This is a genomic window from Streptomyces sp. NPDC017448 (assembly GCF_044330565.1).
Taxonomy (GTDB): Bacteria; Actinomycetota; Actinomycetes; order Streptomycetales; family Streptomycetaceae; genus Streptomyces.
Genome location: NZ_JBIRLM010000025.1, coordinates 1 through 55,822 on the forward strand (window position 1 = coordinate 1; position 55,822 = coordinate 55,822).

At 73.7% G+C, this 55,822-nt stretch carries 50 protein-coding genes (1 of these 50 cut by a window edge); 18 read left to right on the forward strand and 32 right to left on the reverse strand.

The genetic code is table 11. The annotated features are described in order from the left end of the window. Positions 1-89: 89 nt before the first annotated feature. The 3 genes from ACH4K1_RS29385 to ACH4K1_RS29395 are packed head-to-tail and all read right to left on the reverse strand — an operon-like array spanning position 90 to position 3,269. Entirely contained in the window at positions 90-683 is a 594-nt protein-coding gene (locus ACH4K1_RS29385) for a TetR/AcrR family transcriptional regulator (protein ID WP_398092588.1), read from the reverse strand. A gap of 49 nt (positions 684-732) precedes the next feature. Next, positions 733-2,502: a class I adenylate-forming enzyme family protein gene (locus ACH4K1_RS29390; protein WP_398092589.1), complete on the reverse strand. Its 1,770-nt coding sequence runs from the start codon at positions 2,500-2,502 to the stop codon at positions 733-735. Next, positions 2,499-3,269 carry an SDR family oxidoreductase gene (locus tag ACH4K1_RS29395; RefSeq protein ID WP_398092590.1) on the reverse strand — a complete coding sequence of 257 codons (771 nt, stop codon included), beginning with the start codon at positions 3,267-3,269 and terminating at the stop codon, positions 2,499-2,501. Before ACH4K1_RS29395 ends, ACH4K1_RS29390 begins: the two co-directional genes overlap by 4 nt. A 275-nt stretch (positions 3,270-3,544) precedes the next feature. Between ACH4K1_RS29395 and ACH4K1_RS29400 the strand changes: the two genes are divergently transcribed. Then, positions 3,545-4,825 (forward strand): exo-beta-N-acetylmuramidase NamZ domain-containing protein, encoded by a 1,281-nt coding sequence (locus tag ACH4K1_RS29400; protein WP_398092591.1) that lies wholly within the window; start codon positions 3,545-3,547, stop codon positions 4,823-4,825. Between the two features lie 101 nt (positions 4,826-4,926). Here the strand turns inward: ACH4K1_RS29400 and ACH4K1_RS29405 are convergent, their stop codons facing one another. Beyond that, positions 4,927-5,409 (reverse strand): GNAT family N-acetyltransferase, encoded by a 483-nt coding sequence (locus ACH4K1_RS29405; RefSeq protein ID WP_398092592.1) that lies wholly within the window; start codon positions 5,407-5,409, stop codon positions 4,927-4,929. A 253-nt stretch (positions 5,410-5,662) separates the two neighbouring features. Here ACH4K1_RS29405 and ACH4K1_RS29410 point away from each other — a divergent pair, with 253 nt between their 5' ends. Further along, entirely contained in the window at positions 5,663-6,277 is a 615-nt protein-coding gene (locus ACH4K1_RS29410) for a hypothetical protein (protein WP_398092593.1), read from the forward strand. A 25-nt stretch (positions 6,278-6,302) separates the two neighbouring features. Here the strand turns inward: ACH4K1_RS29410 and soxR are convergent, their stop codons facing one another. After that, entirely contained in the window at positions 6,303-6,797 is a 495-nt protein-coding gene (soxR, locus tag ACH4K1_RS29415; protein WP_398092594.1) for a redox-sensitive transcriptional activator SoxR, read from the reverse strand. Positions 6,798-6,911: 114 nt separating this feature from the next. Here soxR and ACH4K1_RS29420 point away from each other — a divergent pair, with 114 nt between their 5' ends. Continuing rightward, entirely contained in the window at positions 6,912-7,373 is a 462-nt protein-coding gene (locus ACH4K1_RS29420; protein WP_228991442.1) for a MaoC family dehydratase, read from the forward strand. 43 nt (positions 7,374-7,416) lie between these two features. On the opposite strand, the gene ACH4K1_RS29425 is transcribed toward ACH4K1_RS29420, so the two are convergent. The 3 genes from ACH4K1_RS29425 to ACH4K1_RS29435 form a co-directional block, all read right to left on the reverse strand. Continuing rightward, entirely contained in the window at positions 7,417-8,052 is a 636-nt protein-coding gene (locus ACH4K1_RS29425; protein WP_398092595.1) for a TetR/AcrR family transcriptional regulator, read from the reverse strand. 82 nt (positions 8,053-8,134) lie between these two features. Continuing rightward, complete coding sequence (locus ACH4K1_RS29430; protein ID WP_228991444.1) at positions 8,135-8,425, reverse strand: YiaA/YiaB family inner membrane protein; 291 nt, start codon at positions 8,423-8,425, stop codon at positions 8,135-8,137. 124 nt (positions 8,426-8,549) lie between these two features. Further along, complete coding sequence (locus ACH4K1_RS29435; RefSeq protein WP_398092596.1) at positions 8,550-9,701, reverse strand: acyl-CoA dehydrogenase family protein; 1,152 nt, start codon at positions 9,699-9,701, stop codon at positions 8,550-8,552. A gap of 91 nt (positions 9,702-9,792) precedes the next feature. On the opposite strand from ACH4K1_RS29435, the gene ACH4K1_RS29440 reads away from it, so the two are divergent. Continuing rightward, the gene (locus ACH4K1_RS29440) at positions 9,793-10,470 is read left to right on the forward strand and encodes a TetR/AcrR family transcriptional regulator (protein WP_398092597.1); all 678 of its coding nucleotides are present in this window, start codon (positions 9,793-9,795) and stop codon (positions 10,468-10,470) included. A 116-nt stretch (positions 10,471-10,586) separates the two neighbouring features. Continuing rightward, complete coding sequence (locus ACH4K1_RS29445; RefSeq protein WP_398092598.1) at positions 10,587-11,552, forward strand: DMT family transporter; 966 nt, start codon at positions 10,587-10,589, stop codon at positions 11,550-11,552. A 79-nt stretch (positions 11,553-11,631) separates the two neighbouring features. Here ACH4K1_RS29445 and ACH4K1_RS29450 read toward each other — a convergent pair whose 3' ends face one another. The 6 genes from ACH4K1_RS29450 to ACH4K1_RS29475 form a co-directional block, all read right to left on the reverse strand. Next, on the reverse strand, positions 11,632-12,711 hold the full coding sequence (locus ACH4K1_RS29450; RefSeq protein WP_398092599.1) for a Zn-dependent alcohol dehydrogenase: 1,080 nt from the start codon (positions 12,709-12,711) through the stop codon (positions 11,632-11,634). A gap of 146 nt (positions 12,712-12,857) precedes the next feature. After that, complete coding sequence (locus ACH4K1_RS29455) at positions 12,858-14,252, reverse strand: aldehyde dehydrogenase family protein (RefSeq protein ID WP_398092600.1); 1,395 nt, start codon at positions 14,250-14,252, stop codon at positions 12,858-12,860. Positions 14,253-14,601: 349 nt separating this feature from the next. After that, positions 14,602-15,945, reverse strand: coding sequence for an MFS transporter (locus ACH4K1_RS29460; protein ID WP_398092601.1), 1,344 nt, complete (start codon positions 15,943-15,945; stop codon positions 14,602-14,604). After that, entirely contained in the window at positions 15,945-17,399 is a 1,455-nt protein-coding gene (locus tag ACH4K1_RS29465; RefSeq protein WP_398092602.1) for a CitMHS family transporter, read from the reverse strand. Before ACH4K1_RS29465 ends, ACH4K1_RS29460 begins: the two co-directional genes overlap by 1 nt. A 139-nt stretch (positions 17,400-17,538) precedes the next feature. Further along, complete coding sequence (locus tag ACH4K1_RS29470) at positions 17,539-19,743, reverse strand: molybdopterin-dependent oxidoreductase (RefSeq protein WP_398092603.1); 2,205 nt, start codon at positions 19,741-19,743, stop codon at positions 17,539-17,541. A 123-nt stretch (positions 19,744-19,866) separates the two neighbouring features. Continuing rightward, the gene (locus ACH4K1_RS29475; protein ID WP_398092604.1) at positions 19,867-20,487 is read right to left on the reverse strand and encodes a TetR family transcriptional regulator; all 621 of its coding nucleotides are present in this window, start codon (positions 20,485-20,487) and stop codon (positions 19,867-19,869) included. 212 nt (positions 20,488-20,699) lie between these two features. Here ACH4K1_RS29475 and hmgA point away from each other — a divergent pair, with 212 nt between their 5' ends. The 4 genes from hmgA (at position 20,700) to ACH4K1_RS29495 (ending at position 25,492) form a co-directional block, all read left to right on the forward strand. Next, positions 20,700-22,019, forward strand: a complete 1,320-nt coding sequence (gene hmgA / locus ACH4K1_RS29480) for a homogentisate 1,2-dioxygenase (RefSeq protein WP_398092605.1) — start codon at positions 20,700-20,702, stop codon at positions 22,017-22,019. A gap of 34 nt (positions 22,020-22,053) precedes the next feature. Continuing rightward, positions 22,054-22,875: a GntR family transcriptional regulator gene (locus ACH4K1_RS29485; protein WP_398092606.1), complete on the forward strand. Its 822-nt coding sequence runs from the start codon at positions 22,054-22,056 to the stop codon at positions 22,873-22,875. A 69-nt stretch (positions 22,876-22,944) separates the two neighbouring features. Beyond that, positions 22,945-24,237 carry a type ISP restriction/modification enzyme gene (locus tag ACH4K1_RS29490; RefSeq protein WP_398092607.1) on the forward strand — a complete coding sequence of 431 codons (1,293 nt, stop codon included), beginning with the start codon at positions 22,945-22,947 and terminating at the stop codon, positions 24,235-24,237. A gap of 58 nt (positions 24,238-24,295) precedes the next feature. Beyond that, positions 24,296-25,492 carry a CaiB/BaiF CoA transferase family protein gene (locus ACH4K1_RS29495; protein WP_398092608.1) on the forward strand — a complete coding sequence of 399 codons (1,197 nt, stop codon included), beginning with the start codon at positions 24,296-24,298 and terminating at the stop codon, positions 25,490-25,492. 45 nt (positions 25,493-25,537) lie between these two features. Here the strand turns inward: ACH4K1_RS29495 and ACH4K1_RS29500 are convergent, their stop codons facing one another. Continuing rightward, entirely contained in the window at positions 25,538-25,801 is a 264-nt protein-coding gene (locus tag ACH4K1_RS29500) for a hypothetical protein (RefSeq protein WP_228991457.1), read from the reverse strand. Between the two features lie 276 nt (positions 25,802-26,077). Next, complete coding sequence (locus ACH4K1_RS29505) at positions 26,078-26,881, reverse strand: SGNH/GDSL hydrolase family protein (RefSeq protein WP_398092609.1); 804 nt, start codon at positions 26,879-26,881, stop codon at positions 26,078-26,080. A gap of 242 nt (positions 26,882-27,123) precedes the next feature. On the opposite strand from ACH4K1_RS29505, the gene ACH4K1_RS29510 reads away from it, so the two are divergent. Beyond that, complete coding sequence (locus ACH4K1_RS29510) at positions 27,124-28,218, forward strand: DUF5925 domain-containing protein (protein WP_398092610.1); 1,095 nt, start codon at positions 27,124-27,126, stop codon at positions 28,216-28,218. A 24-nt stretch (positions 28,219-28,242) separates the two neighbouring features. Here ACH4K1_RS29510 and ACH4K1_RS29515 read toward each other — a convergent pair whose 3' ends face one another. Further along, positions 28,243-28,617, reverse strand: a complete 375-nt coding sequence (locus ACH4K1_RS29515) for a GntR family transcriptional regulator (protein ID WP_398092611.1) — start codon at positions 28,615-28,617, stop codon at positions 28,243-28,245. 70 nt (positions 28,618-28,687) lie between these two features. On the opposite strand from ACH4K1_RS29515, the gene ACH4K1_RS29520 reads away from it, so the two are divergent. Together ACH4K1_RS29520 and ACH4K1_RS29525 are read left to right on the forward strand one after the other, a co-directional pair. Continuing rightward, positions 28,688-29,608 carry a GNAT family N-acetyltransferase gene (locus ACH4K1_RS29520; protein WP_398092612.1) on the forward strand — a complete coding sequence of 307 codons (921 nt, stop codon included), beginning with the start codon at positions 28,688-28,690 and terminating at the stop codon, positions 29,606-29,608. Further along, positions 29,589-30,101 carry a DUF402 domain-containing protein gene (locus tag ACH4K1_RS29525; protein WP_398092613.1) on the forward strand — a complete coding sequence of 171 codons (513 nt, stop codon included), beginning with the start codon at positions 29,589-29,591 and terminating at the stop codon, positions 30,099-30,101. The genes ACH4K1_RS29520 and ACH4K1_RS29525 overlap by 20 nt, the downstream gene beginning before the upstream one ends. 144 nt (positions 30,102-30,245) lie before the next feature. On the opposite strand, the gene ACH4K1_RS29530 is transcribed toward ACH4K1_RS29525, so the two are convergent. Genes ACH4K1_RS29530 through ACH4K1_RS29545 form a run of 4 tightly spaced genes read right to left on the reverse strand, consistent with a single transcriptional unit; the run spans position 30,246 to position 34,871 of the window. Then, positions 30,246-31,739, reverse strand: a complete 1,494-nt coding sequence (locus ACH4K1_RS29530) for a trifunctional class I SAM-dependent methyltransferase/NUDIX hydrolase/VOC family protein (protein ID WP_398092614.1) — start codon at positions 31,737-31,739, stop codon at positions 30,246-30,248. A 13-nt stretch (positions 31,740-31,752) separates the two neighbouring features. Then, a complete protein-coding gene (locus ACH4K1_RS29535) occupies positions 31,753-33,282 on the reverse strand; it encodes a tripartite tricarboxylate transporter permease (protein ID WP_228991464.1) in 1,530 nt (509 codons plus the stop codon). Positions 33,283-33,285: 3 nt separating this feature from the next. Beyond that, a complete protein-coding gene (locus ACH4K1_RS29540; protein WP_398092615.1) occupies positions 33,286-33,891 on the reverse strand; it encodes a tripartite tricarboxylate transporter TctB family protein in 606 nt (201 codons plus the stop codon). Beyond that, positions 33,888-34,871, reverse strand: a complete 984-nt coding sequence (locus ACH4K1_RS29545) for a Bug family tripartite tricarboxylate transporter substrate binding protein (protein WP_398092616.1) — start codon at positions 34,869-34,871, stop codon at positions 33,888-33,890. Before ACH4K1_RS29545 ends, ACH4K1_RS29540 begins: the two co-directional genes overlap by 4 nt. A gap of 115 nt (positions 34,872-34,986) precedes the next feature. Between ACH4K1_RS29545 and ACH4K1_RS29550 the strand changes: the two genes are divergently transcribed. After that, positions 34,987-35,673, forward strand: coding sequence for a response regulator (locus tag ACH4K1_RS29550; protein WP_398092617.1), 687 nt, complete (start codon positions 34,987-34,989; stop codon positions 35,671-35,673). Between the two features lie 264 nt (positions 35,674-35,937). Next, positions 35,938-36,960 carry a lytic polysaccharide monooxygenase gene (locus ACH4K1_RS29555; protein WP_398092618.1) on the forward strand — a complete coding sequence of 341 codons (1,023 nt, stop codon included), beginning with the start codon at positions 35,938-35,940 and terminating at the stop codon, positions 36,958-36,960. Positions 36,961-37,088: 128 nt separating this feature from the next. Here ACH4K1_RS29555 and ACH4K1_RS29560 read toward each other — a convergent pair whose 3' ends face one another. Continuing rightward, positions 37,089-37,982, reverse strand: a complete 894-nt coding sequence (locus tag ACH4K1_RS29560; protein WP_398092619.1) for an esterase/lipase family protein — start codon at positions 37,980-37,982, stop codon at positions 37,089-37,091. Between the two features lie 363 nt (positions 37,983-38,345). On the opposite strand from ACH4K1_RS29560, the gene ACH4K1_RS29565 reads away from it, so the two are divergent. Next, positions 38,346-39,425, forward strand: coding sequence for a DUF3533 domain-containing protein (locus ACH4K1_RS29565; protein WP_398092620.1), 1,080 nt, complete (start codon positions 38,346-38,348; stop codon positions 39,423-39,425). A 225-nt stretch (positions 39,426-39,650) separates the two neighbouring features. Next, on the forward strand, positions 39,651-40,148 hold the full coding sequence (locus ACH4K1_RS29570; RefSeq protein WP_398092621.1) for a phospholipase: 498 nt from the start codon (positions 39,651-39,653) through the stop codon (positions 40,146-40,148). A 93-nt stretch (positions 40,149-40,241) separates the two neighbouring features. Here the strand turns inward: ACH4K1_RS29570 and ACH4K1_RS29575 are convergent, their stop codons facing one another. Beyond that, positions 40,242-41,327 carry a S1 family peptidase gene (locus tag ACH4K1_RS29575; RefSeq protein ID WP_398092622.1) on the reverse strand — a complete coding sequence of 362 codons (1,086 nt, stop codon included), beginning with the start codon at positions 41,325-41,327 and terminating at the stop codon, positions 40,242-40,244. A gap of 444 nt (positions 41,328-41,771) precedes the next feature. Between ACH4K1_RS29575 and ACH4K1_RS29580 the strand changes: the two genes are divergently transcribed. Continuing rightward, on the forward strand, positions 41,772-42,659 hold the full coding sequence (locus tag ACH4K1_RS29580) for an alpha/beta fold hydrolase (protein WP_398092623.1): 888 nt from the start codon (positions 41,772-41,774) through the stop codon (positions 42,657-42,659). A 43-nt stretch (positions 42,660-42,702) separates the two neighbouring features. On the opposite strand, the gene fxsT is transcribed toward ACH4K1_RS29580, so the two are convergent. From fxsT to ACH4K1_RS29605, 5 genes are all read right to left on the reverse strand, one after another. Continuing rightward, positions 42,703-46,638 (reverse strand): FxSxx-COOH system tetratricopeptide repeat protein, encoded by a 3,936-nt coding sequence (gene fxsT / locus ACH4K1_RS29585; RefSeq protein ID WP_398092624.1) that lies wholly within the window; start codon positions 46,636-46,638, stop codon positions 42,703-42,705. Next, complete coding sequence (gene fsxC / locus ACH4K1_RS29590; RefSeq protein ID WP_398092625.1) at positions 46,635-47,975, reverse strand: FxsC protein; 1,341 nt, start codon at positions 47,973-47,975, stop codon at positions 46,635-46,637. The genes fxsT and fsxC overlap by 4 nt, the downstream gene beginning before the upstream one ends. 73 nt (positions 47,976-48,048) lie before the next feature. Further along, a complete protein-coding gene (gene fxsBH / locus ACH4K1_RS29595; RefSeq protein WP_398092626.1) occupies positions 48,049-50,382 on the reverse strand; it encodes a radical SAM/SPASM protein FxsBH, inactivated beta-hydroxylase extension form in 2,334 nt (777 codons plus the stop codon). Between the two features lie 30 nt (positions 50,383-50,412). Beyond that, complete coding sequence (locus ACH4K1_RS29600) at positions 50,413-50,577, reverse strand: FXSXX-COOH protein (protein WP_158072158.1); 165 nt, start codon at positions 50,575-50,577, stop codon at positions 50,413-50,415. A gap of 367 nt (positions 50,578-50,944) precedes the next feature. Beyond that, positions 50,945-51,616: a hypothetical protein gene (locus tag ACH4K1_RS29605; protein ID WP_398092627.1), complete on the reverse strand. Its 672-nt coding sequence runs from the start codon at positions 51,614-51,616 to the stop codon at positions 50,945-50,947. 355 nt (positions 51,617-51,971) lie between these two features. Here ACH4K1_RS29605 and ACH4K1_RS29610 point away from each other — a divergent pair, with 355 nt between their 5' ends. Then, the gene (locus tag ACH4K1_RS29610) at positions 51,972-52,868 is read left to right on the forward strand and encodes a DUF4231 domain-containing protein (protein ID WP_398092670.1); all 897 of its coding nucleotides are present in this window, start codon (positions 51,972-51,974) and stop codon (positions 52,866-52,868) included. A 37-nt stretch (positions 52,869-52,905) separates the two neighbouring features. Here the strand turns inward: ACH4K1_RS29610 and ACH4K1_RS29615 are convergent, their stop codons facing one another. From ACH4K1_RS29615 to ACH4K1_RS29630, 4 genes are all read right to left on the reverse strand, one after another. Further along, a complete protein-coding gene (locus ACH4K1_RS29615; RefSeq protein WP_228991477.1) occupies positions 52,906-53,385 on the reverse strand; it encodes a hypothetical protein in 480 nt (159 codons plus the stop codon). A 197-nt stretch (positions 53,386-53,582) separates the two neighbouring features. Further along, the gene (locus ACH4K1_RS29620) at positions 53,583-54,482 is read right to left on the reverse strand and encodes a S1 family peptidase (RefSeq protein ID WP_398092628.1); all 900 of its coding nucleotides are present in this window, start codon (positions 54,480-54,482) and stop codon (positions 53,583-53,585) included. Positions 54,483-54,712: 230 nt separating this feature from the next. Continuing rightward, entirely contained in the window at positions 54,713-55,534 is an 822-nt protein-coding gene (locus ACH4K1_RS29625) for a DUF1684 domain-containing protein (RefSeq protein WP_398092629.1), read from the reverse strand. 4 nt (positions 55,535-55,538) lie between these two features. Then, positions 55,539-55,822: the 3' portion of an NtaA/DmoA family FMN-dependent monooxygenase gene (locus ACH4K1_RS29630; RefSeq protein WP_398092671.1), read on the reverse strand. It continues 997 nt past the right edge of the window; 284 of the gene's 1,281 nt are visible here — the last part of the coding sequence; its start codon lies off the right edge, out of view; the stop codon is at positions 55,539-55,541.

A 55,822-nucleotide genomic window follows, 5' to 3' on the forward strand; every position in this document is an offset into this window, starting at 1 on the left:
CCTGCTGAAGGGCTGGACCGGCACCTGCACCACCTGCAACCGCCCCCTGCCCCGCAACCGGAGCAGACGCAGAACCTAACGAAGCACTACTAGGGGCGCAGGGCCCTCAGCAGCAGGTCCGCGAGGTGGTCGGCGACCTCCTGGCGGCTGAGCGGGCCGTCCGGGCGGTACCAGGTGGAGAGGTGGTGGACGGAGCCGAAGTGGTAGTCGACGACCAGGTCGGCGGGGGTGGCCGAGGAGAACACCCCGCTGCGCTGGCCCTCCTCGATCAGGGCCCGGAAGCGCTCGTGGTAGCGGCGGCGCTCGACCCGTACCTGCTTGTTCTTCTCCGGGCTCAGGTGGTGCATGGAACGGAAGAAGATCGACGCGTCGTCCAGGTTGTCGATGGTCGTGACCACCACGTCGGCCGCCGCGCCCCGCAGCCGCTCCTCGACGGGGGCCTCGGCGTTCGCGAAGGCGTCCAGGCGCTCCTGCTGGAGCCGCAGCACCCGGGCGTAGACCTCCTGGAGCAGGTCCTCCTTGGAGCCGAAGTAGTGGTAGAGCGCCCCCTTGGTGACGCCCGCCGCCTCGACGATCTCCTGGACCGAGGTGCGGTCGTACCCGCGCTCGGCGAAGAGCCGGGTGGCGGCGGCCAGCAGTCTCTGAGGGACGGGAGTGCCGTTCTGGTCCGTCGCCGTGGACATGAGCCGCCACCTTCCTTTCGTACCGTGCGTGCGCGGTTTCGACGCTGTTCTAACGGGGGGAACGCAGTTCCCGCCTGAGGATCTTCCCACTCGCCGTCTTCGGCAGCTCGCTCAGGATCTGCACCTCGCGCGGATACTTGTAGGCGGCGAGCCGTTCCTCGCAGTACGCGCGCAGGTCGCCGGGGTCCACCGACGCGCCCGGCCGCAGGCTCACGTACGCCCGGACGGTCTCCCCCCGGTAGGCGTCGGGCACGCCGACGACGGCCGCCTCGCGCACCGCCGGGTGGGTGTGGAGGACGTCCTCGACCTCACGCGGCCACACCTTGAACCCGGAGGCGTTGATCATGTCCTTCTTCCGGTCCACGACGTACAGCCAGCCCGCCGCGTCCATGAAGCCGATGTCCCCGGTGCGCAGCTCGCCGTCCGGGAAGGCGGCGGCGGTGGCCTCGGGGAGGTTCCAGTAGCCGGGAACGACCTGCGGGCCGCGCACCGCGATCTCACCCTGCTCCCCGAAGGGCGCCTCGCGCCCCTCCTCGTCCAGGATGCGTACGACGGTGTCCGGGCCGGGGACGCCGACCGAGAGGGTGCCCGAGACCGGGTCCACGGGGGCCTCGCGCTCGGGCGGGACCGAGGCGCAGGGGGCGGTGCACTCGGTGAGTCCGTAGCCGTTGCGGAGGTAGGGGCCGAAGCCCGCGCGGAACCTCTCCACCAGGGCGGGCGGCAGCGGTGCGCCGCCGGAGGAGATCACCCGGAACGAGGCGAAGTGGTCCGGGGTGGCGTCCGGGTGCGCGGCCAGGGCCATGAAGGCGGTGGAGGGGCCGACGGTGTAGGCGGGGCGGTGGGCGGCGAACGCCTCCAGCACGACGCCCGCCTCGAAACGGTGGGCGAGGACGAGAGTGCCCGCGTTGGCGACGCAGGCGGCGAACTGGCAGACCATGCCGGTGATGTGGAAGAGCGGGGCGAGCGCGAAGTAGGCGGAGCCCTCCGGAATCGGATGGCCGGTGCGCTGGCGTTCGGCGTTGACCGTGATGTTCCCGTGGGTGTTCATCGCGCCCTTGGGGGTGCCGCTGGTCCCGGAGGTGTAGCTGATCAGCGCGGTGTCGGCGGCGGCGGGGGCCGGAACCGCCGGGGCGGGGCGGCCGGCGCGGGCGACGGCCAGCAGGTCGTCCGCGAGGTCGTCGGGGCCGGGGGCGGGGAGCCGTTCGAAGCCGAGGACGCGGGGGTCGTTCACGTTCTGGAGGTCCAGCTCGCAGGCGGTGAGCGCGATCCGGAGGTGCGGGGCCGCCGCCGCGGTCTCCCGCAGATACGCCTCCCACCCCCGGTCCGAGCAGATCAGCGCGGTGACCCCGGCGTCGGCGAGGACGTGGCCGACCTCGCCGGCCTTGTACATCGGGTTGAGCGGGACGACGGTCGCGCCCGCCTTCCACGCGCCGAGCAGCGCGAGGACGAAGTGCGGGCTGTTCTGGAGCATGATCGCGACCCGGTCGCCGCGCCGCAGCCCCCGGGCGGCGAGGTGCCCGGCCACCGAGTCGGACAGTTCGTCGGTCTCGCGGTAGTCGAGGCGGCCGTCGAAGTAGGCGAGGGCGGTGCGGTCCGGGGCCCGGTCCACGGCGGCCCGCCAGGAGTGCAGCATGCTCGGGGGCGGGGTGACGGGGGCGCGCTGGGCCTCGCTGAGCAGGGCCAGCCAGGGCCGGGCGGCGTAGATCGAAGCGGCCGGGCGGTCGGCGCCGGGGGCGGCGGGCGCGGAGGCGGGGCCCGGGACCTCCGGGGCCGGGGCCCCGGAGGCGTGCGCGGGGCCGGGGCGCGTCGGGTCGCTCATGCTCCGCTCGCCTCCCACTTCTGCTGGAGCCTGTTCATGCTGCCCATCCACCGGTCGGGGTCGGCGGCGCGCGCCTGGTAGTAGCCGGCCACCTCCGGGTGCGGCAGGACCAGGAAGCGGTCCTCGTCCATCGCCGCGAACAGGGCTTCCGCGACGGCGTCCGGCTCGATCGCGCCGGGGGCGAGGACCAGCTCGCCCGCCGAACCGGCGGCGGTGAGCATGTCGGTGCGCACGCCCTGCGGACAGATCGCGTGGACCTTGACCCCCCGGTGGCGGTAGGTGAGCGAGAGCCACTCGGCGAAGGCCACCGCCCCGTGCTTGGTGACGCTGTAGGGGGCCGCGCCGATCATCGTCAGCAGTCCGGCGGCGGAGGCGGTGGTGACGAACCGGCCGCCGCCGCGCTCCAGCCAGTCCGGCAGGAGCGCCCTGGCGGCGCGGACATGGGCCATCACGTTGACGTCCCAGGCGGCGGCCCAGACCTCCTCGTCGGCGAACGCGTCGCCGGGCGAGGCGAGGCCCGCGTTGGCGCAGTAGACGTCCACCGTGCCGTCGAGCGCCTCACGGGCCGCGTCCACGATGCCCGAGGCGTCCCCGACGACGGCGAAGCCGCCGATCTCCTCCGCGAGCGGTTCGATCCGCGCGGGGTCCAGGTCGTTGACGACGACCCGCGCTCCCTGGGCGGCGAACCTGCGGGCCAGCGCGGCGCCGATGCCGCCTCCGGCCCCGGTGACCACCACTCCGGCGCCCTGCACCGTACCCATCGTCATCCCGCCTCTCCCGTCCGGCTGCACCGGCAGACTAACCAGTCGGTATGTCATCCGGGAAGAGCCGGGGCGCGCGGGAGGGGGCCGGTTCCCGGCCGGCAGGCCCGGCGCGGTCCGGCCGGGAGGGGTACGGCTTCGGGGCCCCGGGCGGTGCCGCCCCCGGGACGGCGGCCGGGTTCCGGCGCGGGGAATCCGTGCCGTCCGGGTCGTTCCGCGCGGCCCCGGCCCGCGCTAGCGTGCGTGGCCATGACAGTCGGCGCGATCATGGAGGTAGCGGAATGAGCCTGTCCCGACGTGGTGTGCTGGCCGCGGGTGGCGCGATGGGGGCGTTGGCGGCGACGGCGGCCGGTACCGGTCCCGCCACGGCGTCGTCCGCGCGCGGACGCGGGCCCGGGCACGGGCGCGGCCGGGTGCGCACCGGCTTCGACCGGCTGGCGGCCGACGGCTACCGGATGCTGCGGGGCCAGAAGGTCGGGATCGTCACCAACCCGACCGGGGTCACCGCCGACGTACGGCACGTCGTGGACGTCATGCACCCGGACTCCCGGGTGGAGCTGACCGCCGTGTTCGGACCCGAGCACGGTTTCCGGGGGACCGCGCAGGCGGGCGGCTCCGAGGGGCGCTACGACGACCCGGCGACCGGGCTGCCGGTCTACGACACGTACCTCAAGAGGGGCCGGGAGCTGGCGGACGTCTTCATCGCGTCGGGCGTGGACACGGTCCTCTTCGACATCCAGGACGCCGGCGCCCGCTTCTACACCTACATCTGGACGCTCTACGACTGCATGGAGGCCGCAGCGCTCGCGGGCAAGCGCCTGGTGGTGCTGGACCGGCCCAACCCGGTCACCGGGCGCGAGGCCCTGGGGCCGGTGCTGGACCCGGCGTTCGGCACGTTCGTCGGCCGCCGGGAGATCGCCCAGGCGCACGGGATGACGGTGGCGGAGCTGGCGCTGTTCTTCAACGCGGAGTTCCTGCACGAGAATCCGGCGCGGCTGGACGTGGTGACGATGTCGGGGTGGCGGCGCTCGGACTTCTTCGACGACACCGGGCTGCCGTGGGTGCCGCCGAGCCCGAACATGCCGACGCCCGAGACCGCGCTCGTCTACTCCGGCACCTGCCTCTTCGAGGGCACGAACCTCTCCGAGGGCCGGGGCACCACGCGCCCCTTCGAGCTGCTGGGCGCGGAGGGCGTCGACCACCGGTGGGCGGCCGCCGCGAACGCGCTGGAACTGCCGGGGGTGGCCTTCCGCGAGGCGTACTTCGCGCCGACCTTCTCCAAGTTCGCGGGGAAGACGGTGGGCGGGGTGCAGGTGCACGTCCGGGACCGGGAGGTCTTCGATCCGGTCCGCACCGGGATCGCCCTGCTGGTCACGGCGAAGCGGACGTGGAGCGGCTTCGCCTGGCGGCCGGACAACTGGATCGACAAGCTCACCGGCAACACCCGGGTCCGCACGATGATCGACGCGGGCGCGGACACCGACGCGGTGGTAGGGGCGTGGCAGCGGGACCTGGCGGCGTTCCGGGCGAAGCGGCGCGGGTATCTGCGGTACGGCGGGTAGCGGCGGGCCGGGAGCCGGCCGGGCCGGGGGCCTGCCGAGCGGCGGCCCGCCGACCGGCCGGCCCCGGTCCCCCGTCCCCCGGCCGGTCAGCCGGTGAGCGGTCAGCCGGTCAGGTCCAGGTCGCCGAGGGCTTCGCCGTCCTCGGTGAGGCCGCGCTTGCGGTAGCCGAGGCGGAGGTAGAACTCCTCCGGGCCGCCCTCGCCGAGGCGCCAGGTCACGGTCGAGACCGTCCCCCCGCGCCGCCGTATCTCCTCGTTCACCGCCTCCACCGCGAACCGCCCGTACCCCCGGCCCTGCTCCCCGGCGGCCACGGCGAGCCGCCACAGTCCGGAGCGGGGCGGGGCGCCCGGCGCCCCGGCGTCGAAGTCGAACCGCACGTCGAAGAAGGCCATCACGAAGCCCACGACGCGGTCGCCGTCGCGGATCAGCCGGGGCCACGCGGTATCGGGGTGCACGTACGCCTCGGCCAGCGACTGCGCCACCGGCGAGACGAACTTCCGCTGCTCGGGGGCGACGTCCAGCCGACAGGCTTCGAGCACCGTGTCGGGGGTGACCGCTTCAAGGCGGAGAGATCCAGTCGTCATGAGGTCACATCATCTCATCGCCGCCGGTTTCTCCACTGAATTACCTGGTCAGCGGGGGCGCGCCCGCCCGACCGGCCCGGCGCCCCGGCGCGGGAGGCGGCCGCCCGGACGCCGCTTCGCCCCACCCCTGGCGCTCCGTCCGGCATGGGGAGTCTCGGCCAATGGACGGTTTTCATCTTTCGATGGAGCCGGAACGGGCAGGCGTACGTCCACTCCTTGACGTCCAAGGACGAACGGCGGAGGTGGCGGTGACATGGCCGGTTTCCGGAGTCTTGCAAGACAGGTCCGCGATCCCCTGGGCGATCTCGCCCTGCGGCGGTACTCGCTGCGCAAGTGTTTGGAGAGGTTCGCCCCGTACGGGCACCGGGCGACCTGGGACCATCTGTGCGCCCGGCACGGGATCGACCCCGAGGACCGGGCCCCCGATCCGGCGCGTCTGATCCGCGCGCTGGAGGAACTGGAGGAGGCGCGGGCCGTCTGGCTCGCGTACGAGGCGCGGTTCGCCGAGCGGCGGCGGCGCGAGAAGCACGCGGGGCGGCGGCGGCCCGGCGCGTTCGACGACTGGCACCGGCGCACCTGGGGCGGGCACGGGGTGGCCCGCTGCACCGACCCGGAGGTCCACCCCAGCGAGCCCCTCGCCGAGGTCCTGCGCCGGCTGATCGCGGCCCTCGGCTCGGGCCCCGGCTCCGCCTGCCCCGTCTGCGCGGGGACCGGCATCGAGTGGCGGCAGGAGCGGGGCGAGGAGGCGTGGGCGGGCCCGGTCTGCACGGGTTGCGGCATCGCGGTGCCGCAACCCGCCCTGACCGACCGCACGCTGGCTCGGGCCCGGCTGCCCCGCCACCGCGAACGGACCGCCGCCGCCGCGTGAGGCCGGGCGCCCGCGCCTCGCCGGACTACGGTTGCCCGGGCGGCTGTTCGGGCTCGGGCGGCCTCCTGCGCTCGGGCATGAGACGGGATCCGGTGATCTTCTCACCGTTGACGTCGTCGGGGTTGGAGAGCACGCAGGTCTCCAGCGACAGGCAGCCGCAGCCGATGCAGTCGGTCAGGTGGTCGCGCAACCGGTGCAACTGCGTGATGCGCTCGTCCAGTTCTCCGCGCCAGACCTCGGAGAGGCGGGCCCAGTCCTCGCGGGTCGGCGTGCGTTCGTCGGGCAGTTGGGCGAGCGCCTCGCGGATCGTGGCCAAGGGGATGCCGACGCGCTGGGCCGCCCGGACGAAGGCGACCCGGCGCAGGGCGTCACGCGAGTAGCGGCGCTGGTTGCCGCTGGTACGGGTGGAGGCGATCAGGCCCTTGGACTCGTAGAAGTGCAGGGCGGAGACGGCGGCGCCGCTGCGCGCCGAGAGCTGACCGACCGAGAGTTCCTGGAGTGACTGCGGGATCTGTGGCACGCCTCAAACCTACTGCCATGTCGTTGACAAGGAACGCGCCGCCCGACGATGCTGAGCAAGCGCTTAGACATCGCGCCGGGTGGTGCGCCGAGCCGGAAGGCAGGAACCGGGAACATGGCAGAACCAAGGATCTTCACGTCCGCGCAGGAGCTGCGGGACGGGGTGGGCGAGCAGCTGGGACACAGCGACTGGCTGGAGATCGGGCAGGAGAGGATCGACGGCTTCGCCGAGGCGACCGGCGACCACCAGTGGATCCACGTGGACCCGGAGCGGGCGAAGGACGGGCCGTTCGGCACGACCATCGCGCACGGCTACCTGACGCTCTCGCTGCTGCCCGCGCTGGTGCCGCAGGTGATGCGGGTCGAGGGCGTGAAGATGGGCATCAACTACGGGGCCAACAAGGTCCGCTTCCCCTCGACCGTGCCGGTCGGCTCCCGGCTGCGCGCCACGGCGGTGCTCCGCGAGGTCGAGGAGACGGGCGGCGGCGTGCAGGTCACGGCGGTCGTCACCGTCGAGCGCGAGGGCGGCGAGAAGCCGGCCTGCGTCGCCGAGACGGTGTCCCGCTACTACTTCTGACCCGGCTGCGGCCTCCGGACCGCGGTCGGCGCCTCCGGACCGGCTACCGCGTCCGGACCGGCCGGGCCCCGACCATCCGCAGGACGAGGCCGGCGTAGAGTTCGCCGACCTCGTCGGGCGTACGGCTGCCCTGGGCGTTGAACCAGCGGGCGACGTCGATGCAGAGGGACAGCACCGCGAGCGTGGTGCCCGGCACGTCGGTGACGTCGAACTCGCCGCCCCGTACGCCCTCGCCGATGATCCGGCGGACCACGGCGTCGCTCCTGCGCCGCAGGGCGACGATCTCGATGCGGTGCTCCTCGCCCAGCGCGTCCAGCTCGTACTGGACGACCCGGGCGGTGGTGTGCCGCTCCGCGTGCCAGCGGACGAAGGAGCGGACGGCCCCGGCGAGCCGGTCGGCGGCCGTGCCCTCCCGGTCCGCCTCGGCCTCCAGCACGGACAGCGCCCGCTCGTGGCCGATCTTGCTGATCCGGTGGAGCAGCTCTTCCTTCGTCTTGTAGTGGATGTAGAGGGCGGCGGGGCTCATCCCCGCCCGGCCGGCGATGTCACGGGTGGTGGTGGCGTGGTACCCGCGCTCGGCGAAGGCGTCCACCGCGGCGACGAGGAGCCTCCTGGCCGCCTCGGGAGCGACCTCGCCCCACGGCGCGTCCTCACCGTTCGTCTCCTCCGCCGCACACATCGCCCAGGGCCCCTCTCCGTCAACAGGACGAACACCATACCCCGAACCTGAGCAAGCGCTTAGGGGCCCGTCCTCCTGCGGCTCAGAGCTTCTGGAAGGGGTCGTGGTCGGCGAGGATCTTCTCCAGCCGGGCCTGATCGACCCGGTTGACGATCTGCCCGGCCTCCTGCCGGTCCCTGATCACCTTGGCGAGCGTGAAGCAGGACGTGACCAGATAGAGCACCCCGATGGCGAGGAAACCGCGCACCCAGGCGTCGGCGTCGAGGAAGAAGACGCCGAGGGCCACCGCGCCGCTCGCCACCATGAAGGAGGCGACGGCCTGGCCGTAGAAGGCGGTGGTGCTCTGCTGCTTGACGGATGTCGTGTCGCTCATGGACCGAGCATCCCGCCGTCGTGGCGCACGCCACATCCGCGCCCCTACTCAGACCGGCTACTCAGCCGCCCGTACGAACCGGAGCGCGGGACGGCGCCCCTCCGGCCGGGGGCGGGGACGCCGGTCAGAAGGCGGAGACGCCGGTCAGCGCACGGCCGATGATCAGCTTCTGGATCTGGCTCGTGCCCTCGTAGAGCGTCATCACCCGGGCGTCGCGAAGCAGCTTGCCGACCGGGTACTCGTCGATGTAGCCGTAGCCGCCGAAGACCTGGAGGGCGTTGTTGGCGCAGCGGACGGCGGCCTCGGAGGCGTACAGCTTGGCCTGGGAGGCGGCCGTGGCGAACTCCTGGCCCCGGTCGATCAGGTCGGCGACCCGCCAGGTCAGCAGGCGGGCGGCGTCCACGTCCACGGCGATGTCGCTGAGCAGTTCCTGGACGAGCTGGTGGCCGGCGATGGCTTTGCCGAACTGCTCGCGCTCGCCCGCGTACCGCACGGCCGCGTCCAGCGCCGCCTGCGCGATGCCCACACAGCCCGCCGCGACCGACATCCGCCCCTTGGCCAGGGCGGACATGGCGATGGAGAACCCCTTGCCCTCGGGGCCGAGGAGGGCGGAGGCGGGTATCCGGACGTCCTGGAGGACCAGTTCGGCGGTGGCCTGGCCGCGCAGGCCGAGCTTGCCGTGGATGGTGCGGCGGGTGAGGCCGGGGGCGTCGGCGGGGACGAGGAAGGCGGAGACGCCCCGGTGGCCGGGGGCGTCTCCCGTACGCGCGAAGAGCAGGACGACATCGGCCCAGGTGCCGTTGGTGATGAACGTCTTGGCGCCGTTGACCACGTAGTCGCCGCCGTCGCGGACCGCCCTGGTGGCGAGGTTCCCGGCGTCCGAGCCGGTGCCGGGCTCGGTGAGGCCGAAGCAGCCGATCGCCTCGCCCGCCGTCAGCCGGGGCAGCCACTCCCGCTTCTGCGCCTCGCTCCCCCAGGACGCGATGGTCTTGGCGACCAGCCCGAGCGATACGGAGACGATGCCGCGCACCGAGGAGTCGCCGCGCCCCAGCTCCTCGGTGACCAGGCAGTAGGACAGGTGGTCGCCGCCGGAGCCGCCGTACTCCTCGGGGACGGTCAGGCCGAGGAAGCCGAGACCGCCGAGCTTCCTCACGATCGACTTGTCGACGTTCTCGGCGCGGTCCCACGCGACGACGTGCGGGGCGACCTCGCGCGCGACGAACTCCTCGGCCAGCTTCCGGACGGCTTCCTGCTCCTCGTTGAGCGCCAGGTCCATCGCGCGCCACCCCACCTCTCCCGGGCGCCGCTGGGGGCGCACATTAATTAGCACTGCTAGTTTCCGGTACGCAGGCCCTACTATGAGCGGCATGGCCCGACCGCGCAAGCCCCTCCTCAGCAGAGACCGCATCGTGGGGGCGGCGAGCGCGCTCGTGGACTCCGAGGGGCTCGACGCCGTCTCCACGCGCCGCCTGGCGGCCGTCCTGGGGGTCAGCGGGCCTTCGCTCTACAACCACTTCCGCAACAAGGAGGAGATCCTCGACGCGGTCGCCGACGCCGTCTCCGCCCAGGTCGACCTGTCGATGTTCGAGGCGTCGGACCCGCGCGGCTGGCGCGAGGCGCTGCACGACTGGGCGCTCTCCTACCGGGCCGCCCTCGCCGCGCACCCGCACATCGTCCCGGTGCTGGCCCGGGGCCCCGGCCGCCGGCCGGCGGGGCTGCGGGTGGCGGACGCGGTGTTCGGGGCGATGACGGGCGCGGGGTGGCCGCCCGCGCAGGCCACGCGGATCGGGGCGCTGATGCGGTACTTCATCACCGGTTCGGCGCTGGGATCGTTCGCCGGGGGGTTCGTCGACGACGAGACCGCCTACGACCCCGCCGACTACCCGCACCTCGGCCAGGCCCACCTGCTGGCGGACCACCGCCGCCAGGTCGACGAGGGGGCGTTCGAGACGGGGCTGCGGGCGCTGCTGGACGGGCTGGCGCTCCAGTACGAGCAGTACGCGCCCCCCACGGAAACGGTTCGGCAGGACGTGCCCGGCCCCTGACGCCGGGGCCGGGGCGGCCGCCGACCGACCGGTGTTCCGGAGCCGGGGCGGGCGCCGATTGACGGGGGATGACAATTCGGTGGGGGCCGCAGCGATTCGGTTCTACGGTCGTGGCCATGACGACGACCCCGACACCCCTCCCCGTCTCGCCGCCCTCCGGGCGCCGCCGCGCGGTGGCCGCCGCCTGCACCACCGTCGTGCTGTGGGCCTCCGCCTTCGTCTCCATCCGCAGCGCGGGCGAGGCGTACTCCCCCGGCGCGTTGGCGCTCGGGCGGCTGGCGACGGGCGCCCTCGTGCTCGGGGCGATCCTCCTCGTCCGCCGGGAGGGGCTGCCCCGGCGCGGGGCCTGGCCCGGGATCGTCACCTCGGGCGTGCTGTGGTTCGGGCTGTACATGGTGGCCCTGAACTGGGGCGAGCAGGAGGTCGACGCGGGGACGGCCGCGATGCTGGTGAACATCGGGCCGATCCTGATGGCGCTGATGGGGGCCCGGATGCTCGGCGAGGGGCTGCCGCGCCGGCTGCTGACCGGTATGGGCGTCTCCTTCGCGGGCGCGGTGGTGGTCGGGCTCGGGATGTCCGGGCACGGCTCCTCCTCCGTGCTGGGCGTGGCGCTCTGCGTCCTGGCGGCGGTGGCGTACGCGGCGGGGGTGGTGAGCCAGAAGCCGGCGCTGGAGCACGGCTCCTCGCTCCAGATCAACACCTTCGGCTGCCTGATCGGGGCCGTGGCCTGCCTGCCGTTCACCGGGGTGCTGGTCTCCGAGGCCGCCGACGCCCCGCTGTCCGCCACCCTGAACATGGTCTACCTGGGCGTCTTCCCGACCGCGCTGGCCTTCACCACCTGGGGCTACGCCCTGGCCCGGACCACGGCGGGCCGGATGGGCGCGACCACGTACGCGGTCCCGGCGATCGTCGTGCTGATGGCGTGGGTGCTCCTGAACGAGGCGCCGACCCCGCTCGGCGTCCTGGGCGGCGTGCTCTGCCTGGCCGGAGTGGCGGTCTCCCGGAGCGGCGGCCGGGCCGGGGCCGCACGCGGGGCCCCGGCCCCCGCCGCCCAAGCGGACGCGCGCTCGGACGCGCCGTAGGGCCTGCCGCCACCCTGCCGTCGCCGTCCGCAGGGGCCCCGGGGAAGCGCTCCCCCGCCCCCCCCCGGGGGCGCTTCCCCTAGAAGACGACCAGGGCCCGACCTCCCTTGCCCGCGATCATGTTGGCGAACGCGGCGGGGATGCCGTCCAGCGCGATGCGCTCGGTGACCATCATCGACAGGTCGAAGCGGCCGGCGCGGATGTGGTCGGCGAGGGCGGGCAGGTCGCGCGCCGGATCGCTGTTGCCGTAGACGCACCCCGTGAGGGACCGGCCCCAGTGGAAGATCTCCAGGGCGTTGAAGCTGACCACCTGGTCCTTGCCGCCGATCCCGACGACGGTCGCGCGCCCGCCGCGCCGGGTGGACTCCCAGGCGGCCCGGATGGTCGCGGGCCGGCCGACGCACTCGACCGCCACGTCCGTGCCCTGGCCCCCGGTGAGCTTCCGGATCTCGCGCGGGGTGGTGGCGGAGGCGATCAGGTAGTCGGTCGCCCCCGCCTGCCGGGCCAGCTCCTCCTTGGCCGGCGAGACGTCGACCGCGATGATCCGGGACGCCCCGGCGATCCGGGCGGCCTGGAGCACGGCCAGGCCGACGCCGCCGATCCCGAAGACGGCGACGCTCTCGCCCTCGCGGAGCCGGGCGCTGTGGTGGACGGCCCCGTAGCCGGTGAGGACCGCACAGCCGAGGAGGGCGGCGTCGGTGAGCGGGACGCCGTCGGGGGCGGGGAGCACGCAGTTCGCGGCGACGACGGTCTCCTCCGCGAACGCCGCGACGTTCAGCCCGGGGTGGAGGTCGGCGCCGTCCGCCGTACGGGCGTGGAGGCCGGCGGCGCCCTTGAGGGCGTCGGCGCAGAGCCAGACCTCGCCGATCCCGCAGTGGAAGCACGAACCGCACGAGGGCGCCCAGTTCAGGACCACGCCGTCGCCGGGCGCGACATGGGTGACGCCCTCGCCGACCGCCAGGACCGTACCGGCGCCCTCGTGGCCGAGGACGGCGGGCACCGGGACGCGCATGGTGCCGTTGGACAGGGACAGGTCGGAGTGGCAGACACCGGCGGCGGCGAGCGCGACGCGCACCTGGCCGGGGCCGGGCTCCGGCAGGACGATGTCGGTGATCTCCAGCGGAGCTCCGACGGCGGGCAGTACGGCGGCGCGGACCACGAACAGACTCCCATGGCTCTTCGAACGGCTGGATCGGACGGTACGTCGGTATCCCGGTCGGGTTCCCCGGCACGTCGGCGCCTCGGCGCGTCACCGCCGCGGTACGCGTACGTCCCGGCGGGCTCACCCGCACGGTGCGGACGGGATCAGAACTGGAGCGACTTGGTCTGGAGGTACTCCGCCAGGCCGTGCGGCCCCAGCTCGCGGCCGACCCCCGACTGCTTGTAACCGCCGAACGGGGCCAGCGGGTTGAACCGCCCGCCGTTGATGTCGACCTGCCCGGTCTCCATCCGGCGGGCGAAGGCCACCGCCTCCTCGTCGGTCGCGGCCCACACCGCCCCGGCGAGCCCGTACACGGTGCCGTTGGCGATCCGCAGGGCGTCGTCCACGTCCTCGTACCGCAGGATCGAGACCACCGGGCCGAAGATCTCCTCCTGGGCGATCGTCATCTCCGGGGTGACGTCGGCGAAGACGGTCGGGCTGACGTAGAAGCCGGTCGCCAGGGGCGCGTCCGGGCCGCCCGCGATCAGCCGGGCGCCCTCCTCGATGCCGCGGGCGATGTAGCCGCGTACCCGCGCCTGCTGCTCGGCGTTGACGAGCGGGCCGACCCGCTCCCCCGCCACGTACTTGGTGACGGCGTTGGCCGCCAGCTCCACGGCCTCGTCGTACCGCTCGGCGTCCACCAGCATCCGGGTCCAGGCGCTGCACGTCTGGCCGGAGTTGGTCATGACGTTGGCGATGCCGACGTTGACCGCCTTGGCGAGGTCCGCGCCGGGCAGGATCACGTTGGCGGACTTGCCGCCCAGTTCGAGGGCGACGCGCTTGACGGCGGCCCCGGCGGTGGCGCCGATCCGCTTGCCGACGGCGGTGGACCCGGTGAACGAGACCAGGTCGACGTCCTCGTGCTCGGCGAGCGCCTGTCCGGCGACCGGTCCGAGGCCGGTGACCAGGTTGAAGACCCCGGGCGGCAGGCCGGCGGCCTCGGTGGCCTCGGCGAAGAGCTGGGCGGTGAGCGGGGTGTCCTCGGCGGGCTTGAGGACGACGGTGCAGCCGGCGGCGAGCGCGGGGGCGACCTTGGCGACGATCTGGTGGAGCGGGTAGTTCCAGGGGGTGATCGCGCCGACCACGCCGACCGGTTCCAGGAGGACGGTGGAGTTGCCGATCCGCTCCTCGAAGGCGTAGGAGGCGGCCAGTTCGGCGTACGAGGCGGCCACCAGGACGGGGACGCCCGCGTGGACCATCTGCGACAGCGGCAACGGGGAACCCAGCTCGGCCGTGATCGTCTCGGCCAGCGTGTCCTTGCGGGCGGCCAGTGCGTCGGCCAGCGCGGTGAGCCGGGCGGCGCGCTCGGCGGGCGGCGTCGAGGCCCACGCCGGGAAGGCGGCGCGCGCGGCCCGTACCGCCGCGTCCACGTCCTCGGCCGTGCCCGCCGGCACCTGGGCGATGACCCGCTCGTCGGCCGGGTTCACGACCGCGATCGTGTCCTGCCCGACGGGGGGCCGCCACGCACCGTCGATGTACATCTGGTCATGGGCCTTCATGGCTGTTTCCTCCCGGACGTGCTGTGCGGAGCGCCGAAGCCGTGCGGCGCGGGCGCACGTCGCACCCGCCCAAACTAGCGCCGTTAGTTTTCCGGCGCCAGGGAGCCTTCCGAGACGCCGGTCACGCCGGGCGCGTACGCCTCCGGGCCCTTACCCGCTTCCCGGCGCGGCCATCCGCGCTCCGGACCGGCGACAGCGGGGCGGAGGGCGGCGCGGGGCGTGTTCGGCGGTCCTCGGGAGACGGCGAACACACCCCCAGCGTCCCGGGCCCCTCACGCGCCTGATGCCCCGGGCCGCTCACGCGGCTGACGGGGAGGGCCGGACCGGCACGCCGGTCCCGCGGGCCCCCTCAGGGGGCGGGGGGAGGATGGGACCGGCCGCCGGCCGCCCGGCCCCGCGACTTCGCCGGTACGGCCCCGGCTTCCGGCGGCACGGGGGCGCTCTTCGGCGGCGCGGGGGCGTCTTCCGGTGGCATGGGGGCGCCTTCCGGCGGCGCGGGGACCGGCTCCGTACGCCCGTCACCGCGCAGGCCGAGCCCCGCCGCGCCGAGCAGCCCCACACCGAGCAGCGTGAACGGGGCCGCCACCCCCACCGCACCCGCGATCAGGCCCGCCGCGGCGGGGGCGGCGACCTGGCCGAGCCGGTTGCCGGTCAGCCGCAGGGCCAGCGCGGTGGAGCGCGCCCCTTCGGGGGCGGCCCGGACGACCGTGGTCATGGACAGCGGCTGGCCGACGCCGAGGCAGAACCCGAGCACGGCCAGCATCACGGCGAGGACCGGTACGGAGACGGGCAGCGCGACCCCCGCGCACAGCAGTCCGGCGAGCAGGCAGCTGGTGGTCAGCAGCGCCCGGCGGCCCAGCAGCCGCAGCAGCGGCGTCATCACCAGCCGGCAGGCGATCGTGGCGGCGGCCCGCAGGCTCAGCAGCAGCCCGACGGTGGCGGGCGCGATGGAGCGGTGCTCGCCGACGACCGGCAGGTAGGCGGTGAGGATGTCGGTGGCGGAGAGCACCGCCATGCTGATGAGGATGCCGGCGGGGACGCCGCGTGCGCCCAGGATGGTCCGGACCGGGACCTTTTCACCCGCCCGCGACCGGGCGCCGCCCTCCCGGCGGTGCTCGATGCGCCAGAGCGAGGTGAGGGCGGCCGCGCAGACCCCGGCCGAGACGAGGAGCGCCAGCGCGCTCGTACGGCCCAGGACGCCGCCCTGCCCGGAGATCAGCGCGCCCGCCGCGACCGGGCCGATGAGCTGGCCGAGCGAGGCTCCGATGGTGAAGTGCCCGAAGTTGCGGTCCTGTTCGTCGGGTGCGGACTGCCGGGCCACGATCGACTGGGCGCCGATCACGAAGCACAGGTGGCCCAGGCCCGTCACCCCGCTCCAGGCGGCCATCGCGGGCAGGGAGGGGACGAGGCCGCTGAGCGCGCAGCCGCCGGAGATCAGGAGGACGCCGAGCGGCAGCAGGGGGGCGCAGCGGCCGTGGTCGGTACGGCGGCCGAGCGGCACCGCGACGAACAGCGGGAGCAGGGCGTAGACCCCGGCGATGACGCCGACCGCCGTCTCGTCCGCACCGAGCGCGAGGGCCCGGTAGGAGACGGCGGGCCGCGCCATCGACACCGCCCCCTGCGCGAAGGCGAAGGCGATGACGAGGCGCAGCAGCCAGCCCCTGCCGGGCCCGGTTCGCGGCGCGGACACCATCACATGATGCCGAACAGGATGCCCGCGGCGAGCACCACCAGCGAGGTGAGGACGGCCCACTTGACGGTGAAGCGGGTGTGGTCGCCGAACTCGACCCTGGCCATGCCGACGAGGACGTACACGGCGGGCACGAGCGGCGAGGACATGTGCAGCGCCTGGCCGGCCAGGGAGGCGCGGGCGATCTCCAGCGGCGACACCCCGTGGGCCGCGCCCGCCTCGGCGAGGACCGGCAGGACGCCGAAGTAGAAGCCGTCGTTGGACATGAAGTAGGTGAGCGGCAGGCTCAGCAGGCCGGTGACGAGGGCCATGTGCGGGCCCATCGCGTCGGGGATCGCGCCGACGACCCAGTCGGCCATGTGCTCGACCATGCCCGTGCCGGTGAGGACCCCGGTGAAGACGGCGGCGGCGAAGACCATGCCGGAGACGTTGAGGACGTTGTCGGCGTGGGCGGCGATCCGGGCGCGCTGGTCGGGCATGTGGGGGAAGTTCACGGTGAGCGCGAGGGCCGCGCCGAGGAGGAAGAGCACCGGGATCGGCATCAGTTCCATGATCATCGCCGTCAGGAGGGCGGCGGTGAGCCCGGCGTTGAACCAGTAGAGCTTCGGGCGGAGGGTGGACCGGTTCGGGTCGAGGCCCTGGAACTCCTCGTCGTCCTCCTCGTCCCCGGCCGCCGCGCCCGCTCCCGCCGCGCCGTCGCCGCCCGTGGCGGCGGGGCCCGAAGCGGAACCGGCCGCACCCTTGCGGAGGCGGTCCGTGCCGCCGCCCGCGCCTCCGGCTCCGGCGCCGACCGTCACGGTCTCCGGCTCGGCGTCCCGTACCAGCGCCTCGTCGAGGGTGAGCATCCCCAGCCGCTTGCGCTCCCGGCGGCCCAGCACGTACGCCAGCGCGAACACCGCGAGCAGGCCCATGGCCAGGGCCGGGATCATCGGCACGAAGATCTCGGAGGCGTCCAGCTTGAGCGCGGTGGCGGCGCGGGCGGTGGGGCCGCCCCAGGGGAGGGTGTTCATGACGCCGTTGGCGGTGGCGGCGACGCCGGTCATCACGACCAGGCTCATCTTCAGCCGCTTGTAGAGCGGGTACATCGCCGAGACGGTGATCATGAAGGTGGTGGAGCCGTCGCCGTCCAGCGAGACGATCGCGGCGAGGACCGCCGTGCCGACGACGATCCGCATCGGGTCGGCCTTGCAGAACCGCAGGATGCCCCGGACGACCGGGTCGAAGAGGCCGACGTCGATCATCACGCCGAAGTAGACGATGGCGAACATCAGCATGGCGGCGGTGGGGGCGAGGTTGCCGACGCCCTCGATGACGTAGTCACCGAGTTGCGCGCCCTGTCCGACGGCGACGCAGAACAGTGCGGGGATCAGTACCAGCGCCGCGATCGGCGACATCTTCTTCGTCATGATCAGGACCAGGAAGGTCGCGATCATGGCGAAGCCGAGGATTGTCAGCATGGGGGATACCTAACGTTCATCCTTGAACTCCCACCGGTCTCGGCGGTCGGTCCGGACGACGTTAGGGGTCGCCTCCCAGCGTTAACAAGATGTTGACGTGTGAGCAATACGAGCAAAACCCCAGGTCAACACGGTGATGCTAAGGAACCGGGGTGACGGAGACCGGGATGGCGTTGAGCACGGCGGTGCCGGACAGCGGGTCCAGGAGGGTGCCGTCGAGCAGCTGGTTCACGTTCACGCCGGGGTGGGCGGCGGCGACCGACATCCGGGTGCCGGGACGGTTGTGCCCCCAGCCGTGGGGCAGGCTCACCACCCCGCCGCGCACGGTGTCGGTGATCTCGACGGGGGCCTCGACGCCGCCGCCCGCGGACTCGATCCGGGCGAGGGCCCCGTCCACGAGTCCGATGCGGGCCGCGTCGTCGGGGTGGATCTGGAGGGTGCAGACGTTGGTTCCGCCGGTGAGCGAGCCGACGTTGTGCATCCAGCTGTTGTTGGAGCGCAGGTGCCGCCTGCCGACGAGGACGAGCGGGGCGGGCCGGTCCCCCAGCGCCCGGCGCAGCCGCGGAAGGTCGGCGGCGATCGGCTCCGGGAGCAGTTCGACGCGGCCGGAGCGGGTGCGCAGGACGTCGGCGAGCCGGGGCTCCAACGGGCCGAGGTCGATGCCGTGCGGGTGGGCGAGGAGCCGCTCCAGCGTCAGCCCGTACGGGCCCAGGCGCAGCATCAGGTCCAGTCGCCGTTCGGGGCCGTCGGCCCCGGTGAGTTCGCCGGCCAGCTCCTTCGGGGCCCCCGCCCTGGCGATGGCGGCGTCGACGGCGAGGTCGTCGACGGCGGAGGGCGGCGCGCCGTGCATGCCGCTCACCGCGAGGATCAGCCGGGCGTGGATCTCGCTCTCGTCCATCCGCCCGTCCTCCAGGGGCACGGCGGCCCGGGTGTAGCGGACCTGGTTGCGGACGGCGAAGCCGTTGAACGCGAAGTCGAAGTGGGCGCTCTGCGAGGGCGGCGGCGGGGGCAGGACGACGTCGGCGTGGCGGGAGGTCTCGTTGAGGTAGGGGTCGACGCTCACCATGAAGTCGACTCCCCCGGCGAGCGCCGCGTCGAGGCGGTCGCCGTCGGGCGCGGAGAGCACGGGGTTGGCGGCGAGGACCAGCAGGGCGCGGATACGGCCGTCGCCCGGGGTGTCGATCTCCTCCGCGAGGGCGGCGATGGGCAGTTCGCCCTTGGCCTCGGGGTGCCCGGAGACCCGGCTGGCCCAGCGGCCGAGCGCGAAGCCCTTGCCGGGGACGGCGGCGCGGGGCCCGGGCCCGGCGGGGCGGGGGGCGCGGGCGGTGGCGGAGAGCGGGAACAGCGCGCCGCCGGGCCGGTCGAGGTTGCCGGTGAGGATGTTGAGGACGTCGATCAGCCAGCTGGCGAGCGTGCCGTGCTCGACGGTGCAGCTGCCGATGCGCCCGTAGACGGCGGCGGTGGGGGCGGCGGCGAGTTCACGGGCGACGGCGGTGATGGCGGCCGCGTCCACGTCGCACGCGGCGGCGACGGCGTCGGGGGTGAAGTCGGCCAGGGCGGCGGCGAGTTCGTCCATCCCTTCCAGGTGCTCGGCGAGCGGCCCCGGGTCGGCGAGCTTCTCGGCGAGCAGGGTGTGCGCGAGCGCGGCCAGCAGCAGGGCGTCCGCGCCGGGCCGGATCGCGATGTGCCGGTCGGCGAGGCGGGCGGTGCGGGTGCGGCGCGGGTCGATGACGGTGAGGGTGCCGCCGCGCCGTCGCAGGGCCTTGAGCCGGCCGGGGAAGTCCGGGGCGGTGCAGAGGCTGCCGTTGGACTCCAGCGGGTTGGCGCCGATCAGGAGGAGGTGGTCGGTGCGGTCGAGATCCGGTACGGGGATGGCGTGGGCGTCGCCGAAGAGCAGTCCGCTGGAGACGTGCTTGGGCATCTGGTCCAGGGTGCTGGCGGTGAAGAGGTTGCGGGTGCGCAGGGCCCCGAGCAGCAGGGGAGGGTAGAGGGAGCCCGCCATGGTGTGCACGTTCGGGTTGCCGAGGACCACGCCGACCGCGTTCGGGCCGTGAGCCTTCGTCAGGGCCGGCACCCGGGCGGCGATCAGGTCGAACGCCTCGTCCCAGGACGCCTCGCGCAGCTTCCCGTCGGCGCCGCGCACGAGGGGGGCGCGCAGCCGGTCGGGGTCGGCGTCGAGTGCTCCGAAGGAGGCCCCCTTGGGGCAGATGAAGCCTCGGCTGAAGACGTCGTCGCGGTCGCCTCGCGCGCCGGTGACGGTGGTCCCCTCGATGGTGAGGGTGAGGCCGCAGGTGGCCTCGCAGAGGGGACAGATGCGCGGTGCGGTACGGGAGTCGTGGGACATGGGCCCTCCCCGGGCGGCTGCGGCGGCGGCACGCGGACATGGGCCGGGCGGGCAGGAGCGCCCGTTCCCGGCCCGGCCGAGCATACCGACCGGTACGGACGGAGGGGAGGTGGCTGCCTCCGCTCAGTCGAGCGTGTGGGCGAGGTAGGAGCGGACCAGGGTGCGGGTCTCGGCGACGATGGCCGCGTCCCCCGACGGCTCCGCGCGGAAGGCGAGTTGGAGGAGCGCGTCGGCGGCCTCGACGCTCACCAGGACCGCGCGGGACAGCCGCTCGTCGGCCCGGCGGCCGAGGTGGTCGGCGAGCAGCACGGCGAGCCGGTCCGCGAGACGCCGGTTGGCGTCGTCCGCGGCGCCCTCGGCCGGGGAGGGCGGCCCGAAATCGACCAGTGCGAAGCCGGGGACATCGCGCTTCATCGCCAGGTACTCGTCGAGCACCGCGTCGATGGCGGCCCGCCAGTCGGCGTCGGGGAGCTTGGCGAGCCGGGCGGCCACCCGGTCGGCGTAGACGTCCAGGTTGCGCAGGGCGAGGGCCTCGACGAGCGCGCGCTTGTTGGAGAAGAACCGGTAGACGGAGCCGATGGGCACCTCGGCGCGCTCGGCGACGGCACGGGTGGTGAGCAGCTCGTATCCGGTCTCGTCGAGCAGCGCGGCGCAGGAGTCGAGTATCCGGGCCAGCCGGTCGGCACTGCGCTGCTGCACCGGGGCGCGGCGGAGGTTCGGGTTGACGTGGGGCACGGTCCCCATGATGCCGTGCCCGCCCCGCCGGGCGAACGGAAGCACCCCGCCGCCCGGCCCCGAGCCCGCCCGCGACCGCCCCCGGCCCCGGAGGGGGCGGCACACCCCGCGAATGGCGCGATGCGCGCCGTTGACGTGCCCCGCCCTCATTCCTACGGTGGTACATAGGATTCGCCGTCCGGCGGGTCCGAGGGATTTCACGGGGACACCGGGAGTGCGGGATGAGCGCGATCGACCAGGCGAGGAAGACGGCCGAGGGGCTGACGTACTCCTCGGGCTTCGGCAACGAGCACGGCTCCGAGGCGGTTCCCGGAGCGCTGCCGCACGGGCGCAACTCCCCCCAGCGCGCCCCGCTCGGACTGTACGCCGAGCAGGTGAGCGGCTCCGCCTTCACCGAACCGCGCGCGGACAACCGCCGCTCCTGGCTCTACCGCATCCGCCCCTCGGCCGCCCACCCGGCGTTCACCCGCACCGACAACGGGAGCCTGCGCTCCGCGCCGTTCACCGAGACCGTGCCGGACCCCAACCGGCTGCGCTGGAACCCGCTGCCCGACCCCGCCCCCGGCACGGACTTCCTGAGCGGCCTGTGGACACTCGGCGGCAACGGCGACGCCACCCGGCGCGCCGGGATGGCGATCCACCTGTACCACGCCGACACCTCCATGACGGACCGCGTGTTCAGCGACTCCGACGGCGAGCTGCTGATCGTCCCGGAGCGCGGCGGACTGCTGCTGCGCACCGAGATGGGGCTGCTGCGCGCCGAACCGGGCCATGTCGCGCTGATCCCGCGCGGGATCCGCTTCCGGGTGGAGCTGCTGGAGGAGACCGCGCGGGGGTACGTCTGCGAGAACTACGGCCGCCCCTTCGCCCTGCCCGACCTGGGCCCGATCGGCGCCAACGGCCTGGCCAACGCCCGGGACTTCCTCGCCCCCGTCGCCGCGTACGAGGACCGCGAGGGCCCGGTGGAGGTGGTCAACAAGTTCTGCGGCAACCTCTGGACGGCGACGTACGACCACTCGCCGCTCGACGTGGTGGCCTGGCACGGCAACCACACCCCGTACGTCTACGACCTGCGCCGGTTCAACGTGATCGGCACGATCAGCTACGACCACCCCGACCCGTCGATCTTCACGGTGCTGACCTCGCCGTCCGACACCCCGGGGCTGGCCGGGGTGGACTTCGTCGTCTTCGCGCCGCGCTGGCTGGTCGGCGAGGACACCTTCCGGCCGCCGTACTTCCACCGCAACGTGATGAGCGAGTACATGGGGCTGATCGACGGGGCGTACGACGCGAAGGCGGACGGCTTCGTCCCCGGCGGCGGCTCCCTGCACAACATGATGTCGGCGCACGGACCGGACCGGGAGACGTTCGACCGGGCGAGCGCGGCGGAGCTGAAGCCGCAGAAGATCGACGACGGACTGGCCTTCATGTTCGAGACCCGCTGGCCGGTCACGGCCACCGCTCAGGCGGCCACCGCCGACCATCTGCAGCGCGGGTACGACGACGTGTGGCAGGGTCTGAGCCGCAACTTCCGGCCGTAGACGGCAAGAGGTCCGAGGACGGGACGGGGACGACGTGACGGAGAGCCACCGACAGGCCGGGGCGGACGACCGGAAGGGCGAGGGGGCCGCCGGCCCGGCCTCCGGGCCGCCCGCCTTCGCCCCCGACTCCCTCGTCCTGAACCGGAAGCTGCCGCTCTGGTACCAGGTGTCCCAGTCCCTGCGGGCCTCCATACTCGGCCGCCCGCAGGGCTCCCCCGCCAGGCTGCCCACCGAGGAGCAGCTCGCCGCGCACTACGGGGTCAGCGTGCTCACGATGCGCCAGGCCCTGAAGGAGCTGGAGACGGAGGGGTTGATCAGCCGGCACCGGCGGCGCGGGACGTTCATCGAGCCGCGCGCCCGGCGGGTCTCCCCGGTCCGGCTGCTGGGCTCGGTGGACGCGATCGTGGCCCAGCAGTCCGGGGAGGCGACAACCGTTCTCGGCCACGGCTCTGCCCCGGTGCCCGGCGATCTCGCGGAGTTCTTCCCCGGCCGCACCGAGGTGACCTGCTTCCGGCGGCTGCGCCGCGACGGGGGGAGCGACGAGCCCACCAACTGGGCGGAGAACGCGGTGCTCCCCGACATCGCCGCCCGGATCGACGTGGCCGACCTCGAACGGTGGCCGATGACCAAAGTGCTGCGCGACGTCGTCGGGGTGAGGATCTCCCGGATCACCGACACGGTGGAGGCGCGCCTCGCCGACCCGGTCACCGCCGAGCTCCTTCAGGTGCCCCTGCTCAGCCCGATCCTGCACTACACGGGGGTGACGTACGACGAGGAGGGCCGCGTGGTGGACGTGGCCCGGATCCGCTACCGGGGCGACCGGTTCGCCTTCTCCGTGACGGTGGAGGCCCACTGACCCCGCCCGCGGGGCCGCCGGCCGCCGTTACGATGCGAGAGGTCACGTCGGACAGGGGAGGGCGGCCCGGTGGCAGCGCGCAGGACGGCGGCAGCCGCGTCCGGCGGGGACACGCGGTCCTCGCCCCTCGACGCGTTCCCACCGCTCGACGAGCTGATGCCCTGGTCGGTGCGGCCCCTGAGGACCGGCCGCGCCTGGGTGAGCGGCCCCGACCCCGTGGCGCTCCGGGCCCGCTGGGAGCGGCTGGCCGCGGCCGGACCCGCCGAGCAGGAGCGGCTGTTCGCGCCCACCCGTTCCCGTACGCCGCACACCTCGGTGGCGGCGCTGCCCGGCCGGTCCGGCGGAACCACCCGCTTCGCCCGCCTTCCGGGCCCCTGTCCCGACCCCGTACGCGTCCCGCACGGCCCCTACGACGAGCAGTGGCTGCTGCCGGACCACCGGCTGATCGACGCGGCCCGTCCGGAGCTGTGGCGGGTCGCCGACGGGCAGCAGCTGTTCGCGGTCGAGCACGCCGCCGCCCCCGACGACTCCGGCCCCGCCCTGACGGTGACCGCGCTGCTGCCGGACGGGTACTCCCCCGCCGGGCGTCCCGGCCGGATCCGCCCGCTGTTCCGCAGGCCCGGCGGCACGGAGGCCAACCTCGCGCCGGGCCTTTCGGAGCTGCTGCGCGGGCGGCTCGGCGGCGGGGCCGGGCCGGACGCGTTCGCCCCGGAAGCGGTGCTGGCCTGGATCCTGGCCGCCGCCCGGCCCTCCCCCGCCGGGCCCCGGATCCCGCTTCCGGCGGAGGCCGGGGTGTGGTCGGCGGGGGTGGCGCTCGGCCGGGAGCTGATACGGCTCCAGACGCGTGGGGCGCGGGGCGGGGAGCGGCCCCGGCTGCCGGGCGGGCGCAGGCCCTACGTGCGGGCGGCGCTCCCCGCGCGGCCCGCGGGGGTGTCCTACGACGCCGGGGACGAGGCGCTGATCGTCGGTGAGGGCCGGATCGCGCCGGTGCCCGCGGCGGCCTGGGAGTTCACGGTGGGCGGGGTGCGGGTGCTGGAGCGGTGGTTCGGGCTCCGCGCCGCCGCGGCGGCGGGGCTGCGGGCCGACGGGGAGGCCCCGGACGGACTCGACGCGGTCGGCGCGCGCGGCTGGCCCCGGGAGTGGACGTCGGAGCTGCTCGAACTGGTCACCGTGCTCGCTCTGGTGGACGGCGCCGCGGGGCCCCGGAAGGAGCTGGCGGCCCGGCTGGAAGCGGGCCCCCTGATCGGGCCCGCCGAGCTGCGGGCCGCGGGCGTGCTGCCGGTCCCGGCCCCGGCACGGCGTCCCGCCTCGGTGCTCGGGCACCAGGAGGAGGGCCCGGAGGGCCAGTTCGCCCTGCTGTAGCGTCCCGTCGCCCCCCGGGGGGTGACGAAAGGGCCGGTCAGGGGGTATGCACGGGGGCATGAACACATCCCCTCTCCCCCTCGACGGCATCACGGTGGTGGCCGTCGAGCAGGCGGTGGCCGCCCCCTTCGCCACCCGGCAGCTCGCCGATCTCGGCGCCCGGGTGGTCAAGGTGGAGCGCCCGGACGGCGGCGACTTCGCGCGCGGCTACGACACGGCGGCGCGCGGGCTCGCCTCGCACTTCGTCTGGTGCAACCGCGGCAAGGAGTCCCTGGCCGTCGACCTCAAGGACCCGCGCGGCCTCGCGATCGTCCGTGAACTCATCGCCGGGGCCGACGTGTTCGTACAGAACCTGGCCCACGGGGCGGCGGCCCGGCTCGGGCTCGACGCCGCCTCGCTCTGCGCCGGGCACCCGCGCCTGGTGGCGGTGGACATCTCCGGGTACGGGGCGGCCGGACCGTACGCGCACAAGCGGGCCTACGACATGCTCGTGCAGTGCGAGGCCGGTCTGGTCTCGGTGACGGGGACGGCGGAGCGGCCGGTGAAGGCGGGCGTTCCGGCGGCGGACATCGCGGCGGCCATGTACGCGTTCTCCGGGGTGCTGGCGGCCCTCCTGCGCCGGGCGGCCACCGGGCGCGGCGGCCCGGTCGAGGTATCCATGCTGGACGCGCTCGCCGAGTGGATGGGCCACCCGCTGCACCAGGGCATGCACGGCTCCGCTCCCCCCGCGCGCACCGGACTGGCGCACTCGGTGATCGCCCCGTACGACGCCTTCGCCACGGCCGACGGGGAGCAGGTGCTGCTCTCGGTGCAGAACGACCGGGAGTGGCGGCGGCTGGCCGAGAAGGTGCTCGGCCGACCGGAGTTGGCCGACGACCCGGAGTTCGCGACGAACGCGGCGCGGACCGCGAACCGGGAGCGGACCGACGAGGCGGTGGGCCGGGCGCTGGCGGGCCTGACGGGTGAGGAGGCGCTGGCCCGGCTGGAGGCGGCGGGCATCGCCTGCGCCCGGTTGAACACGGTGGCCGACGTGGCGGCGCACCCGCAGCTGGCCGCACGGGACCGGTGGCGGGAGGTGGGTTCGCCGGTGGGGCCGCTGCGGGCGCTGTTGCCGCCGATCACGCTGCCGGGGAGCGAGGAGGCGCGCATGGGCGCCGTACCGGCGCTGGGTGAGCACACCGATGCGCTGCTGCGAGCCCTGGGGATGACGGACGAGCAGGCATCGGTGCTGCGCCGGGACGGAGTGATCGCCTGAGCCGTCCCGAGCGGCGGGGCGGGCCGGGCGACGCCGTGCGGTGGGTCAGCGGCGGCTGCCGAAGAGCGAGCGCCGCAACCGCCGCAGGGGCGCGAAGAGCGACACGCGCGCGCTCCGGCTCCGGTGGCTGCGCGCGGCGTCGCGCGAGGTCAGCTCGCGCATCAGCAGCGTCGCTTCGGCCGCCTCGCGCTGCGGGACGACGGGGCCGCCGAGCACCGCGAGATGGCGGTCGAGGCGCGTACTGGTCGCACCGCTCCCGCATGTGATGGCAGGCACACGCGGCCTGCTCCGCACCGTTATCTGTTCCATGTCACTCCCCACCCGTACGAGGGCACCCGGTCCGGGCAGGTTAACCCTATCGTTCCCCGGGGACACCCGTGTATCCCGGCCACAGGATTGCGCACACGCATACGGAGGTTGACGGCCCGTTACCGAATCCGCGCGCCTGGGGGGCGACTTGGGGCGGTTCGCCGGTTCTGCCCGGCGGACCGTCCGCCCCCGAGCCCCCGCCGCCGCCCCGTGGAGCGGGAGCCCCCGACCGGCGAGACCCCCGGCCCGGGAACGACGACGGGCGGAACGCGCTTGTCAGGCGGCCGACTTGAAGACCGGGAGGTAGCCGCCCGACTGTCCGGCGGCGGTGGGGTGGTAGGACTCGCCGATGTTCAGCCAGTTCACGCTGTGCAGCCAGGAGCTGCTCGAACAGATCTCGTGCCCCGCGAAGGTCGTCCTGACGTCGCCGAAGGTGAAGCCGTGGTCCGCGGCCCGCTTGGCGGTGGCCGTGTTGAGGTGGTCGGAGGCCGCGTTGATGGCGGAGCGCTCCTTCTCGCTCAGCCCGGCGATGCAGCCGCCGCCCAGTTGGTAGAAGCGGGGGTAGCCGAGGACGACGACGCGGGCGGAGGGGGCCTTGGAGCGGATCGCCGTGTACACGGAGTCGAGTCGGCCCGGCAGGGTGGTGTCGACGTAGGAGCGGGCGGTGGCGATCCGGTTGAGGCAGGTGGCCTCGGACTGCAGGACGCAGGTCGTCATCACGTCCGCGAAGCCCGCGTCGTTGCCGCCGATGGAGATCGAGACGAGGTCGGTCGAGGCGTTCACCTTGCCGAGCTGACCGCCCGTGACGTCTCCGGTCCGGGCGCCGGAGCAGGCGGCGAAGTCGAAGGTGGAGGGGGAGTTGGCGGCCGCCCAGAGGGCGGGGTACGCGCGGCTGCTGCGTTTGCAGCTGGAGCCGTCGTAGCTGCCGGCTCCGACGCCGGAGGAGTACGAGTCCCCGAGGGCGACGTAGTCGACGGCGGCGGCGGACGAATCGGCGTTCGCGATCCCGGCACCGGTGAGGGCGAGGGCTGCGCCGAGCAGGAGGGAGGACGAGAACGCCACGAGTCTGGACATTTTCATGAAACTCCTTGGACTCCGTGAGCAGGGGATATCTGCCTGCTCCGTAGTAGCAGCGGACTCGCTGGTTCGGTAGTGTCCATGCCAAAAATATGAACGGCGTGCTTCCGTCCGCCCCCCGGTGTTCATCGGGCGCTCCCCGCCGTCCCGTCGCCGCCCCGCCGGTCCACGGCCCCGCGCGCGGCGTGCCCTCGGACCCCGAAACCCGGGTGCACGGCCCGGACCCGTGCCGGATCATGAGCGCCATGCCCGACTCCCTCGCATCCGCCCTGCCCATCCGGCTCACCCTCGACGACGGCGACTCCCCGTCCGACGTCGTCGACGCGCTCTTCCTGGGGCGCTTCGCGACGGGTGAGCAGCCGTACGCGCGCAACACCTCCATCGACCGGGTGAAGGCGGGGGCGACGCTGCTGCCGCCGGACGCCACCGTGGTGCGGAACGCCGGGGGCGACGACCGCAGCGCGACGCTCGCGGAGGGCGAGGGCTGGACCCTGCTGGCCTCCCGGTGGAGCCGGAACGCGGACGTGACCGTCATCGCGACCACCCCGGAGCTGGCGGCGGAGGTCCTCGCCCGGGCCACGGACGGCGCGCGGGACGAGCCGGAGCCCCGGCCCGACGACGTGACCATGGGCTTCTGGTACGCCTCCCCGCACCGCGGACCGCACCGCACCACCCGCCGGATCACCGCCGGGAGCTGGGAGGAGGCCCGGCCCGACTACACCGCCCCGGTGGCCGACTCCCTGGACCGGCTGATGAGGACGACCCCGGAAGACGTCACGGGCCGGCTGCTCCTGCTGCACGGGCCGCCCGGCACCGGCAAGACCTCCGCGCTGCGCACCCTGGCCCGCTCCTGGAGGGACTGGTGCCAGGTCGACTGCGTGCTGGACCCCGAGCGGCTCTTCAACGACGTCGGATATCTGATGAGCATCGCGATCGGTGAGGACGACGGCACGGAGGAGGGCCGGTGGCGGCTGCTGCTCCTGGAGGACTGCGACGAGCTGATCCGGGGCGAGGCCAAGCACACGGCGGGTCAGGCGCTGTCCCGGCTGCTGAACCTGACGGACGGCCTGCTGGGCCAGGGCCGCAACGTCCTGGTGGGGGTCACCACCAACGAGGACCTGGAGCGGCTGCACCCGGCGGTCGTCCGGCCCGGCCGCTGCCTGGCCCGGATCGAGGTCGGGCCGTTGACCCGGCAGGAGTCGGTGGCTTGGCTGGGCACGGACCGGGGCGTGGGCCGGGAGGGCAACACCCTGGCCGAGCTGTACGCGCTGCGCCGGGGCTCCGGACCCGCGTCGGTGCCGCGGCAGGACGCGGCCCCCGCCGCGGGGCCGTACCTCTGACGCCGGACGCCGCGGGAGCGGCGGTCAGCCCCGGTACGCGGCCCGCACCGCGTCCTGGACCAGCGACAGGGCCTGCTGCCGGGTGAGGCCGAGCCGTTCGGCGGTCTGCGCGTACACCTGCGCTGCGGTGGCGGCCCGTTGCTCGGCCGCTCCGCCGGCGGCCGCGACGAAGGTGCCGTTGCGCCCCCGGGTCTCGATCACCCCGTCCGCCTCCAGTGCGCGGTAGGCCTTCGCGACGGTGTTGGCGGCGAGGCCCAGCTCCTCGGCGAAGCCGCGTACGGTCGGGAGGCGGTGGCCCACGGGCAGCGCGCCGGACCGGGCCAGTTCGGCCAGCCGGGCGCGGAGTTGCTCGTACGGGGCGATGCCGGAGTCCGGGTCGAGGACGATCATGTCGGTCACGCGCCGATTCTCCCCCACCGGAAGGAAAAGGGGAGGCGTCCGGGCCGCCGCTGCGCGTACGGTCCCCCGCATGACTGTGATCGTGCGCGACTTCCGGCCGTCCGACGCCGAGGAGTGGACCCGTGTCCGCAGGGCTTCGGTCCCCTGGATGGTGGCCACCCCCGAACAGATCCTCCACGACCGGGCGCACGCCCACCCCGCCCGGCACTACCGGCTGCTGGTCGCCGAGGAGGACGGCGAGATCATCGCCACCGCCCAGGCCGGCATCGCCCACGAGAGCCCGGAGCCGGGACAGGGGTACTTCACCCCGCAGACGCTTCCGGGCCGCACCGGGCGCGGAGCGGGCTCGCTGCTGCTGCGCACGGCGGAGGAGCACCTGGCGGAGGCCGGGGCCACGGTCCTGTACGCGTGGGCCCTGGACGATCCGCAGAGCCTGGCGTTCGCCCGCAACCGGGGCTACGAACCGCGCCGTTCCGCGCACTTCCAGCGTCTCGGCCTCGCGGGTGGAACCCTGCCGCCGCGCCAGGAGGTTCCGGCCGGCGTCGAGCTGCGGCCCGGCTCCGCCTTCGCCGACGACCCCCGGCCGCTGTTCGAGGCGGACGCCGAAGTGACGGCGGACGAGCCGGGCGACATCACCTCCGAGCTGGAGGACTACGAGGACTGGCTGACCAACACCTGGCGGCACCCGGCCTTCGACCAGGAGCTCACCACGGTGGCGCTGGTCGACGGGAAGGTGGCGGCGTTCAGCGCGGCCACCACCGACGGCGCCCGGACCTATCTGAGCGGCATGACCGGCACCCTGCGGGAGTTCCGGGGGCGGGGCCTGGCGAAGCTGGCGAAGAACGACTCGCTGCACCGGGCGCGGGCCGCCGGGTACACGGACGCTTACACCTCCAACGACAGCGGCAACGAACCCATGCTGGCCGTCAACCGGTGGTTCGGCTACCAGGTCTGCGCCACGGAGGTCCGGCATGTCCGCACCCTCTCCTGAACCGCCGGCCGCCGGTACGCGGCGGTGGGCCGTCGTCCTGACCAAGGCGGGCCGCGTCAAGATCAGGTATCCGGCCGAGCTGGTCCGGGACGACGGGGCCCGCGTCACGGTCCGCGCCCCGTGGGCGGCGCCCGGAGCACGGGACTTCGGCTTCGTCCGCTTCGAGCCGGGCGACGTCTTCACCGAGCACTACTGGCGGGACCGGTGGTTCGCGGTGAAGGAGGTCCGCGGCGGGGACGGCGCGCTCAAGGGCTGGTACTGCGACATCACCCGGCCCGCCGTGGTGGCGGACGGGGTGCTGACGGTCGAGGACCTGGACCTGGATCTGTGGGTCTCGGCCGACGGGAACGCGGTCCTGCGGCTGGACGAGGACGAGTTCGAGGAGAGCGGTCTGGCCGGGCGCGATCCGGCGGCGGCCGGGGCGGCGACCGCCGCTCTGGACGAGCTGGAGCACCTGGCCCGGACGGAGGGGCTGACCACTCTGCTGGCCTGACCGGCTGCCCCGGGGGCCACGCCCACCGTGGCAGCAGACCCCCTCGGCCGCTCCCCGTCGGCTGCCACGGACCCCTCCGGCCGCCCCGGTCGACGGGGCGGCGCCCGTCCGGCCCGCTCCCCCGGGCGCCGCGGCGCGGCCGGCTCAGGGACGCGGCCGGGAGTCCGCGACGAGCTCGACCTCGTACCCGGCGGGGTCCTCCAAGTAGGCGGCGCAGTGCCCCTCCCCGCCCGCGAACGGGTGGCGGTCGGGGAACAGCAGCCGCCAGCCGTACGCCGGGGCCTCGGCCGTCAGGGCGGCGAGGGCGGTCCGGTCGCCCACGTGGAACGCCAGGTGGTTGAGGCCGGGGCGGTGGCGGTCGTGACCGCCCGGGGCCAGGTCCGGCGACTGCTCCAGCACCACGTAGGCGTCGCCCCGCCGCCAGCTGCGGCCGTGGACCCAGTGCTGGTACGGGACATGGCCGAGCCGGCCCAGCAGCCACCCCCAGCCGCGCTCCGCCTCCGCCAGGTCGGGCACCCACAGCTCGATGTGGTGCACCCGCCCGGTGCTCCCGCCGGCGGCGGGCAGCGGCACGGCCCGCCCGGCGGCCCCGGGGACGTGGGCGACCGGTTCGCCGTCCCGGTGCCAGTGGAGCATGAAGTGCTCGCCGGACCGGTAGCCGTCCAGACCGGCGCGGCAGTACGCGACCATGTCGTCCGGCAGCGCGGCCAGCGGGAACCAGTCCAGCTCGGAGCACTTCTCCGGCTCCGCGTTGCGCGGCGGGCGGGCCGGGTCGTCCTCCGCGACGAAGAACCAGCCCGTGCGCGCCCCGCCGCCGGGGCCCCGGTGCTGCATCACGAGGGCCACCCGCAGCTCCTCCGGCTCCAGCCGCAGGCCGGTCTCCTCGGCCGCCTCCCGGATCATCGCCTCGCGGACGTCCTCGCCGTCCTCCACATGGCCGGAGGGCAGGTGGAGGAGTCCGTCCGCGTAGCCCGTGTTCGCGCGGCGGGCGAGCAGCACGTCGGGGCCCCGGCGGAGGATCAGGTGGACGTCGACGACCTCGGTGTGCCGGTGCGGCGGCATCGCGCGGGCGATCACCGCGTAGCGCTCGTCGTCGACCTCCTTGCCCCACAGCCGGGCGTCGGGGGCCAGGTCTTCGTGGTGGACGCGCTCGGTGTGCGCGGAGAGCAGGGCGGTCAGCTCGGGGGCGGAGAGGCCGTCGCCGCCCCACACCCCTTCGATCAGGATGAGCCGGCCGCCCGGCTTGAGCAGGCCGAACCAGTGCGCGAGGGCCGCCGCCGGGTCGGGCAGCAGCCAGACGACGTGCCGGGCCAGGACGACGTCGAACGCCCGCTCGCCGACCGGGGGCCGGGCGGCGTCCCCGACGAGGACCTCCGCACCGCTCCCGGTGAGCTTGGCACGGGCCAGCGCGGCCATCCGGGGCGAGCGGTCGACCGCCGTGACCCGGTGGCCCTGGCCCGCGGCGAGCAGCGCGAGGCTGCCCGTGCCGCACCCGAGGTCCAGCACGTCGCCCCGGGTGGCGGGCAGCCAGCTCTCCAGCCGCCCGGCCCAGGCGTCGCGCACCGCGGGGTCCAGGAGCCCGTGGTCGGGCTCCTGGTCGAAGGTTCGGGCGGCCTCGTCCCAGTCGATCGTGGTCATGGCGCCGATGCTCTCAGCCGCCACTGACAGTGCGGGCGTCCTCCGTCGTGTTCCGGTCACCGCGCAGCCGCCGGACCAGCCGGCCGATCAGCGGCCAGGCCGCGATCAGCACCACGATCGCGTACACGGTGACGGAGAACGGGGTGTTGACGAGGCCGGAGACGTCGCCGTCGCTGATCTGGAGCGCGCGGCGCAGCTGCTGTTCGGCGGCCGGGCCGAGGATCACCCCGATGACGGCGGGCAGCACCGGCAGCCCGTAGCGCCGCATCCCGAACCCGATCAGACCGATGACCAGGAGGATCACCAGGTCGAGGGATTCGCCGCCGACCGCGTACGCGCCGACGGCGGCGAAGAAGAGGATGCCCGCGTACAGATAGGGGCGCGGGATGCGCAGGAGCTTCGCCCAGACCGGCGCCAGCGGCAGGTTGAGGGCGAGCAGCAGCACCATGCCGACGAAGAGCGAGGCGATGAGGCCCCAGACCAGCTCCGGTTCGCGTTCGAACAGCAGGGGGCCCGGCTGGATCCCGTACTGCTGGAAGGCGGCCAGCATCACGGCGGCGACGGCGGTGGTGGGCAGTCCGAGGGTCAGCATCGAGACGAGGGTTCCGGCGGCGGAGGCGGAGGCGGCGGCCTCCGGTCCGGCGACGCCCTCGATGGCCCCCTTGCCGAACTGGTCGCGGTGGCGGGAGAGCCGTTTCTCGGTGACGTAGCTGAGGAAGGTGGGGATCTCCGCGCCGCCCGCCGGGATCGCCCCGAACGGGAAGCCGATGACGGGGCCGCGCAGCCAGGGCTTCCAGGTGCGCTTCAGGTCGGCCCGGCCGAGCCAGGGGCGTCCGACGGGGATCGGCTCGCCGGAGGAGCGGCGCAGATGGGCGGCGACCCAGAGGGCCTCCCCGATCGCGAAGAGACCGACCGCGACGATGACGACGTCGACGCCGTCGGCCAGGTGGAGCGAGCCGAAGGTCAGGCGCTGCTGGCCGGTCATCTGGTCGAGGCCGACCAGGCCGATGGTGAGGCCGATGAGGAGCGAGGCGATGCCCCGGATGCGGGAGGCGCCGAGGACGGAGGTGACCGCGATGAAGGCCAGCACCATGATGGCGAAGTAGTCGGGGGCGCCGATGCCGATGGCCAGGGAGGCCACGGTCGGGGCGAGGACGACCAGGAGGATCGTGCCGATCATGCCGCCGGCGAAGTGCCCGATCGCGGCGGCGGCGAGCGCCTGCGCCCCGCGTCCGCCCTTGGCCATCGGGTTGCCCTCGATCGCGGCGACCACGGCGGCGCTCTCGCCCGGGGTGTTGAGGAGGATCGAGGTGGTGGAGCCGCCGAACATCGCGCCGTAGTAGATCCCGGCGAACATGATGAAAGCGCCGGTCGGGTCGAGTCCGTACGTCACCGGGAGCAGCAGCGCCACGGCCATCGCCGGGCCGATGCCGGGGAGCACGCCGATCGCGGTGCCGAGCAGGACGCCGAGGGCGGCCCACAGCAGGTTCATCGGGGTGAGCGCGGTACCGAAGCCGTCGATGAGGGAGTTGAGGGAATCCATCGGTCAGAGCACCCCCATCAGCGGGCCGCCCGGAAGGGGGACACCGAGCAGGTTGTCGAAGACGAAGTAGGTGAAGAGGGAGAGGCCCGCGGCGATGAGCGGGTCACGGCCGTGGTGCCGGCTGCCGAGCGCGTAGGCGGAGCCCCAGAAGAGCAGCGCCCCGGTGATCGGGAAGCCCAGGGGGCCGATCAGGACGGCGGCGGCGAGGAAGACCCCGGCGAGGAGGAGGACCGTGCGCCAGTCGGCGGGCGCGTCGAGGTCGACGTCCTCGCCGCCCTCCGCCTCGCCGCGTCCGCCGCGCAGGACGTCGACGGCGAGCAGGACCGCGATGAGGAGGAACAGGCCGCCGATGACGAAGGGCACCGTACGGGGGCCGACCGGGCCGCGCTGGGCGATGTCGACGCTCATGGTGAGGGCGTCGGTGAGCACGAGCACGCCGATCGCGAACAGCAGCACGCAGACGCCGAGTTCGGAGTGTTCGCGCAGCCAGGACCGGGCGCCGCCCCCGGGCGCGGCGCCGGTACCGGGCTCCGCGGAGCCGGTTCGGGGCCCCGCCGGGGCGGCGCCGGCCGTGTCGGGGCGGGCGGGTTCGGTGGGTTCGGTGGTCACAGCCCCAGCTCCTTGAGGACGGTGGCGACGCGCCCGTCCTGCTCGTCGAGGAAGTCGCCGAAGGGCTCGCCGACGAGGAAGGCGTCGTCCCAGCCGTTCTTCTCCAGCGACTCCTTCCACTGCTTCGTGCCGTGGAGTTCACGGAACAGGCCGGTGAGCTTGGCGCGTTCGGTGTCCGAGAGGCCGGGCGGGGCGACGATGCCGCGCCAGTTGGTGAACTCGGTGTCGAGTCCGGCCTCGCGCAGGGTGGGGGCGTCGAGCCCCGGAACCCGCTTCGGACCGGTCACCGCGAGCAGCCGCAGCTCGCCCGCCTCGATCTGGTCGCGGTACTCGCCGAGACCCGAGACCCCGAAGCCGACCTTGTTGCCGAGGATGGAGGCGAGGAGTTCGCCGCCGCCGTCGAACGGGACGTAGTTGACCGTCTTCGGGGCGATCCCGGCGGCCTGCGCCATGAGCATGGGGGCGAGGTGGTCCGGGCCGCCGGGCGAGGAGCCGCCGCCGACCGGGACGCCGGCCGGGTTCTTCTTCCAGGCGGCGAGCAGGTCCGCGATGGTGCGGTACCGGGAGTCCTTGGCGACGACGACGATGCCGGGCTCCTCGGTGAGCCGGGCGATCGGGGTGGTGTCGGCCAGGGTGCTCGGGGCCTTGTTGGTGTGGACGGCTCCGACCACGCCGAGCCCCATGGAGAGGGCGAGCTTGCCGTTGCCGTGTTCGCCGACGAGCCGGGTCAGCCCGACCGTTCCGCCGGCGCCCGGCAGGTTGAACACCTCGATGCCGGGGGTGAGTCCGGCGTCCTCGGCGTTCTTGGCCAGGGTGCGGGCGGTGATGTCGTAGCCGCCGCCCGGGGTGTTGGGGACCATGAAGCGCAGCCCGGGAATCCGGGTGCCGGTGTCGGAGCCGTCACCGGTGGAGAGCAGGGGTGGCCCGACCACCACGAGCAACGCCGCCCCGGACAGGGCGAGGAGAGTGCGCAGTCGCACAGGTTCCGCCTTTCGCTGTGAAGTGGCCCACATGTTGCCTGCGCGTTAAGAACCTGTCTCGCTTCCGGTATCAACGGACGTTGTGGTCGTTGCGGTCGCCGCCTAGCGTGTCCGCGTGACGACAGTGCTGGTGGTGGACGACGACTTCATGGTCGCGAAACTGCACAGCCGCTATGTGTCCGCCATGGACGGCTTCGCGGTCGTCGGGGTGGCGCACAACGGGGCCGAGGCCCTGCGGGCGGCCGAGCGGTTGCGCCCCGATCTGGTGCTGCTGGACATCTATCTGCCCGACATGGACGGGATCGACGTCCTGCGCGCGCTGCGCACGGCGGAGGAACGGGACGCCTCGCGCCCCAGCACGGACGCCCTGTTCATCACGGCGGCCCGGGACGCGGGGGTGATCCGGGCGGCGCTGCGGGCGGGGGCCCTGCACTATCTGATCAAGCCGTTCCACCGGTCCGCCCTCCAGGACCAGTTGCTCCACGTCGCCTCGCTGCGGACCCGGCTGGAGGAGTTGGGGGAGGCCCGCCAGGAGGACGTCGACCGGATCTTCGGCCCCCGCCCGCCCGGCTCGCGCGAACTGCCCAAGGGCCTGGCCGCCCCCACCGCCGACCTGGTGGAGCGCACCCTGCGCGACCACCCCGGGGGCCTGTCCGCCTCGGAGTGCGCCGCGGCGGGTTCGCTGTCCCGGGTGAGTGCGCGCCGCTACCTGGAGTGGTTCGCCGGCACGGGCCGCGCCGAGGTGACCCTGCGCTACGGAGGCACGGGCCGCCCGGAACGCCGCTACCGCTGGAGGGGCTGAGAGGCGTCGCGGCGCGTGGCCGCAGGGCGACCGGGAGGCGTCCGCAGGGCGTGGCCGCAGGGCGACCGGGAGGCGTGGCGGGGCGGCTCGGCCGGGGATACCTGAGCCCCTGCCTAACCGCTCCTTAAAACCACCCTAAGGATCGCCTCCACCCTCTCCCAGCAGGCGTTTTCGACCTTCCGAGCGGCTAGCTTGCTGATCGCCGCCCTCCATGGCAGCGCCGTAGCAGCGGTGCGGCCGTGCCGTTCAGAAGGAGATCCATCCATGACCGCTCGCAGCAAGGCCGCCGGGATCCTCGCCCTCGGTATCGCACCGCTCGCGCTGACCGGGCTGACCGCCGCCCCCGCTCTCGCGCACGGTTCGCTCACCGACCCGGTGAGCCGGGTGTCCGCCTGTTACGCGGAGGGACCGGAGAACCCGCGGTCGGCGGCGTGCAAGGCCGCCGTCGCGGCGGGCGGCACCCAGGCGCTGTACGACTGGAACGGAGTCAACATCGCCAACGCGGCCGGCAACCACCGCGATCTGATCCCGGACGGCAAGCTGTGCAGCGCGGCCAACGACAAGTTCAAGGGGCTCGACCTGCCGCGCGCCGACTGGCCGGCTTCCGCGATGTCGGCCGGCAAGCGCACCTTCACGTTCCGCGCGACGGCCCCGCACAAGGGCGCGTTCGAGCTCTACCTGACCAAGCCCGGTTACGACGCGTCCAAGCCGCTCGCCTGGTCCGACCTGGAGGCGAAGCCCTTCGCCTCCGCCACCGACCCGACGCTGAAGAACGGTTCGTACGTCTTCGACGGCACGGTCCCTCAGCGTTCCGGACGCCACCTCGTCTATACGATCTGGCAGCGCTCGGACTCCCCCGAGGCGTTCTACGCCTGCTCCGACGTGACGTTCGGCGGCGGGGCGGAGAAGGAGGGCGGCATCGGCGCCCAGAGCGTGGAGGCCCCCGCCGCCCCGTCCGAGGACGCGATCGCCGAGGGCGCCGCGAAGTCGTCGGTCGAGCACCACGGCCACGGTGACGACGACGCGAGCACCGGGGCGAAGGTCACGACCGCCGCACCGGCGGGCGAGGGCGGGGCTGCGGCCGGCGGCGAGGACCGGGCCGCGGCCGGGGGCGACGCCCCCGCGGCGAACGCGGCGCCCGACGGAGAGGTGCTGGCCGAGACGGGCGGTTCCGGCAGCAGCGGCTACCTGGCCGTCGGCGGCGCCGCGGTGCTCGCCGCCGGCGCGGCGGCGCTGTTCGCCTCGCAGCGCCGCCGGGCCACCGCGACGGGCCGCCGCGGCCGCTGATCCCGCCGGTGCCCTCCCGGACCCCTGCCGCGTCCCTCCGGGACGTCGGGCGCGGCAGGAGCTGACGGGCCGGTGCCCGCCGTCCGCTCCGTCGGACGTCGGGCCCCGGCCCTTCGGCGCGCCGCCGGTCAGCCGATGACCGAGGCGCAGGTGGTCGGGGTGGCGCGGGCCGGGTCGAGGGCGTTGGCCACCTCGTGGAAGGCGATGCGGTCGACGGTGCCGATCGCCACGTGCTCGGAGAGGTCGACCGGGCACAGGTCCTGCAGCAGGACGTTGCGGACGTTCGGCCCGTCCAGGTACTGCGTACGGTACGGGGTCACGACCTGGTCGTACCGGGTCGCGATGACGGTGTAGCGGACGCCGGGCACGGTGTCGCCGCCCGCCGTGAGCTTGGTGATGAAGGGCGATCCCGCGACCTGGTCGGCGAGGCCCGGGGTCTTGTCGGTGATGAACTTCTCGACGCCGGGGAAGTGCGGCAGCAGCTTGGTGAGGCCGAGCAGCGTGGTGCCGTGGTTGTCCGGGGCGATGCCGACGAGCGCGTTGACCTTGTCGGCGCCGCCGAGGAACTTCAGGTAGTAGTTCGGCATCATGCCGCCCTGGGAGTGGCCGACGAGATCGGCCTTCGGGGCCCCGGTGGCGTCCAGCACCCGGTCGACGAACGCGTCGAGCTGTTCGGCGGACTTGTCGATGGGGCCGAGCCCGTGGAAGAAGGGCACCCCCGGGAGCTGGCCGTAGTCGAGGGAGAAGACGCAGTAGCCCCGGTTGACCAGGTAGGGGGCGAGGACCAGCCAGTTGTCGATCGAGTTCCCGAACGTGCCGTGGACCAGGACGACGGGGCGGGGGTGGGCGGCGGAGGGCTTGCAGGAGTAGTCGTTCCAGCCGCGCGAGGCGGCCGTCCCGGCGGCGGGCGTCGCCGCGGTCGCCGTGGCCGTCGGGACGACGAGCACGGTGAGGGCGAGGAGCAGGGCGGCGAGCAGACCGCGCGCGCGGGGAACGCGCGCGGCACGGAACCAGGGCAGCATCGTGGGGTCTCCTTGCGGCTCAAGGGGGGTGCGATGGCGGTGCGCCCTGTGGCCCGGACCACAAGCTTTTACGTGCTCATGCCAAATTACGCACGAGTAAGGTCCCGAGGGAAGTTACGCGTCGGTAAAAACTGCCGGAGTCCGCGGCTCCGCACGGGCTCCCCCCGCGGCCGGGGAGCCGCACCTGCCGACCGGACGCCCCACTCCGACCGCCGACTCCCGGCTCCCGGCTCCCGGCTCCCGGCTCCCGGCTCCCGGCTCCCGGCTCCCGGCTCCCGGCTCCCGGCTCCCGGCTCCCGGCAAGCTACGCCGTTCGGCCCCGTCCCGCCTGCGCGCGGGCCGTACCGCCCGGACGGTGGGGACATGACTTTCGTCGACGAGGTGAAGAACGCCGTCACACCACGGGCCGCCCTGCTCGTCATCGGCGTGCTCGCCCTGCAACTGCTGTTCATCGCGTCCTACATCGGGGCGCTGCACAAGCCGAAGCCGACGGACGTCGCCTTCGGGGTGGTGGCCCCGCAGCAGCTGTCCCGGCAGCTCGTCACCGAGCTGGACGGCCTTCCCGGCGGGCCGCTGGACCCCCGCGAGGTGGGCAGCGAGGAGGAGGCCCGCGAGCAGATCATGAACCGCGACCTCTACGGAGCCCTGATCGTCTCGCCCCGGGGGCGGACCGACACCCTGCTGGTCGCCTCCGGCGGCGGGACCGCCCTGTCCGGCGCCCTGGAGAGGATCGTCACCCAGGCGGAGAGCGCCCAGCAGCGGACGGTGGAGACCGTGGACGTGGCCGGGGCCTCGCCCGAGGACTTCAACGGGCTGTCCTCGTTCTACCTGGTGATCGGCTGGTGCGTGGGCGGCTACCTCTGCGCCTCGATCCTGGCGATCAGCGCCGGCGCCAAACCCGCCAACCGGCAGCGCGCACTGATCCGGACCGGGACCATGGCGCTGTACTCGATCGCGGGCGGCATCGGCGGCGCGATCGTCGTGGGCCCGATCCTCGGCGCGCTCCCCGGCAGCTTCTGGGGGCTGTCGGGGTTGGGCGCCCTGGTCGTCTTCGCGGTCGGCATGATCACCCTCGCGCTGCAGGCGCTCACCGGGATCGTCGGCATCGGCCTGGCCGTCCTGATCGTCGTCATCGCGGGCAACCCGAGCGCGGGCGGCGCTTTCCCGCTCCCGATGCTTCCGGACTTCTGGCGGGTGATCGGCCCGGCCCTGCCCCCGGGGGCGGGCACCTGGACAGCCCGTTCGATCGCCTACTTCCGGGGCAACGCGGTCACCGGCCCCCTGCTGGTGCTCTCCGCCTGGGCGGTCGTCGGCACGGCGGTGACGCTGCTGATGTCGCTGCGGAAGCGGACACCGGCGGCCCCGGCGGGCGACCCGGCCCGGGGCACCGGGGGCAGGGGCGCCGGCCCGGCGCCGAACGGCGGCGGATCGACCGCCGCCTGAACGGAGGACCACCGCACGAACCCGTCGGACCGCACGGGGCCGCCCTTCCGGCGGCCCCGTGCGTCGTGCGGCCGTCGCGCAGGCGAGGCGGGGGCGCCCTCCGGACGACGGTTCGGCATTCGATCTATACATGACAGGTTCATGGCGGCATGCTGGAGCGGCCTCGCGCCACCCCGCCGAGGAGCACGGCCGGCACCACTCCACCCACCCCTTCGGAGGTCGCACATGCGTCGTCGATTCGCCGTTCCGCTCGCCGCCCTCGTCCTGTCGCTCCCGCTCGGAGCGGTCGCCGCCGCCCCCGCGTCGGCCGCCCCCGCCGACAAGCCCCAGGTGCTCAGCTCCTGGACGCAGACGAGCGCCTCCAGCTACAACGCCTGGAACTCCGCCCGCAACAACAAGGGCGCCTGGGCGGCGTACGGCTTCGACTGGTCGACGGACTACTGCAGCACCTCCCCCGACAATCCCTTCGGCTTCCCCTTCCAGAACTCCTGCGCCCGCCACGACTTCGGCTACCGCAACTACAAGGCCGCCGGTACGTTCTCCGCCAACAAGGACCGCCTCGACTCCGCCTTCTACGCGGACCTCAAGCGGGTGTGCTCCGCCTACTCGGGCGCGAAGAAGACGTCGTGCAACAGCACGGCGTGGACGTACTACCAGGCGGTGAGCATCTTCGGCGTCTCCCCGGCCGAGGCCGAGACGCGGAACCTCCCCCGGGCCGCCTGAACGCCCCACCCGGGCCGCCGGACCTGAGCGGCCCGCGGAAAACGGGAAGGGCCCCCGGGCGAACCGGGGGCCCTTCCGTACCGCCGCGGAGCGTCAGCCGATCTCGGCGCCGTAGGCGGCCAGCGCCTCCGGTACCGGCTGGAAGAAGGTCGTGCCGCCCGAGGAGCAGTCGCCGCTGCCGCCCGAGGTCAGACCGAGCGCGGTGTCGCCGGCGAAGAGGGCGCCGCCGCTGTCGCCCGGCTCGGCGCAGACCGTGGTCTCGATGAGGCCGTTGACGACGTCGCCGTTGCCGTAGTTGACCGTGGCGTCCAGCCCGGTCACCTCGCCGTCGTGCACCTGGGTGGTGGAGCCGCTGCGGGTGACCGCCTGGCCGACCGTCGCGTCGCCCGCCTTGGTGATCGCCCGGGTGGAGCCGTTGTACAGGTTCACCTCGCTCGGGTGCGCGGTACCGGAGGTGTACTTGACCAGGCCGTAGTCGTTCTCCGGGAAGCTGGAACCCTCGTTCGCCCCGATCTCCGGGCCGCCCTGGGTCTCCGACCAGCTGGTGACCGACTCGGTGCAGTGGCCGGCGGTGAGGAAGTACGGTTCGCCGCCCTTGACCACGTTGAAGCCGAGCGAGCAGCGGGAGCCGGAGCCCCAGATCGCGTCGCCGCCCGCGATCAGCGGCGTGAACTCGCCTTTGGTCCTCTTGAGTTCGGCCTTGCCGTCCAGCCCCTGGACGACCGCGGAGAGCTTCTTCCAGGCCGCGCCGCCGACCGTGCCGTCGGCGGTGACGCGCACCTTGTTGGCCACCGGGTCGAGCGCCCAGGAGGTGCCGGGGAGGGCCGCCCGGTCGGCGAGGGTCTGCCGGGCCGACTTCAGCTCGGCGAGGGAGTTCTCCACGATTCTGGCCTTGCCGCCCGCCTGGCGGACCCGCTCGGCGGCGGTCTCGTCCACGACGTTGACGACGAGGGCCTTCGCCTTCGCGTCGTAGTACGCCCCGGCCGCGTCCGCGCCCAGGTCCCGGTCGAGGGCGGCGGCCAGCTTTCCGGCCGCGTCCGCGCCAAGCGTCCTGGCCTCGAACCGCGGTATGTCGTCACTGGCGTTCGCAGTCTGGAACGTGAGTCCCGCTGCGACCAGGGCGGCGACGGCCGACCCGGCGACCATCGTGCGCTTCCGGGATATGCGTCGGTGCTTCAACTTCGGCCTCCTCCTGTGGGGGCCGCGCACGGGACATGTGGGGTGTCCGTGCACGGAGGGGATGGGCCGCCCACTATTCCGAGGCCCGGAATCGCGCACAAGGTCGACTTCTGGACGTGCACACGACACCGACGCTTCGCACGCGGGGCGTTCACTTACCGCGGGTCACGCCACGTCGGTCCCGTTCGCGAACACCCGGTGCGTCCGGGAACGGCCCCTGCGTGAGGTCCGGTCCTGTCCGGTATGCGTCCGCGCCGGTCCGGATGGTGGGGCGAACCGTCCGGATGTCGAAGGAAACGTCCGCCGGGGGCCTCCCGGGACCTTCACAGTTCCTCGCGGTCGAACAGTGCCCGTAACGCCTCTGATGGGTCATCATCGGAACGGCGGCACACGCCGGGCACACCGTGTCCGAGCCGGCCGGGGGACCGAGCGGAGGAGGCACGGGTGCGCAACCGGGTGCTCGCGACGGACGGGCGGCATCTGATGGTGGAGCGCAGGGGGGATCCGCGGGGAAGACCGGTCTTCCTGCTCCACGGCACTCCGGGCAGCAGGCTCGGACCCGCCCCCCGCTCCATGGTCCTGTACCAGCGCCACACGCAGCTGATCACCTACGACCGCCCGGGGTACGGCGGCAGCGACCGGCACGCGGGCCGCCGGGTGTGCGACGTCGCCGAGGACGTCCGGGCCATCGCCGACTCCCTGGGCCTCGCGCGCTTCGCCGTCGTGGGCCGCTCCGGCGGCGCGCCGCACGCGCTGGCCTGCGCGGCCCTGCTGCCCGAGCGGGTCACCCGCACCGCGGCGCTGGTCGGCCTCGCGCCCCGGGACGCGGCCGGCCTCGACTGGTTCGACGGCATGGCCGCCTCCAACGTGGACGCGTACTCCACGGCCGCCGCCGACCCGGACGGGTTCGCGGCGTCCTTCACCCTCCGCTCGGACCAGATCCGGCAGAACCCGGTACGGCTCCTGGACGATCTGCGCCGGGAGCTGACCGAATCCGACCGGGTGGTGGTCAACGACGTGGGCATCCGGTCCATGCTGCTGCGCAACTACAGCGAGGGGCTGCGCACGTCGGCGCACGGCTGGATCGACGACGCCATCGCCTTCTGCAGCCCCTGGGGGTTCGATCCGGCCCGGATCAGCGGCCGGGTGATGCTCTGGCACGGCGAGAAGGACGTCTTCACCCCCGTGGGCCACTCCCGCTGGCTGGCCGGGCAGATACCGGGCGCCACCGCCGTACTGGAACCGGCGGCGGCGCACTTCGACGCCCTGTCCGTCCTCCCCCGCGTCCTGGACTGGCTGCTGGACGACCGGGAGCACCTGGACGGGGGCTGAACCGGTCCGCGTGCCGGGAGGGCCGGCCTCCCGACACGCGGCGTCACACCGCCATCGGCTCCAGCTCACGCCGGAACCGCTCCTGGGTCCGGGCGATCCGGACCAGCGGATGGTCGTCGCCGAGCTGACGCGCCAGCTCGACGACGAGCTCCGACCGCAGCTGCGCCGCCTCGTCCTGGCGGCCCATGGCGTCGAGCGTGACCGCCATGTTCGAGGTCACCGCCAGGGTCTCGGGGTGGTGCGCCCCGAGCGCTTCGCGCACCTGCACGGCCAGCCGCTGTTCGGTCTCCAGCACGATGTCCAGCTCGCCCAGGTCGGCTGTCGCGCTGGCCAGGTTCATCACGCAGAACAGGGTGTTGGGGTGCTCCCGGCCGAACGTCTCCCGCATGGCGGCGACGACCAGTTTCAGCACCCGCTCCGCCGCCTCCGGCTCCCCGGCCCCCGTCAGATAGACGCCGAGGTTGTTCTGGGCCGCCAGGGTGTACGGGTGCTTCTCCCCCGGCACCTTCATGTACTGGTCGACGACCTCCTGCGCGGTGTCCCGCGCCTCCACGCTCTCCCCCGCCGCGAACAGGTCCGCCGCCAGGTTGAGGTCGCAGGCCAGCGACTCGGGGTTGGCGGTGGTGTACTTCGCCCGGTAGCGGGCGCGGGTGGCCACCGTGAGCCGCCGGGCGTCCTCCAGCCGGCCCGCCCTGCGCAGCGACACCGCGAGGCTCTTCGCCGCGCTCAGCGTGGCGGGGAAGGTGCGGCCCATCGTCTCCTTGAAGCTGTTGTACGTCGTGGAGAGCAGCGTCACCGAGTCCTCGTACCGGCCGACCTCCCGCAGGTCGCGCGCCAGGTTCATGGCGGAGGAGAGGCTGTAGGGGTGGGCCGGTCCGAGCACCTGGGTGCGCAGGTCGTAGACGTCCTGGTCGATCTCCCGGGCGCGGGCGTACTGGCCGACGCTGCGCAGGTTCAGCGCCAGGTTGTTGGCGGCGGCCAGGGTCCGCGGGTGGGAGTCGTGGAAGATCTGCCCGAACCCCTCGTGGGCCTCGGTCGCCATCTCGATGGCCCGCTCGTACTCCCCGAGCAGGCCGAGGTCGATGGCGAGGCTGCTGGTGGTCATGTACGTGTGCGGGTGCTCGGGCCCCAGCACCTCCCGCTGCCGCTCCAGCGTGAACTCGTCCAGCTCCCTCGCCTCCACGTAACGCCCGCGGGTGCGCAGGATGTTGGAGAGGTGGAAGCAGAGGTACAGATACTGCAGGTCGCGCTCTCCCAGCTGCTCGCGCCAGATCTCGCGCAGCTCCTCGCCCAGCGCCCACGCGGTCCTGATGTCGCCGCGCTTCCAGAGGTAGCGGACGCGGTCGATCAGCAGCCTGCGGGTCTCCGGCTCCTTGCAGTTGCGGGCGTCGGAGGGGCCGAGGTGCGGCCAGATCGTCGCGAAGCGCGGCCAGGTCTCCGGGTTGTCTATCGGCTCGTCGTCGTCGGGCCGGGCGCCGGCCAGGATGCGGTGGACGACGTGCCGGGTCTCGCGCTGCTCCTCCTCGCTGAGCTGCGCCTTGATCACGGCCTGGACGAGGCGGTGCACCTGGACGGAGTTGGAGACCTGGTCCACCTTGGCGAGGGCGAACCGGCCGATCTCCCGGATGACCCGGCCCAGCACCAGCTTCTCCTGGAGCGAGGAGTCGTACGGCTTCAGGGCGTCGATCATCTCCTTGCTGTAGAGGAGGTTGGCGGAGATCGGTTCGGGGGCGAAGAAGGCGCAGAGCTGGAGCAGCCGTACGGCGGCGGGCGAGCGCTCCCTGAGCCGGGCGATGGAGATGTTCCAGGTCGCCGCGACCGGTTCGGGGTAGCCGGCTGGCTGGTTGAGCGCGAGGACCTGGGGCGCCTGCCGGGCGAGCTGGTCGAGGTAGGCGTCGATGGGGGTGGCGGTCTCCGCGATCCAGGCGGCCGCCTGCTCCACGGCGAGCGGCAGGTCGCCCACGGCGGTGGCCACCTGGTCGGCGTCCTCGTCGCTGAGCCCCGGGGCCCGGCGCTGGAGGTGCTCGATCGACTCCTCGCGGAGGAAGACGTCCACGGGCAGCGCGTCCCCGTGCTGGGACCAGCTCTGGTTGCGGGAGGTCACCAGGATGTGGCCGGAGCCGCCCTGCGGGAAGTAGCGGCGCAGCTGCTCGGGGTCGTCCGCGTTGTCGAAGACCAGCAGCCAGCGGTCCGAAGGCACCCCGCGCCGCAGCAGGTCGACGGCTTCCTTGGAGGCGGCGGCCATGTCGTCCCCGCCCTGGGCGCCGAGCCGGACGGCGAGTTCGGCGAGCGAGGCCACCACGTCGTCGGGCTGTTCGGCCGATATCCACCACACCAGGTCGTAGTCGGCCATGAAGCGGTGCACGTACTCCAGGGCCACCTGGGTCTTGCCGACGCCGCCGAGTCCGTACAGGGTCTGCGGCTGCGGCAGGACGACGGCGAGGCCGCCGCCGAGCTGGTCGCGCATCCGCTCCAGGACGAGCGAGCGGCCGGTGAAGCCGGGGTTGCGGGGCGGGGCGTTCCAGATCCTCGGCACGGTGCCGGGGAAGCGCGGTCCGGGCGGGACGCCGTCGGTGATCTGCACCGGCCGGTCCAGGGCCCGCATCACGGCGGTGGTGGCGTGCACCTCGTCCAGCCGGAAGAGGTCGACCGGGTTGCGGTCGATGTACGGGGAGGTCAGGCGTACGTCCCCGACGCGCAGCGGGACCAGGCGGCGGTGGCCGCTGCCCACGGCCTCGGCGGCGGTCCGCTCCCACAGCTCCACGGCCCGCTGGGACTTCAGGTAGGCGCTGGAGAGCAGCACCACCGTGCGGGCGGCGTTCTCCGGGGCGGGGTCCGCCTGCTCCTGGGGCGGACGCTCGGCGGAGACGTCGCGCGGGACGACCCGGAAGCCGGCCCGGGTGAGGATGGACTCGAGCCAGTCGGCCCACATCCGGTTCTCCGCCACGTAGCAGAGGTGGAGATCGGCGGGCAGGGCGGGCCTGCGCCGGGTGAAGGCGTCGCGGATGCGCAGCCGGACCTCTTCGCCGATCGGGGGCATCGAGGTGATCTCCCGGTCGGTGACGACCGCGGTGAGCCGTTCGAAGGCGGAGAGCAGCGAGTTGGTGAGCCCGGCCTCGTCGCCGAAGGTGGCGAGCGTCTCCTCGTAGGCGTAGTACGGGCGGTAGGGGATCTCCACCGCGCCCCAGTAGGCGGTGAGCTCGTCGCCGGTCAGGCCGCGCGGCAGCCGGTCGAACTTGAGCCGGGCCAGCGCCCGTCCGGCGTCCGCCTTCTCCTTCTCGCCCTCGTCGATGCGCATCGGCACGGGGTAGACGGAGATGGGGCGGCCGGTGTTGCGCTCGGCGATCTGGCGGGCGACGGAGGCGGCGCCGTCGATGGACTGGTCGCTGAGGGTGAAGCAGTCGACGAGGACGTCCGGAAGGTGGACGGTGCAGATGTCGGCGATGTCGCTGAGGCCGGTCCGGCTGTCGATGAGAACGTAGTCGTAGTGGGCCTTCATGTCGTCGCGCAGCGCGTCGAAGAAGGTGCCGCCGCCGAACCGGTCGTAGAAGTTGTCCCAGTCGAAGGTGGAGACGGTGGCGCTGTACTCGCGGTTCTGCCGGCCGGCGGAGACGAAGTCGAGCGTGCCGCCCTGCGGGAACTCCCAGCCCAGCGACTCCGGGGTCAGCGACACGGCGTGCGGCTGGATGCGGGCGTAGTCGCGGTGCCAGTCCTCGGGGCGCTGGACGGGGCTGGTCGCGGCCCAGGCGTACTCGGTGATCAGGTCGATCACACCGGTGGTGGCGCCGAGGGTGGCGGGGTCCAGGAAGGGGTGGAAGAACCGGTGCAGCCCGGGGGCCTCCAGGTCCCAGTCGACGGCCAGCACCCGTTTGCCGTTGGCCGCGAGGATCCAGGCGGTGTTGGCGAGGGCCATGGTGCGCCCCGTACCGCCCTTGTACGAGTAGAAGGTGACGATGCGCCCGTCACGACCGGCACTCATAGGTCCTCCGCTTCCGTCGCAGGGTCGTGCGGGTCGGGTATGTAGCTCGTGGCGCCCATGGGGCCGGTGAGCCGGGTCCGTTCGCCGGAGCCACCGCCGGAACCGGGCGGGTAGGCCTTCGCGTACTTGAGGTACTGCTGGGCGGCGACCTCGACCACCTGGGGCAGGAGTTGTCCGTACGCCTCCATCGTGGGGACTCCTTTCGCCGCGGCACGGCACAGGGCCCGGCCCTGGCCCATCTTGACCGGCATGGTGGCTTCGAGGCGTTGGGCCAGTTCGGCGTCGGCCGCCCGGCTCTGGTGGTCGTCGCGGTTCCACGGCACGACCAGGGTGACCCAGGGGCGGTTCTCGGCGTCGAAGGCGGCGAGCCGGCGGCAGTGGTCCTCGTCCCGCAGGGCCCAGCGGTCGACGATGAGGATCTCGGGGGTGCTGGGCGGGGCCTTGGCCTCGTGCCGGTCCTCGTCGAACGAGGTGATCACGGCCTGGTAGTTGAGGGAGCGGACCAGTTCCCCGGTGACGTAGGCCAGGGGGCGGGCGGAGGCCGGGTAGTAGGGGTTCCAGTCCTGGGGGTGGTCGCCGTAGTGGTCGCCGTTGCGGCCCTCGGGCAGGTCGTGGCGGGTGGGCGCCGCGATGGTGATCCGCATCGGCCGGGGGGCGCCGACCTCGCTGCCGGGGGAGCCGAAGGCGCTGGGGGCCAGGCGGTAGTCGACGGGCCGGCCGGTGTCGATGCGGACCGTGTCGGCGACGCTGACGATGCGTTTGGCCAGTTCGTAGACGGCCCGCTCGTACTCCTCGGCGAAGAGTCTGAGCTTGATCAGACCGTAGAGGCCGTCGCTGACGTACCGTTCCCCGAAGTCGCGGTGGTTGAACTGCAACCGCTCGGCCGGGCCGGGGAGCTGGCTCGGGGGGACCGGCACCCAGAGCGCCGGGACGATGGCCTCGGCCGGTTCGTTGGAGCGGGCGCGGTGGTGGATGGCCCGCTGCTCGAAGGCGTACCACTCCTTGCCGCACATCTCGCTGGCGAAGTAGCGCGGCGAGAACAGGGGGACGAAGACCCGGCAGGTGGCGAGGACGTCACCGAGCCGTTCCGACCAGCCCTCGCCGGAGCGTATCTCCCGGTCCATGAACCCGGCGCGTGCCCCGGCGGGTAAGTCGGTCATGGCCATCACATGGCCGCAGAGGTCCTGGAAAAGCCGTTCGACCCACATGTCGGGGTCCGTGCCGGCGCCGTATCCCGGCGTGTGGGCGTAACTCAGAAAGAAATACGGCCGATGGCCCACCGCTCGCTGTTGCGTCGATGCGTGCACACGACCCCCGTCCTGTATGAGCACTCGCATCCCAGAAGGAGGAAGGGAGTGCAAGCGAACTCATCATTCCGGAGCGGACCGTTTTCCTCTCCTGGCCGTTCGGTCATTCGACCGTCACTTTCCGGTCAGACGCCGGCATGTCCGGTGAAGGGCCGGAGGGCGGGAGGACCCGGTGGGGGTTCTTCCCGGCGGCGCTCCGTGTTCCGCTGATCTCCTTGCGGACAGCGGCGATCAGCTGTTTGCCGTCGACCGTCACCTCCGCCGCGTTCTCGATCATGTCGATTGCCTCCGGAACACCCGTGAGAAAGCGCGGATCGTACAGTCCGAGCCCCGCCCGTTCGAATGTCTCGGTCAGCAGCCGGGAGAACGGCACGTGGTCGCTCCCCCACGGCGTCCGATGTTCCCAGGTGCCGTCCAGGGCGTAAAGATCCGTCACTTCACCGAGCGCCCGCAGTTTCGCCCGGCGCGCTCCGCCCAGGATGGCGCGTGCCAACGCGTCGGCGTCGGCCGCCGGGCCGATGCCGAGCGCGCCGGGTCCGTGCCGCCCCGGCTCGGCCGCCCCGGCGGAGAGGGGGGTCAGCGCGGTGAGCGTACGGGCCGCCTCGGCCGCCTGGTCGGGCACCGCGTCGGCCAGCAGCGCCCAGGCGCTGGCGATCCGGCGCGCCCAGGCGTCGGCCTCCGCCGCGTCGAGCCGACCGGTCGCGGGGGCGTCGTAGCGGTCGCGGAAGGGGTCGAGGTCGTCCAGCAGGAGGACGGGGGCGGGCGCCCGGCGCAGGGTGCGGACGGGCAGCCAGTGCGGGCCCTCGGGCTCGTCGTGCGCGACGTGCCGCTCCGCGCCGGGCGCGCCCCGCGCCCCCCGGACGAGGAAGCCGCCGCCCGCGGGGTGCACGACCGCCGTCCCCCGCTCCGCGGGGCCGCCGAGGAGCACGGTGCCCAGGGTGGGCAGGTGGAGGCTTCCGTCGCGGTACGCCACGGGCACGGGCAGGTCGAGGCCGGCGCGGACGGCGGCGGCGGCCACGGTCGCGGCGAGCCGTTCGGCGGCGGCTTCCGGCAGGCCGCGGCCGGCGTCGACGTCCTCCAGCGCTTCGACCAGCCAGGGACGGGTGTAGGGGTGGGCGAGGACCGCGTCGAGCGCGTCGGCTCCGGCGGGGTCCGCCTCGACCGCCGCCGCGAGCCGCCAGCCGTCGTCCCAGAGCCTCCCACCGCGTCCGTCGAGGGTGTCGTGGAGAACGGCGAGCAGCGTACGGGTCAGGTCCTGGTGGGCGGCGAGCAGGGCCTCGGGCGACCGGAGGGCGGGCGACTCGGTGGCGGCGGCCGTCCGGTCCTCGACGCCCCGGATCAGGGCGGTCAGGTCGGCACAGTAGACCGAGGGGTTGTCGAAGCCCCCGCCGGCGCCGTCGTCGGAGCGGTACCGGTGGGTGTAGAGCCCGCCGCCGCACGAGCGCACCAGCGGGCAGCGGCGGCAGGCGTCGCCGACCCCGGCCAGCCCGAGCTGGCGCGCCCGGACGCCGGGGTGGGCGGCGACCTCGTCGAGGGTGTGGCGGAAGACGTCGAAGCCGGTGGCGGCGGCGCCCTCGTAGGCGCTCTTGAGCGAGTCGACCTGCTCCAGCGTCCCGTCGGTCTCGATGACGACGAGGTCGGTGGGGGCGAGCCCCAGGGACTCGGTGAGGCTGGGGCCGCCGCCGAGGGTGGAGAGCACCGAGGAGAACATCCTCACCGGCATGGGGCGGCCCTGTCCGGTCCAGCGGTCGAAGACCGTCAGCAGCCAGTCGGCGTACGCGGTGGGCGAGCCGTCCGGCCGGTGGGGCGGGTCGTCCCAGGTGGCGTGCGGCAGCAGGAAGTCGACGAGCGGGGGCTCCAGGGCGGCGAGGGCGTCGTGCACGGCCACCGGGTCGTTGCGGACGTCGACCGTGCACAGCAGGCCGAGGTCCAGGTGGCGGTAGCGCTCCTCGCGGAGGAGGCCGACCGCGCGCAGCACCATCGGGTGGCTGCTGCGTCCGTCGGCGTACCGGCGGTGGCGGTCGTTGGCGGCGCGGTCGCCGTCGAGCGAGATCCCGACGCGGACGTGGAACTCGTCGAAGAGGTCGAGGTAGCGGGGGCTGAGCTGGACGCCGTTGGTGTGGATCCTGAGGTCCAGCTCAGCGATGCCGTTCAGGGCCGAGCCGAGCTCCTCGCAGACCCGGCGCAGTCGCGCGGGCCCCGCCAGGAGCGGTTCCCCGCCGTGCAGGATCACTGTGACGGAGGGGAGCGCATGTGTCGTCGCATGCTCGGCCAGGCGCCGGGCAGTCCAGGAAATCGCCTCGTCGGAGATGACTTTCGGGCGGGTCAGCCAACTCTGATCTGCGTGTTCGTAGACGTAGCAGTGGTCGCAGGCGAGATCACACCTGCTGTGCACTTTGAGAACGAATTCACGGAAGGGGACCAGGGGTCCTGTCATTCCACCAGTCTAGCCAGTTCTGACGCCTGATCAGAGAGCAGAACTGAAAGTGGAGATCCGGGTGGACCGGGCCGTCGTCGCGCCGATCGCGCGGCTGATCTTCCTGACGGCCTCGGCGCTGCGGACGTCGGTCGCCGCGAGGGTCGCGCGGGTCTTCGCCGGGGCGAAGGCGGGGGTGGTTCCGTAGGTCTTCACGGCCGTCCTAGGGGGGTCCTGAGGGGGTCTGTTTCCGGACAATCCAACACCGCCGGATTCCGTGTCACCACACGGCCCGGCATGCGCACTTTACTACCGCCGGGGGCCCTCCACATGCCGGCGGAGCGGCCTTCGCCCCCGTGTTCCGGAAGCCGGAACACCGCCCTCGTTCGGCCGCTCGGGGGAGCGGGGGAGGAAGAGCGGGGCCGCCGGGCCGGAGGGCAGGCTCCCCCGCCGCCGGCTCTCGCAGGTGAGAGGCGTGCGGAGGGCCCCCCGGCCGTCCGCACAGATGTCCGGCGCGCCACCGGTGACGTGCGCGGCGCCGCCCCGGACACGGCCGCCGGATCGTCCCGCCGGGGCCGGCGGTTCACCCGTTCACCGGTTCCGTGCCGGGAACGTTGTATTCCGCGCGGGCGCCGCGCATGCAGTCCAGGACGCGTTCGTGGCTGTCGCCCACGACGTCCGTGACCCGGAGCCGGATGTGGAGCGACTCGACCTTCTCGACGCACCGCTGCGAGAAGACGCCCACCGGCACGGTCTCGTAGTTCCCGGTGCCGACCAGCGGAAAGCCCGCCCCGAAGGCGATGAGCTGGTAGTCCCGTCCCACCGCGAGCCCGGCCGACGCCAGGGCGGCCACGACGTCCGGCACGGGGCCCCAGGGGGCCGGCGCCGCGTCGGACCCGCCGCGCAGCACGACGCGGCACTCCCAGCTGTCGACCACGGCGATGTGCTGGCCGCCGTTCAGTATCCCCACCCGCCAGGCGGGCTCCCCCTCGGCGAGCGGCCCGGTGCGCCAGGAGCCCCGGTAGCCGAGGTAGGGCCGGACCGTGCGGGCGTACTGGGCCCGGGCCAGGACGGCGCCCGTCGCCACGGCGAGCAGGCTCCCCAGCGCCTCCGTGTCCAGCAGTTGCAGCCGCCAGGGCCAGTCGTTCCGGGCCTCCGGCGAGACGTTGGCCCGCACGGTCTCCCACAGCAGGATCAGGACCAGGAGCGCGAGCAGCGCCAGCGGTGCGGTGAAGAGCAGCGGGCTGCGGCGCACCCTGCGCTGAGCGTCCTGGAGCGGGATGCCGTCGTCCGCTCCTCCGCGCCGGTCCCCCTCGATGGCCCCTCCCCCGCCCGGAGGCGGCCGTGCCCACCGAAGGGGACGCCGACTCGCCTGCTGTACAGCCCAGTTGGGCAACCTTGCCACAGCGCCGCCGGGTGAGGAAGGCCGCTCGCACGAGGGTGGCCGAACCTCGTCGCGGCGTCCGGCCTGAGGGCCGGGGCGCTCTTGCCGCACCCGGCCCCCGCCCCTACTCTCGTGGCCCCGGACGGGCAGGGGGACGTCCGGCCGGGTCACACGACAACTGCAGACGGAGGCGACCGTGACGGCGCTGCCCGAGCCGCTGAGATCCATGGTCTTCAGGAACGACGACCTGCCCGCGCTGTTCCACCACACGGACGCGGTCGCGGTGGCCCGGCAGCGTGAGGCCGTGAACACCACGCGGGCGCAGTTGGCGCTGCTCGTGGCCGGTACGGTCCCGGCGGCGCTGCCGTGGTCCGCCGAGGACGGCCCGGCGGCCCGCGTCCTGCACGGTGCGGCGGTGCTGGCCTATCTGGGCGTGCTCTTCACGACGTTCCTCGCCTCCCACCGCAAGGCCAAGTCCCACTGGCAGCTGAACCGCTCGGCGGCCGAGTTCATCAAGTCCAACTGCTGGCGGTACGCGGTCCACGGCGCCCCGTTCGACAGCACGACCGAGCATCCCGAGGCGCTGTTCGCCAACCGCCTGGAGGACGGCCTCCAGGAGTTGCGGAAGGTGGGGTGGGCCGATCCGCGCGAGGAGCTGCCGGATTCCGGCGGGCTCATCACGGAGTCGATGCGCGCGTTGCGGAACAAGGCGTACACGGTCCGCAAGGAGACCTATGTGCGGGACCGGCTCATCGAGCAGCGGCGCTGGTACCGCAGGCGTCAGCAGGCGTCCCGGCGCGGGGCGCTGCTGTGGTCGGGCGCCATCGTCGCGCTGACGCTCCCGGCGCTGGCCCTGAGCACGCTGCAGGCGTTCGGGGTGGGCCGGTCGTTCGGGCTGACGGGGGTGCTGTCCGCGGCGGCGGCGGCCTGTCTCGCCTGGAACGAGATGCGCCGGCACCATCCGCTGATCTCGGCGCACTCGCTGGTGGAGCAGGACCTGGAGTCGATGCAGGCGGCCATGGAGACCACCCTCACCGAGCGGCACTGGCCGGCGGCGGTCTTCGAGACGGAGCGGATCGTGTCGCCCGAGCACACCGACTGGCTGGTGCGGCACCGGGTGTGAGCCGGCGGGGCCGGGGCGGCCGCGGGTCCGGCCGGGGTCAGCCGCGCAGCACGCCGTCGCGCCAGATCACCGTGACCGGGCGGCCGAGGGTCCGGGCGTACGTCACGATGTCGCCGGTGCCGCCGAGTCCCCGGGCGGGGAGGCCGTCCCAGACGGCGAGCAGCCGGTCGCAGTGGTCGGCGATGTAGGTGCCGGCCGCGTAGTACGCCTCGTCGGTGGAGTGCGGGAAGTCGAGCCGCACCTCCCGGACCGCGCGCGCCTTGAGCGTCCGGTAGCGGGCGAGGTCGACGGCGTTCTCGAAGCACGCCTCGTAGTCGCCGCTGGGGATGACGGCGGTCAGTTCGGCACCGCAGGCGAGGGCGAGGTCGGCGAAGAGCTGGTCGGCGCCGACCGCCAGGCTGGAGAGCGCCTGCGTCGCCCCTCCGCGGCCGCAGAGCGCGGCGCGCAGCCCCGCGAGCACATGGGCCTCGGCCTCGGCGGGGATGGAGCGGTGCCCGGTCACTCCGATGCGGTACACGGACCTGCTACCCCCTGATGCCCAGCGGAGGGCGGTCCGGGGCACGCCCGCCCCCGGCACCCTCCGTCGCCCCGTCGCGACGACCCGTCGTGGCGTCATCCTCTCAAGAGCCCCCGGGCGAGCGGGAGCCCCCGTCCGGAATTCCGGACGGGGGCACGTATGTACGGACAGCTCCGTACCCGGCCCGGGCGGGCCGGTCAGTACACGCTGACGCCGTAGGCGCTCAGCGCCTCGGTGACCGGCTGGAAGAAGGTCGTTCCGCCGGAGGAGCAGTTGCCGCTGCCGCCGGAGGTGAGACCGATCGCCCGGGTGCCGGAGTAGAGCGGGCCGCCGGAGTCGCCGGGCTCGGCGCACACGTTGGTGCGGATCATGCCGTAGACGACGTCGCCGCCCCCGTAGTTGACGGTGGCGTTGAGGCCGGTGACCGAACCGCTGTGGGTGCCGGTGGTGGAGCCGCGGCGGGTCACGGACATGCCGACGGTGGCGTTGGCGGCGCTGGTGATGTCCTGGCCGCCCACCGTGCCGTCCTTGGGGATGGTGGTGTTGGTGTAGCGCACGATGCCGTAGTCGTTGTTGGGGAAGCTCGACCCGGAGGTCGTGCCGAGCACGGTGGTGCGGGCCGAGTTCGCGTACCAGGTGGTCGCGCCGTCGGTGCAGTGGCCGGCGGTGAGGAAGTAGTAGGTGGTGCCGCTGCGGACGTTGAAGCCGAGGGAACAGCGTCCGGTGCCGGAGTAGATGGCGTCGCCGCCGGAGATGAGCTTGGTGAACGTGCCCGGGGTGCGTTCGACGCGCAGCGCGCCGGCGTTGGCGCCCGCCGACTTCTTGATCCGGTCGATCTCGGCCTGCGAGACCGTGCTGTCGACGGTCACGACGAGGCGCTTGGACTGCGGGTCGATGTTCCAGGCGGTGCCCGCGATGTCGGCGCCGAGCACGGCGTCGCTCGCCGCGGTCAGCTGGTCGGCGCTGAACGTACGGGGCGTGTCGGCGTTCGCGGTGGGGATGGCCAGCGCCGCGACGGCGGCGAGCCCCGCGAGGACGGCCGTGGTGCGGACGCGTCTCGCCGTGGCGGAGCGGTTGTTGGTGCGCTTGATCCTCACGTCGGGTTCCTCCGAGGGGAATCGGGGGCCCTCCTGTGGGGTGGTGGGCCCGTGAGGCGCAGTCGGGGGCCTGTCCGGATTCCGGATTTGCCGTGCCCCTGACAATCGCTGACCGGAGTATCGAGGCGGCCGGACGGGAGACGCAAGAATGTCTTTCGGCCACGCCGGTCACTCGCGCATCCGGCCCCGCGAGCCGTGGGGCGCGCGGGGCCGGAGGGGCTTCTTCCGGGTCAGGCGTCGAGGCGGTTCCGCTCCCCCGCCGGGACCGCGACGGCGAGCGTGTTGCCCGGGGGCGGGAAGGGGCAGATGAAGTGGTCGGCGAAGGCGCACGGCGGCAGCAGCGCGCGGTTGAGGTCGACCGTCACCCGGCCGTCCGCGGCGGGCGCCCCGGGCCGCAGGAAGCGGAAGCGGTAGCTACTGTTCCCGCTGGTCGCGTCGGCGAAGACGGCCCACAGCGACCCGTCCGGTTCGACCGCGACCCGGAGCACGCACTCCTCGCCGTCCACCGCGAAGGCGATCTCGCCGCCGAGGCCGAGTCCGCGCTCGACCCCGTCCGCGTTGGCCACCCGTACCGTCCGGTCGTCGCCGTAGGGGCGGAAGGTCCCCGGCAGCACCCAGCGGGGGTCGTACGGGGTGGCCTCGATGGTCGAGAAGGCACGCCGCGCGGGGGACGCGGGGTCGAAGTCCCGTACCGCCCACAGCCCTTCGCGACGGATCACCACCAGCCGCCGGTCCCCGCTCGCCACCCGGGAATCGTCGGCCGGCCCCCGGTCGGCGCCGAGGCGGACCTCGCCGGTCAGCGGCCTGCCGTCGACGGTGACGGCGTCCTCGGCGGCGGCCGTGAGGACCACCTCGTCGCCGTCCTCGCGCCACCGCCCCGGGACGGCCGGAATTCGCCCTTCCGGGTGGTCGGCGAGCCAGTGGGTTCCGGTCAGGGAGAGCGGGCCGTAGGGGGCGGCGACGGCGGCGATCCGCCCTTCGTGCCACCGCTGCCAGTCCCGCGCGGCGTCCGGGCCGCCGCCCTGCTCCTGCTGCTGTGCGTCCGTGCTCATGCGGTCAACCTTTCCACACCGGCTCCGGGAGGCCGAGGTGCGACCGCAGCGTGGAGCCGGTGTAGGCGGAGCGGAAGGCCCCGCTCTCCTGGAGGATCGGGACGACCCGGTCGACGAAGTCGTCCAGGCCCCCGGGGGTGAGATGGGGGACGAGGATGAAGCCGTCGGCGGCCCGTCCGTCGACGAACGCGGTCAGCTCGGCCGCGACGGTGGCGGGCGAGCCGATGAACGACTGCCGGGTGGTCGTCTCGATGACGGTCCCCCGCAGCGAGAGCCCCTTGGCCTCGG

What these genes read in the sequence shown, in the direction of transcription:
- ACH4K1_RS29460 (WP_398092601.1), bottom strand. Translation starts at nt 15,945, where the DNA reads ATGGTGTCCGCGCCGCGAACCGGGCCCGGCAGGGGCTGGCTGCTGCGC.
- fxsT (WP_398092624.1), bottom strand. Translation starts at nt 46,638, where the DNA reads ATGAGTGCCGGTCGTGACGGGCGCATCGTCACCTTCTACTCGTACAAG.
- ACH4K1_RS29495 (WP_398092608.1), top strand. Translation starts at nt 24,296, where the DNA reads ATGAACACATCCCCTCTCCCCCTCGACGGCATCACGGTGGTGGCCGTC.
- ACH4K1_RS29510 (WP_398092610.1), top strand. Translation starts at nt 27,124, where the DNA reads ATGCCCGACTCCCTCGCATCCGCCCTGCCCATCCGGCTCACCCTCGAC.
- ACH4K1_RS29395 (WP_398092590.1), bottom strand. Translation starts at nt 3,269, where the DNA reads ATGACGATGGGTACGGTGCAGGGCGCCGGAGTGGTGGTCACCGGGGCC.
- fxsBH (WP_398092626.1), bottom strand. Translation starts at nt 50,382, where the DNA reads ATGACAGGACCCCTGGTCCCCTTCCGTGAATTCGTTCTCAAAGTGCAC.
- ACH4K1_RS29410 (WP_398092593.1), top strand. Translation starts at nt 5,663, where the DNA reads ATGGCCGGTTTCCGGAGTCTTGCAAGACAGGTCCGCGATCCCCTGGGC.
- ACH4K1_RS29400 (WP_398092591.1), top strand. Translation starts at nt 3,545, where the DNA reads ATGAGCCTGTCCCGACGTGGTGTGCTGGCCGCGGGTGGCGCGATGGGG.
- ACH4K1_RS29440 (WP_398092597.1), top strand. Translation starts at nt 9,793, where the DNA reads ATGGCCCGACCGCGCAAGCCCCTCCTCAGCAGAGACCGCATCGTGGGG.
- ACH4K1_RS29505 (WP_398092609.1), bottom strand. Translation starts at nt 26,881, where the DNA reads ATGAAAATGTCCAGACTCGTGGCGTTCTCGTCCTCCCTCCTGCTCGGC.
- ACH4K1_RS29530 (WP_398092614.1), bottom strand. Translation starts at nt 31,739, where the DNA reads ATGACCACGATCGACTGGGACGAGGCCGCCCGAACCTTCGACCAGGAG.
- ACH4K1_RS29475 (WP_398092604.1), bottom strand. Translation starts at nt 20,487, where the DNA reads ATGGGGACCGTGCCCCACGTCAACCCGAACCTCCGCCGCGCCCCGGTG.
- hmgA (WP_398092605.1), top strand. Translation starts at nt 20,700, where the DNA reads ATGAGCGCGATCGACCAGGCGAGGAAGACGGCCGAGGGGCTGACGTAC.
- ACH4K1_RS29405 (WP_398092592.1), bottom strand. Translation starts at nt 5,409, where the DNA reads ATGACGACTGGATCTCTCCGCCTTGAAGCGGTCACCCCCGACACGGTG.
- ACH4K1_RS29435 (WP_398092596.1), bottom strand. Translation starts at nt 9,701, where the DNA reads ATGGACCTGGCGCTCAACGAGGAGCAGGAAGCCGTCCGGAAGCTGGCC.
- ACH4K1_RS29455 (WP_398092600.1), bottom strand. Translation starts at nt 14,252, where the DNA reads ATGAAGGCCCATGACCAGATGTACATCGACGGTGCGTGGCGGCCCCCC.
- ACH4K1_RS29390 (WP_398092589.1), bottom strand. Translation starts at nt 2,502, where the DNA reads ATGAGCGACCCGACGCGCCCCGGCCCCGCGCACGCCTCCGGGGCCCCG.
- ACH4K1_RS29385 (WP_398092588.1), bottom strand. Translation starts at nt 683, where the DNA reads ATGTCCACGGCGACGGACCAGAACGGCACTCCCGTCCCTCAGAGACTG.
- ACH4K1_RS29470 (WP_398092603.1), bottom strand. Translation starts at nt 19,743, where the DNA reads ATGTCCCACGACTCCCGTACCGCACCGCGCATCTGTCCCCTCTGCGAG.
- ACH4K1_RS29520 (WP_398092612.1), top strand. Translation starts at nt 28,688, where the DNA reads ATGACTGTGATCGTGCGCGACTTCCGGCCGTCCGACGCCGAGGAGTGG.
- ACH4K1_RS29425 (WP_398092595.1), bottom strand. Translation starts at nt 8,052, where the DNA reads ATGTGTGCGGCGGAGGAGACGAACGGTGAGGACGCGCCGTGGGGCGAG.
- ACH4K1_RS29560 (WP_398092619.1), bottom strand. Translation starts at nt 37,982, where the DNA reads ATGCTGCCCTGGTTCCGTGCCGCGCGCGTTCCCCGCGCGCGCGGTCTG.
- ACH4K1_RS29610 (WP_398092670.1), top strand. Translation starts at nt 51,972, where the DNA reads ATGGTCTTCAGGAACGACGACCTGCCCGCGCTGTTCCACCACACGGAC.
- ACH4K1_RS29525 (WP_398092613.1), top strand. Translation starts at nt 29,589, where the DNA reads ATGTCCGCACCCTCTCCTGAACCGCCGGCCGCCGGTACGCGGCGGTGG.
- fsxC (WP_398092625.1), bottom strand. Translation starts at nt 47,975, where the DNA reads ATGCGAGTGCTCATACAGGACGGGGGTCGTGTGCACGCATCGACGCAA.
- ACH4K1_RS29465 (WP_398092602.1), bottom strand. Translation starts at nt 17,399, where the DNA reads ATGCTGACAATCCTCGGCTTCGCCATGATCGCGACCTTCCTGGTCCTG.
- ACH4K1_RS29500 (WP_228991457.1), bottom strand. Translation starts at nt 25,801, where the DNA reads ATGGAACAGATAACGGTGCGGAGCAGGCCGCGTGTGCCTGCCATCACA.
- ACH4K1_RS29535 (WP_228991464.1), bottom strand. Translation starts at nt 33,282, where the DNA reads ATGGATTCCCTCAACTCCCTCATCGACGGCTTCGGTACCGCGCTCACC.
- ACH4K1_RS29570 (WP_398092621.1), top strand. Translation starts at nt 39,651, where the DNA reads ATGCGTCGTCGATTCGCCGTTCCGCTCGCCGCCCTCGTCCTGTCGCTC.
- ACH4K1_RS29625 (WP_398092629.1), bottom strand. Translation starts at nt 55,534, where the DNA reads ATGAGCACGGACGCACAGCAGCAGGAGCAGGGCGGCGGCCCGGACGCC.
- ACH4K1_RS29555 (WP_398092618.1), top strand. Translation starts at nt 35,938, where the DNA reads ATGACCGCTCGCAGCAAGGCCGCCGGGATCCTCGCCCTCGGTATCGCA.
- ACH4K1_RS29430 (WP_228991444.1), bottom strand. Translation starts at nt 8,425, where the DNA reads ATGAGCGACACGACATCCGTCAAGCAGCAGAGCACCACCGCCTTCTAC.
- ACH4K1_RS29420 (WP_228991442.1), top strand. Translation starts at nt 6,912, where the DNA reads ATGGCAGAACCAAGGATCTTCACGTCCGCGCAGGAGCTGCGGGACGGG.
- ACH4K1_RS29565 (WP_398092620.1), top strand. Translation starts at nt 38,346, where the DNA reads ATGACTTTCGTCGACGAGGTGAAGAACGCCGTCACACCACGGGCCGCC.
- ACH4K1_RS29445 (WP_398092598.1), top strand. Translation starts at nt 10,587, where the DNA reads ATGACGACGACCCCGACACCCCTCCCCGTCTCGCCGCCCTCCGGGCGC.